Raw genomic sequence first — 57,671 nt, 5'->3', positions numbered from 1 at the left:
GACTCGGCGGTGAACTGGTGGCCGCGTGCGCCGACGCCGGCACCCACTACGTCGACCTGTGCGGTGAGGCCCCCTTCATCCGCCGGATGATCGACGAGCACCAGGACCGGGCCACCGAGACGGGTGCCCGGATCGTCCACTCCTGTGGCTTCGACTCCGTCCCCTCCGACATGGGGGCGTTCGCGCTCCTGGAGCACGCAGGTGAGCCGTTGACCAGGGACACCATGGTCGTCGAGGAGCTGCGTGGGGGTCTGTCCGGCGGCACCATCGACTCCATGCGGGAGGTCTCCGCCGCGGCCCGCCGGGACCGGTCGGTCGCCCGCAACCTGCACCACCCCTACTCCCTGTCCCCCACGCCGTCGGAGGAACCGCGGGTCGAGGGCCTGGAGAAGGACTTCCGCATCAGGCGCCTCGATGACGGCCGCTGGTCCGGCCCGTTTTTCATGTCGATGTTCAACACCCGCATCGTCCGCCGCTCCAGTTCACTTCGGGACGCGCGTTTCCTCTATCGGGAATGCTGGGCCACCGGCCGCGGGCCGGTCGGACGGGTGAAGGCCTACGCACTCGCCGGGATAACGGCGGCCCTGTTCGCCGTCGCCCAGAAACCCTTCTTCCAGCGGTTCATCCCCCAGCCCGGTGAGGGACCGTCCGAGAAGCAACGCGCGAAGGGCCACTTCCGGTTCACCCACCACGGGACCGGCGAATCAGGCCGGGAGTACTCGTGCACCGTCGCGGCCCAGGGCGATCCCGGTTACGACGTCACCGCCATGATGCTCAGCGAGGCCGCGGTGACCCTGCTTGAGAACACCGCCCTGCCCGACACCGCCGGCATCCTCACCCCCTCCACGGGCCTGGGTTCCGCCTACCTCGAGCGGCTCCGGGCCGGTGGGATGACCCTCGCCTGCGACTAACGCCTCGCCATGACCATCGTGCGCAGGGTGCTCCGGGCGACCAGCCTGCCCTCGTTGCGCATGAGCACCTCCCACAGCTGGGTGCGCCCGCCGAGCTGGATCGGGGTTGCCTTGGCCTCGATGACTCCGTCGCGGACGGCCTCGATGAAGTCGGTGTCATTGTTGACTCCGACGACCGGGGCGCCGGCGGCGGCCACCCCGGCGATGCTGCCGACGGATTCGGCCAGGGCGCAGAAGACGCCGCCGTTGACCAGGCCGACGGGCTGGAGCAGGTGTGCTGTCACCTCGATCCGGGCGCGCACCCGCCCGTCCGCGACCTGGAGGTAGTCGATGCCGAGGTGCCGGTCGAACCCGCCGTTCCGGCTGTTGAGGGCGTTGAGGGTGTCGGCGTCCAGGGCGGAACGGGTGCCGGCGAGGGCGAAGAGGTGGGCGAAGTCGAAGCCTTCTGAGGTGGTGCTCATGGATCCCGATGCTAGTCGTCGACCTCCGCGGCGCCTGCAACAAATGGAAAGATACTATCTTTATTGGGCGTCCGCTGTCGTGGGAGCGGTGTGCGTCGCTAAGCTTAGGCACCATGAGCACCCCTGAATCCGCACCGGAATCCTCGCCCAGATCGGCGTCGTTGGCCTCGCCGTCATGGGCTCCAACCTCGCCCGCAATTTCGCCCACAAGGGCCACACCGTGGCCGTGTTCAACCGCAGCCCCGAGAAGACCCGCGCGCTCATGACCGCGCACGGCGACGAGGGCACCTTCATCCCCTCCGAGACCATCGAGGACTTCGTCGCCTCCCTCGAACGCCCCCGCAAGGCGATCATCATGGTCCAGGCCGGCCCGGCCACTGACGCGGTGATCAACCAGCTCGCCGACGCCATGGAGGACGGTGACATCATCATCGACGGCGGCAACGCCCTCTACACCGACACTGTCCGCCGCGAGAAGGAGATGGCCGAGCGCAACCGCCACTTCGTGGGCGCCGGCATCTCCGGCGGCGAGGAGGGTGCTCTCAACGGCCCGTCCATCATGCCGGGCGGCCCGAAGGAGTCCTGGGAGACCCTCGGCCCGCTGTTGGAGTCCATCGCCGCCAACGTCGACGGCACCCCGTGCGTGACCCACATCGGCCCGGACGGTGCCGGCCACTTCGTCAAGATGGTCCACAACGGCATCGAGTACGCCGACATGCAGGTCATCGGTGAGGCCTACCAGCTGCTGCGCTACGGCGCCGGCATCGAGCCCGCCGAGCTCGTGGACGTGTTCACGACCTGGAACAAGGGCGACCTGGACTCCTACCTCATCGAGATCACCGCCGAGGTGCTCGCACAGGTCGACGCCGAGACCGGCAAGCCGCTGCTCGATGTCATCGTCGACGCCGCCGGCCAGAAGGGCACCGGCCGCTGGACCGTCAAGGCCGCCCTCGACCTGGGCATCCCGGTCACCGCCATCGGCGAGGCCGTCTTCGCCCGGGCCCTGTCCTCCTCCCTCGACCAGCGCGAGGCCGCCCAGGGTGTGCTCCCGGCCGGCGACCTGGCCACCTTCGAGTCCCTCGGCATCGACCGCGAGCAGTTCGTCGAGGACGTCCGTCGTGCGCTCTACGCCTCCAAGCTCGTGGCCTACGCCCAGGGCTTCGACGAGATCAAGGCCGGCTCCGACGAGAACAACTGGGACGTCGACCCCCGCGACCTGGCCACCATCTGGCGCGGCGGCTGCATCATTCGCGCGAAGTTCCTCAACCGCATCGTCGAGGCCTACGACAACGACCCGGCCTTGCCGTCGCTGCTGCTCGACCCGTACTTCAAGGGTGAGCTCGAGGGGCTGATCGACTCCTGGCGTCGGGTCATCATCGTGGCCACCCAGCTGGGTCTGCCGGTGCCGGTGTTCGCCTCCTCGCTGTCCTACTACGACAGCCTGCGCGCCGAGCGCCTGCCCGCCGCCCTCATCCAGGGCCAGCGCGACTTCTTCGGCGCCCACACCTACGGCCGCGTGGACAAGCCCGGCGGCATGTTCCACACCCTGTGGTCCGGTGACCGCACGGAGATCCCCTCCTAGCACCCGGACATCAGCACCGCCCCTCCCGCACCGTTTCCGGTGCGCGAGGGGCGGTGTGCGTTTCAGCCGTTACAGCAGCCGTCACACCAGGCCCAGCCACTGCCAGTAGGTGGCGGACAGCAGGAGGATGAGCAGGTAACCGACGATCGTCAGCGGGATGCCGGTCTTGATGAACTGCTTGGCACTGAAGGTGCCCGTGCCGTAGGCGAGCATGTTCTGCGGCGCGGAGACCGGGAGCAGGAAGCCGAAGCTGATGACGAACTGCTGGATGAGCACGAACCCGAGTCCGCCGTCCGGGTTGGGCAGCGAGAAGGCGAGCGCGATGTAGACGGGGATCAGGGCCGAGGCGAGCGCAGTGGCGGAGGCGAAGCCGAGGTGGATGACGATGGTGAACACGGAGACCAGGGCGATCGTCGCCACGAGGGGGAACTGGTCCAGGCCGAGGGAGCCGAAAATGCGGTTGGACAGCCACGCGGCGGCGCCGGTGTTGAGCAGCAGCGAACCCAGCGAGATGCCGATGGCGAAGACGATGAGGGTGCCCCAGTTGACCAGGGGTTCCAGCTTCTTCCAGCTGTAGACGCCCACCTTGGGAAGCAGCAGGAATCCGATGGCGATGATGGTGATGGTCGACGAGTCGATCGGGTGGAGCACACCCTCGGTCGCCCACATGAGCAGCAGCAGGATGGACACGGTGATCAGTCGCTTCTCCGGCCCGCTCATCGGTCCCAGGTCCGCCAGCTGCTTCTCGACGGTCGCCCGTCCCCCCTTGATGACGTCCACCTCCGGCGTGATGGCGGCCCGCATGACGAAGAACAGGGCGATCGACATGAGCACCGACCAGGGCGCGGCCCAGAGGAACCACTGGCCCCAGGAGACCGTCACGCCGAGGGACTCCTCGATGAAGCCGACGGCCACCATGTTCTGCGCGGCGGCGGTCTTGATGCCCACGTTCCAGATGGAGATGGACTGGGCGGCGGTGATGACCAGCAGGGCGGCGAGGTTGGAGCGCTTGGCCATGCCGAAGGCGGCGACCATACCCAGGAGGATGGGCACGACGGCGCCGGCGCGGGCGGTGGCGGAGGGGACGAAGAAGGCCAGCAGCGTGGAGATGACGATGGTGCCGATGAGCACGTTCGACGTCTTCTCGCCGGAGACCTTGAGCACGTGCAGGGCGATGCGCTTGTGCAGGCCGGTGGCCTGCATGGCCGCCGCGAGCATGAGGGCGGCGGCGACCAGGGCCACCGCGGACGTCGAGAAGCCGCCGAGGGCGGTGCCGAGCGCGCCCGAGGTGCCCATGATCTCCCCCGGCGCCTCCGGGTCAGGTGAGAGGCCGATGAGCAGGGCGACGAGCACGATGATGATCATGGCGCTGACGGGGTAGGACACCGCCTCGGTCACCCACATGATGACGGCGAAGGCGAGGATGCCGAGGGCGATCTGGCCGTGCCAGCTCAGGTCGTCGCCGAGCGGCAGGAAGAGCACGACGGCGAGGGCGACGAAGGAGAGGACGAACCAGAGGGGCTTGAGGGTTCGCGACTTTCCGGGTGGGGTGGCCGGGTCGGCGGGGGCGGTGATGGTGCTGGCGGCGGTGGTCACCGGGAACAACTCCGATCATGGATGGACAGAATGGTACTTTCATTCTATCGAGTGACTTGAACGTTCCAACGACCCGTCGGGCGAGGTTCGTCACACTCCCCGCGCCCACGGCTGATGCCGGTCAGCGGGCCGGCAGGGACTACAGTGAAGCCAATGACAACGTTCAAGGATCTCGGCCTTCCCCTGCCCATCGTGCGCGAACTTCAGCGACAGGGGATCACCGAGCCCTTCCCCATCCAGGCCGCCGCCATCCCGGACGCCCTGGCCGGCCGTGACGTCCTCGGCCGCGGCCCCACCGGCTCCGGCAAGACCTTCACCTTCGGCTTGCCCATGCTCACGCGCCTGGCCGAATCCGGCTCCTCCCGCCCCGGCCACCCGCGCGCCCTCGTGCTCACCCCAACCCGCGAGCTCGCCTCCCAGGTCCGGGAGCGTCTCGACGCCCCCGCCAACGCCCTCGGCCTGCGCCTGCTCGACGTCGTCGGCGGCGTCAACATCAACCGCCACATCCGTTCCCTGGCTGCCCCGGTCGACCTGCTCGTCGCCACCCCGGGCCGCGCCCAGGACCTCATCAACCAGGGCAAGCTCTTCTTCGACGACATCGACGTCGTCGCCCTCGACGAGGCCGACCAGATGGCCGACATGGGCTTCCTCCCCCAGGTGCGCAAGCTCATGGACCTGACCCCGCGCACCGGCCAGCGCCTGCTGTTCTCCGCCACGCTCGACGGTGACGTGCAGAAGCTCATCGACCGCTACCTCACCGACCCGGTCACCCACTCCACCGCCCCGGTGCAGGCCAGCGTGGACACCATGACCCACTACCGCCTCCTCGTCGGCGACCGCGACGAGCGCGCCGAGGTCATCCTGCGCATCGGCGCCCGCGAGGGCAAGACCATCATGTTCATGCGCACCAAGCACGGCGTGGACCGCCAGGTGAAGAAGCTGCGCCGCGTCGGCGTCAACGCCGCCGGCCTGCACGGTGACAAGGGCCAGTCCACCCGCACCAACGCGCTGGCCGGCTTCGCCGACGGCTCCGTCCCCGTCCTCGTGGCCACCGACATCGCCGCCCGCGGCATCGACATCAACGACGTCTCACTCGTCGTCCACGTCGACCCCCCGGCCGAGCACAAGGCCTACCTCCACCGCGCCGGTCGCACCGCCCGCGCCGGCACCTCCGGCACCGTGGTCACCCTCGTCATGGATGAACAACGCAAGGAGGTGGAGACCCTCATGCGCAAGGCCGGCGTCGACGCCAAGGAGGTCCGCGTCACCGCCGACTCGGACGCCCTGACCAAGATCACCGGCGCCCGGGTCCCCTCCGGCACCCCGCTGACCCCGCCCGGCCAGCAGCAGACCCGACGCACCTCCCCGGGACAGGGCCAGCGTCGCGGCGGTCCGCAGGGGCAACGCTCCCGCTCCGGGCGCGGGGGTCGCTCCGGTTCCGGCTCCGGCGGCTCCGGTGGTCGGCGCGGCGGCTCCTCCGGCGGGCGCCGACGCTCCTCCTAGCATCGATCTCATGGAACGCACATGGACATAGCAATCAGCATCATCTCCCTGATCGGATTCGTGGCACTGACCGCCTCGACCGGCCTGTTCGTGGCCATCGAGTTCGCCCTCACCGGTCTGGAGCGCTCGACCGTGGACAACCACGTCCGCGACAAAGGTGACCGCAGCGCGCACGCCGTGCAGCGCGACTACCAGAACCTCTCCTTTGTGCTCTCGGGTGCCCAGCTGGGCATCACCGTGACCACGCTGGCCACCGGTTTCCTCGCCGAACCGATCCTCGCCCGCTACTTCACTCCCCTGCTCGGGCTGTTCGGGCTCACGGAGTCGGCGTCCTCGGCGGTGGCGCTCGTGCTGGCGCTCATCGTGGCGACGTTCCTGTCGATGGTCTTCGGCGAGCTGGTGCCCAAGAACATCGCCATCACCACCCCGTTGCACACCGCGCGCGTCGTCGTCCACCCGGTCAACGTGTTCAACGTGGTGTTCAAGTGGTTCATCGTTCTGATGAACCGGTCGGCCAACTGGGTGGTCCGCAAGCTCGGTTTCGAACCGGCCGACGAGCTGGCCTCCGCCCGCTCCTCCCAGGAGCTGGGCACCCTGGTGCGCAACTCCGCCGAGCACGGTGGCCTGGACGCCAACACCGCCCGGGTGCTGGACCGGTCCCTGCAGTTCGGTGACGCCATCGCCACGGAGTTCATGACCCCGCGCTCCACGATCGACTCCCTCGGTGTCGACGACACCGTCGCCGACCTCATCGCCCTGGCCCTGGAGTCGGGCCACTCCCGCTTCCCCGTCGTCCGGGGCGACCTCGACGACACCGCCGGGGTGGTGCACATCAAGGACGCGTTCTCCGTGCCCCGTCACCTGCGGTCGACGACCACCCTCGGCTCGCTGGCCCGCCCCGTCCCGGTCGTGCCCGACACCCTCGACGGTGACGCCGTGCTCAACGCCGTACGCAACGCCGGTTCCCAGGTCGTGCTCGTCGCCGACGAGTACGGCGGCACCGCCGGACTGGTCACCATCGAGGACGTCGTGGAGGAGATCCTCGGCGAGGTCTACGACGAACACGACGACGCCGAGGCAGAACGTGACTTCCAGGCCTTCGGTTCCTCCTGGGAGGTCTCCGGCCTGGTACGCATCGACGAGCTGGCCCAGCGGGTCGGTTACTCCGCGCCCTCCGGCCCGTATGAGACCCTCGGCGGTCTGGTCATGGCCCAGCTGGGCCGGATCCCGCGCGTCGGTGACACCCTGGTCCTCCCCGAGGCCGACAACCCCGCCCGCGCGGAGTTCGCCTCCGGTGTCGACGCCCGCTGGGTCGCCCGGGTCACCGTGATGGAGGACCGTCGCGTGGACAAGGTCATCCTCACCCCCGTCAGCGACGAGGACGCGAAGAACCACGTGCCGGGGGTCGAGAAGTGAACATCGCCACCACCATCCTGCTCATCGCCGGGCTGCTGGCCGCCAACGCCTTCTTCGTCGCCTCCGAGTTCGCGCTGATCTCCTCCCGCCGTGACCGCATCGAGTCCCTCATCGCCCAGGGCCGCACCGCCGCCCGCAAGGTCCTCTACGCCACCGAGCACCTGTCGATCATGCTCGCCGGCGCCCAGTTCGGCATCACCATCTGCTCGCTCATCCTGGGCAAGGTCGCCGAGCCGGCGGTCGCCCACTTCATCGAGGGTCCCTTCCTCGCGCTCGGCATGCCCGAGAATCTGCTTCACCCGATCTCCTTCGTCATCGCCCTGGCGTTCATCACCTTCCTGCACATCCTCTTCGGTGAGATGGTGCCCAAGAACATCGCCATCGCCGGCCCGGAGACCCTGGCCATGTGGCTGACCCCGGCGATGATCTGGTGGGTGCGCATCACCCGGCCGCTCATCGAGTTCATGAACTGGATCGCCCGGATCACCCTCCGCGCGTTCGGCATCGAGCAGAAGGACGAGCTCGACAGCACCGTCGACGAGGCGCAGCTCGCGTTCATGATCCGCGAGTCCCGCGCCGAAGGCCTGCTCGACGCCGAGGAGACCCTGCGTCTGTCGAAGGCGCTGCGCTCGGAGAAGCGCAGCCTCAAGGAGGTGATGATCCCGCTCGACCGGGTCCGCTCCCTCACCCTCGGCCGCCGCGGAGTCCCCCTCGATGACCTGGAGAGGGCGGTGGTGGAGACCGGCTACTCCCGCTTCCCCGTGACCGGGCCGGAGGACGCGTTCCTCGGTTACATCCACGTCAAGGACGTCCTCGACATGCTCGCCGCCACCGCTGGTGACGAGTTCATCCCCCGTTCGGAGATCCGGCCGCTGACCATCGTCGACGGCTCCGGCACCATGGACGAGGCCCTGCGTAAGCTCCACCGCCGCTCCGCTCACATGGCCCAGGTCCGCGACCGGGGCGAACTCCTCGGTGTGATCACCCTCGAGGATCTCATCGAGGAGTACGTCGGCACCGTCAACGACTGGACCCACGAGGATGACTGAGCTGCTGGCACGTTCCGACTGGGAGCGGCGGATGACGGCGCATGAGGCCCGCGCCGATGAGCTGACCCGCGCCCACCTCGACCGTCGCCGACGCCACGAGAAGCACCCCGTCTACGACTTCCTCTTCGAGTACTACCCCATCCGCCCAGCGCACCTGCGGCGCTGGCACCCCGGAGTCGGCATCCGCCTCGAGGGCACCTCCCCGCACCTGCAGTGGCGTGACTACACGCTTGTCGACGCCACCCACACCACCGTCGATCTCCCCACACTGTGGGATCGGCGCGGCGACACCTTCCGCTACATCCGCCATCTGCTGGCCCGCACGAACACCAACCCGGCCCACTTCGACTGCTTCGGGCTTCACGAGTGGGCCATGGTCTACCGCACCGATGCGCCGCGCCACGATCTGCCCCTGCGGTTGGGGCGGGCGGGAAGCGACGCGGTCGTCGAGAAGCACCGCCTGCGGTGCACCCACATCGACGCCTACCGCTTCTTCACCGAACCCGCCCGCCCCCTCAACCTCACCGTCCTCGACCGGGCGGGCCAGCCCGACAGCGACCAGGCCGGCTGCGTCCACGCGACCATGGACTTATACAAGTGGGCCGGAAAACTCGGGCCGATCGTGCCGGGCGAGCTGTTCCTGGACACCTTCGAGCTCGCCGTCGACGCCCGTGTCCTCGACATGGAGGCCTCCCCGTACGACTGTCGTGCCTACGGTGTCGGGGTCGTGGCGATCGAGACGCCGGAGGGCAAGGCCGAGTACGTCTCCCGGCAACGGGACCTCGCCGAACGCGGAACCGTGCTGCGTGACCGGCTTGTCGCGCTCATCGACGTCGCCGAAGCCACTACACTGACGTCCTAACATCCGGCGTCAGGGAGGTTCACGCACGTGGGTCGTCATTCCAGTGGCAAGCAGAACTACTCAGTCTCCGGCGGTGTCATCCTCGCGACCGTCGCCGTCCTCGCCCTCATCGCCGTCCTCATCTGGTGGTTCGGCCTGCGCTCGGAGGCCGAACAGCAGGACGCCGACGCCGCCGGCGAGTGCATCCAGGGTGACCTGGCCCTCCCCGTCGCGGAGACCATCGACGGTGTGGCCGAGCCCATGATCGGTCAGTGGAATGAATCCGACCCCATCGTCCGTGACCACTGTGTCACCGCCGAGCTGGTGTCCTCCCCCGCCGAGGCCGCCGTGGTCATCGGACCTGACTCCCCCACCACCGACGACGCGCTCGGTGATCGCACCGTCTCCTCCTCCCCGGCTGTCGAGGTTCTCGAGGCGGGCCTGGTCAACGGCTCCGACGACACCGCGGCCGGAGACGTGACCTATCCCGTCGCTTCCGATCCCGATGTCGCCGTCGCCGTCGCCACGGCCCTCGCAGGTGATGCCGCTCCCGACCTCCTCTCCCGCGACCGTTCCCACTCTTTCGACCTCGACTCCGATTCACCGCAGGCTGCCCGCCAGGCACTCGCCGCCAGCAGTGATGACTTCACCCCGGTCGACAATGCCGAGGTGGTCCTCCACGCCCACATCCTCAATCCCGCCGGAGAGATCACCGAGGAACAGACCCGCGCGGCCGCCGAGTTCGCCGAGGCCTTCGACGCCACCGCGGAGATCCCGGACACTGTGCCCGAGCGAAGCGCCGCCTGGGCCGCCGTCGACGGGGACTCCGGGTCGGAGGACCCCGCCCCGCAGGGGTCGACGGAGCCCGTTGACACGCTGCTGCTTTTCGACACCTCCGACAACACCAACGCCGACTTCGGCGACGGCACGATCCACACCGTCGGCGCCGACGCCCTGGCTGCCCTGGCCACAGCCCTCGGGGACGAGGGACAGCAGGTGGCCCTGTGGAACTACTCCTCCCCGCTCAACCCGGGGGTGACCAACGGCTGGCGGCGCAACATCAGCTTCACCGACGCCGCCGAGTCCGCCGCCGCCGTCCAGCGCTTCGGCACCGGCGGAGTCCCGCAGTCCCGTTCCGCGCTCGTCGCCGCCACCGCGGCGGCCGCTGAGCAGGCCCGCGCCACCGGCGAACCGGCCCGGGTGCTGCTGCTGACCACCGGCACCGCCCAGGACATGGACGACGCCGCCTTCACCTCCGCCCTCGACCAGGCAGTCGGCGACGCCGAGGTGGAGATCTCCGTGGTCCACGTCGGTGACGGGCAGCCGGACTCCGTCCTGGCGGACCGCGCCGACGACTCCGAGACCGTCACCGACGCCGCGGATCTGGAATCCACGCTGCGTTCTGTTGCGGGCCTGGAGGACTGACCTACCTCGCTGCACGTCGTGCCCGCTGCCGGGGAGTCCAGTGACTTCCGTGAGCTGGCCGGCGGGAACGCGGCCGTTCCGTGCTGCATTCCCCGACACCGGCAGGCGGGCAGGAAAAAACCGCCTCCCCGTCTCCGGCCCGTGAGCTGGCCGGCGGAGGGAAGGCGGTGACGTGAAGGCCGTTTAAGAGGTTTTGCGGGTACGACGGGCCGCGAGTTCGTCCATGCCAATGACCTCGGCGCCGATCTCCTCGTCGATGCGCTCGGAGGGGAAGGAGGCGATGGTGCCGGTCAGTTCCTTCATGATGCCGGGCACGGCGATGCCGAACACGCCCTGGCCGCCGCCCAGGAGGTCGATGACCTCGTCGGCGGAACGGCACTCGTAGACGGTGGTGCCGTCGGAGACGAGGGTGATCTCAGCGATGTCATTGGCACCACGGTCGCGCAGCTTCTCCACCGCCAGGCGGATGTTCTGCAGGGAGATGCCGGTGTCGAGCAGACGCTTGACGATCTTCAGAACGAGGATGTCGCGGAACGAGTAGAGCCGCTGGGAGCCGGAGCCGCGGGCACCACGGATCGAGGGGACGACCAGCTTGGTGCGGGCCCAGTAGTCGAGCTGGCGGTAGGTGATGCCGGCCACCTGGCAGGCGATGGGCACACGGTAGCCCACCTCTTCGCCGGGACCGAGGTCGAAGAGGGATTCCTGGACGGGGTGGTCGGTGTTGCTCACGTAATTACTCCCATGGGGTTTGGACGAGCGCCCTATGCGTCATTTAATGCCAAGGTTAGAGCAACGTCAAGACACAACTCGGCAACACGCCGTAACTCTAAGCCTCAACTTGAAGCTTAGAGTTACTTTTCCCCATTGTCATCTTTAGTCACGCCGGTGTCATTGTCCCCACCAGTGTCAGGGCCGCCCGGGGAGTCCTCGTCAAAGAAGTCGGCCTCGGACATGCCGAGCGACCGCATCATCTCCTCGAAGTCGGCGTCCGCCTGGGCGTCACCCGACGCGGAGAGCTCCGCCTCCCCCGATTCCCGCGCGTCCGCCCCGAAACGCAGATCGAAGTACTCCTCGAGCACGTCATCGGAGACGAAGAAGGAGGCCTGCTGGAGCACGTCCTCCTCGACCTTGAGGTCGACCTCGAGTGCGCGGGCGAGCTTGATGGCGTCGGACGGGCGTGCGTCGACCTCCTCTCCGTCGTTGAACACGATGGAGGCGATAAACACACCCTCGAAGTGGCTGATGATGTTGACCCCTGAGACTCCGCTGGTCATGCGGGTGATCAGATCGCTCATGATGTCCTGCGACCCGGGGCGACGAGGCGTGTAGCCGCTGTCGCGGACGTCGATGTCGGCGGCCGAGATGGGCGACAGCCAGATCGGGAGGATGCGGTTCTGCTCGGCCCAGCGCAGGAGCACGCAGCTGAACTGTTCGGGGCCGACGGTGTGGACGCCGTGGTACTCGACGGGGATCAGGGTCATGAATCCAGCTCGTCGCGCAGGGCGTTCTTCACCAGGCTGGCGTGGAGGGAGACGACCAGCGCGGACATCTGCTGCCCCATCTCCTCGGCGCGTGCCTTGGCGCTGTCACCGCGGGAGCGGGCGACCGGGGTGACAGCCTGGCTGATCATGTCGGCCTGCCGACGGGCGGTGTTGCGCAGGGACTTGAGGTGGCGGGCGTCGAACCCGAAGCCCTTGAGCGCTTCTGCCGTGGTGGCGATGCGGACGTCGTCGGCGGTGAAGAAGCCGGCGTCGTCGGGGGTGATGAGTCCGGCGTCGAGAAGTTCGGCGACCAGTTCGAGGCCCACACCGGCCTGGGCGGCGACATCGGAGTCGGTGAGGCGGGTGGCCACCGGCGCCCGGAAGTTCTCCGGGGAGACGATCGGCTCAGCCTCACCCGCGGTGAGGATGGCGGCGACGGCGCCGGAGTCCATGGCGTCGAGCTGCTCGCGAATGACCTTCAGCGGCAGGTAGTTGTCGCGCTGCGTGACCAGGATGTACCGCAGTCGCTGCACATCGTCACCGGTGAAGCGCCGGTACCCCGATGCGGTGCGCTGCGGGGTGATCAGCCCCTCGGACTCGAGGAAGCGGATCTTGGAGACGGTGACGTCCGGGAATTCCGGGGTCAGCTGCTCCAGGACCTTGCCGATGGACAGGGTCCGGGCAGAGGTCCTCGGGGTACTGGTCGGGACGGACCGGACGGCCGCCGACTTACGGACTGCACTCACTGCGCTGTGTGTTTCCCTCTTGCTACGGGGTGAATAAGACGGATCAGTTCTTCGGGCCGGCGAGGAACACCAGACGGAACTTGCCGATCTGGATCTCATCCCCCGTGGTCAGGGTCTGGGAGTTGCGCGGCTCGCGGTTGACGTAGGTGCCGTTGAGGGATCCGACGTCGAAGACCTCGAACTCGCCGTCGTTGATGCGGAACTCCGCGTGACGGCGCGAGACGGTGACGTCGTCGAGGAAGATGTCCGACTCGGGGTGGCGTCCGGCGGTGGTGATCGCCTGGTCCAGCAGGAAGCGGGCGCCGGCGTTCGGGCCACGCTTGACCACGAGCAGACCTGCCCCTTCGGGCAGGTTGTCCGCCCCGGACGTGGCCGGGGCGGCGCCGGACTCCATTTCCTTCAGCAGATCGGCACGGAAGACCGACGTGGTCTCCACCTGTGCTTCAGGAGTACCGGTGTTCTCGCTCATTTCTCAACCTCCGATTGTCGTCAACGGTGACTGGTAGTAATCATAGCGGTTGCGCCCTCCCCGGGAGGGCGCGGGACGCGCGATGTGTCCCCGGCCGGGTCACGGGGCGGAATCTGATCAGCGGAAAAGGTTACCGATTCCGGACACGACGGAGTTGCCGCCACCGGCGAGCGGGTTGTCTGAGACCATGTAGGTCCACGTCGCGGACGGACGCGCGAGTCCCTCGTCCGCCAGGTGGGCCCCGTCGGCGTCGATGGTCACCGTCTCGAAGGTCGCCACCGCCTTGTCGACGGCGCGCTGGGCCAGCTCCTTGAACTCCCGCACCGCGATGCGGTGGTACTCGTCGATGGGTGTCTCGCGGGCGATGGCGCGCAGGTGGATCGACTCCCGGACGTCATCCATGACGGCGAGGTGGTCGGCCCACTCCTGGTCGAGGTGGAAGAGCATGATGTCGCGGGCGGCCTGTTCACGGACCGGGTGGTCGAGGTCGGCCAGCTCGGCGGCGCGTTCCGGTGACCGTCGGGACAGTTCCTCCCAGGCCTGGGCGGTGTCGAGGAGGCGGGCGCGGCGTTCGTCGATGATGATCCGCTGGTCGGCGAGCAGCTGGTTGTACTTCCACGTCTGGGAGTGGATTTCCAGCAGCTGGCCCTCGGTGACGCGCTGGCAGTGGCCGACGAAGTCCTGGATCCGCTTGGCGGTGATGAGGCCGGAGTCGTCGGGCTGGGCGCTGACGGATTCCCCCGATCCGCCGGAGGTGACCACGTCATCCTCGAGGGAGACGAAGAACAGGGACAGGCCCGGATCCCCCTGGCGTCCGGCACGTCCGCGGAGCTGGTTGTCCAGGCGGGCGGTGCGGTGCCGGGAGGTGCCGATGACGGCCAGGCCGCCGAGCTCGGCGACGTTGGCGTGCTCGGTTTCGTCGGCACCGCCGAGTTTGATGTCGGTGCCACGGCCGGCCATCTGGGTGGAGACGGTCACCCGGCCCAGGTCACCGGCTTCGGCGACGATCCGGGCTTCCTCGGCGTCATTCTTGGCGTTGAGGACGTTGGCGTCGATGCCGCGTTCGGCCAGTGCCTCGGCCAGGGCCTCGGACTCGGCGACGTCGTGGGTGCCCACGAGGACGGGCTGGCCGGTGGCGTGGAGGGCGACGATCTCCTCGACGATGGCGCGGTTCTTCTCGGCGGCGGTGGCGTAGATGCGGTCGGCCTCGTCGAAGCGCCGCAGTTCGCGGTGGCGGTCGATGACGGAGACGTGCAGATCGTAGAACTGGCGGAGCTGGTCGGTGGCCTCCACGGCGGTGCCGGTCATGCCGCACACCTTCGGGTAGCGGCGCATGAGGGCCTGGAGGGTGATGGTGTCGAGGATCTTCCCGCCCTCGGTGACGTCGAGGCCCTCCTTGGCCTCTACGGCTGCCTGGAGTCCGTCGGGCCAGCGCTGCAGGTCGGCGACCCGCCCGCGGGAGGCGTCGATGAGGGCGACCTTGCCGTCGGCCACCAGGTAGTGGATGTCCCGGATGAGCAGGGCCTTGGCGTGCAGGGCGAGATTGACCTTCACCAGGGTGGTGCCGATGTGCTCGTCGTCGTAGAGGGACCCGATGCCCAGGGCACCCTCGACGCGGGTGGCGCCGGCGTCGGTGAGGAAGACGTTCCGGCGGTCGTCGTCGATGGTGTAGTGCTCGCGTTCACGCAGGTGGCGGACCACGTCGGTGATCTGGCCGGTGGACTCGACACCCGGCTGGTTGCCGGCGAGCACCAGTGGGACGAGTGCCTCGTCGACGAGGACGGAGTCGGCCTCGTCGACGAGGGCGACGTCCGCCGGGGCCTGGACCGCGTCGGCGCGGCGGGTGATCTGCTGGTCCCGGAGAACGTCGAAGCCGATTTCATTCACCGGCCCGTAGACCACGTCGCTGGCGTAGGCCACCCGCCGCTGCTGAGCGTCGAGCTTCTCCGTGATCGCGGCGACGGTGAGACCGAAGAACTCCACGAGCGGGCGCATCCATTCGGCGTCGCGGGCTGCGAGGTAGTCGTTGACCGTGATCACGTGGACCCGTCTGCCCATGAGGCCGAACCCGGTGGCGGCCATCGCGCCGACCAGGGTCTTGCCCTCGCCGGTGGCCATCTGGATGACATCGCCCTCGAGCAGGCGCAACACCGCCTGGGACTGGACCGGGAAAGGCGTCAGCCCCAGCGAACGCTGCGAGGCGACGGCGAGCACGGCGAGGAACTCTGCGGGGTCGGCGAGCTCGCCGCCCGCGGTGAGGGTGCGGGCTCTGGCGGCCACGGCGGCGTCATCAAGCGAGGCGAGAGCATCGATCCGGGAAGTGGCGTCGTCGACTATGGCGACGCTGCGCTTCTGGTTGCGCGACTGCCGCGCGCCCATCGCCTTCCAGAACCAGTCGAATGCCACGGGGAACCTCCAGTACTACCGAGTGAATACGTCCCCTCCACAGTAGTTGAGCAGGCTCCACTATCCTGGACCCATGCATTCTGTGAGCGTGAAGCTTCCCTCCAGCACGGGAACGACAATGGCCGGCACGATTGACTTCCCGGATGCGGAACCGGTGGGGTTCGCGATCTTCGCGCACTGTTTCACCTGTTCCCGCTTCGCCCCCGCCGCCTCCCGCGTGTGCAAGACGCTCGCCGAACACGGCATCGCCGCCCTGCGATTCGATTTTCCCGGTCTCGGCCAGTCCGAGGGTGACTTCGCCGACACCTCCTTCACCCAGAACGTCGACGACATCGTCGCCGCCAGCGACTGGCTCACCGCCAACTACGAGGCGCCGCAGCTGCTCGTCGGCCACTCCCTCGGCGGCGCGGCCGCACTCCAGGCGGCGACCCGCCCGGAGATGAAGCACCTGGCCGCCGTGGCCACGATGGGTGCCCCCTTCGACCCCGCCCACTCGGTCCTGCACTTCGCCGACCGGGTCAAGGACGCCGACGAGGACGGCTCGGTCACCGTCGTCCTCGGTGGCCGCGACATCGTCATCTCCCGGGAGTTTCTCGAGGACCTCGCCGACACCAATCCGGAGGCCTACCTCCCCCGCCTGCGCAAGCCGCTGCTGCTCATCCACTCCCCCGTCGACCAGACCGTCGGCGTGGAGAACGCGCAGAACATCTTCCGCAAGACCCGCTACCCCAAGTCCCTGGTGAGCCTGGACAAGGCCGACCACCTGTTCACCCGCGGCACCTCCGCCCAACGCGCCGGGCACATCATCGCCGAATGGTCCCGCCCCTACCTGGTGCCCAACCAGCTGCCCGCCCAGGTCGACGCCGACCAGGTCATGGCCACCTCCGCCGCCGGCACGAAGTTCGGTTCCGTCGTCCGCACCGACGCGCACAAGGTCATCACGGACCGCGCCAAGGCCGACGGCGGCAAGGACGCCGGCATGACCGCCATCGACCTGCTCATGTCCGCGCTCGCCGCCGCCACCTCCGAGGCCGTCCGCGCCGCCGCGAAGGGCATGAAGCTCGACGACGTCCGCGTCACCGTCACCCACGCCTCCGCCTCCACCTTCCAGCGCCAGGTCCACCTCGACGGCACGCTGTCCGCGGCGGAGCGCCGCCTGCTTCTCGACGCCGCGAAATCCACTGACATCCAGGGCATGCTCTCCGGCGCCAACATCATGGACGTTCCCGCGTGAGCCTCGGTGGAGCAGTGTTCCCCGGCGACCGGCGCTGCCCCTGCGGCACCGGCCTGACCTACGCCGAGTGCTGCGGGAAGTACCACGAGGGCGCCGTCGCCCCGACCGCCGAGACGCTCATGCGTTCGCGTTTCACCGCCTTCGTGGTCCGCGACGCCGACTATCTGCTGGCCACCTGGGACCCGGACACCCGCCCCTCCGACCTGACCCTGGTGGACCTGCCGGTGCGTTTCTACCGCCTCGACATCATCGATGTCGTCGGCGGCGGACCGCTCGACACCACCGGCATGGTGGAGTTCGAGGCCTTCTACCGGGGCGAACCCTCCGGCTCGCAGCGGGAGCGCTCCACCTTCCGGCGCCTGGACGGCCGGTGGTTCTACTCCGCCGGCGACGTGGGCTGAACCTGCCCGAGGGTCTGTACACGGGCCCGATACCTGTCATACGATAGGCCCATGACAACGCCGCGCATCACCGTCCTCCAGCCCGACCCCGCCGCATCCCTGGACCAGTTCACCGACTGGCTCACCGAGGCCGGCGCCGCCGTCGACGTCGTCGACCTCACCGCCACCGACGTGCCGGAGACCGTCGGCGACGGCGTCATCGTCCTCGGCGGCATCAACGACGCCCGCTCCTACCCCTGGGTCGGTGATCTCCACGCTGCCCTCCGCGACTGGGTCTCCGCCGGCATCCCCGTCCTCGGCATCTGCCTCGGCGCCCAGCTGCTCGCCGACGCCCACGACGGCGACCTCGACTTCGGCCTCGAAGGCGAGGAAGGGGCCGTCGAGGTCGAACTCATGGAGGCCGCGGCCCCCGAGCCCGTCTTCGTCGGCCTCGAGTCCCCGCTGGTGGTCCCGGAACACCATCACGACGTCATCACCGAGCTCCCGCCCGGAGCGGAACTCCTGGCAGCCTCGAAACGCTACGAGGTCCAGGCCTTCCGCCTCGGCTCCGCCGTGGGCGTCCAGTTCCACCCCGAGGCCTCCCCCGAGACCATGGCCACCTGGACCACACAGTCCGGTGGCGACGGTGACGCCATGCTCGCCGAGATGCAGGACGTCGACGACCGGGTGTCAGAGACCGGCCGGCGGATCGCCCGCAACTTCGTCACCATCCTCATGGAGCGCCACTGACCAGGCGATTCGCCTTTGCGGATGACACTGTTGTAACCTGAAGCAGTTGCATTCCGATGCAGCGGCGGACTGTGGCGCAGTTTGGTAGCGCACTACACTGGGGGTGTAGGGGTCGCAGGTTCAAATCCTGTCAGTCCGACAAAGCACAGGCCAGAGTCTCCGGACTCTGGCCTGCTTTTTGGTTGTGCCGCCGCCGGGACGCCGACGCCCCGACACCGCAAGCGTGCCGGGGCGTCGATAAGCGGTGATCAGCCGAGGAAAGCCTTGTCGGAGAGCGTCGCTCCCTTGATGTTGGCGAACTCCTGGAGCAGGTCACGGACGCCGAGCTTGGCCTTGGTGGCGGCGTCGGCCTCGTAGACGATGCGGCCCTCGTGCATCATGATGAGCCGGTTGCCCAGGCGCAGGGCCTGTTCCATGTTGTGGGTGACCATGAGGGTGGTCAGTCCGCCCTCGGCGACGATGCGTTCGGTGAGACCGGTGACCAGTTCGGCCCGCTGAGGGTCGAGGGCTGCGGTGTGCTCGTCGAGCAGCATGATCCGGGGGTTGGTGAATCCGGCCATGAGCAGGGACAGCGCCTGGCGCTGCCCGCCGGAGAGCAGGCCAACTTTGGCGGTGAGTCGGTCCTCGAGGCCGAGTTCGAGGGACTGGAGCTTGTTCACGAACTGGTCGCGACGCGCCCGGGTCAGTCCCCTGCCCAGGCCCCGGCCCTTGCCGCGCAGCCACGCGAGGGAGAGGTTCTCCTCGATGGTCAGCGTCGGGGCGGTGCCGGCCAGGGGGTCCTGGAAGACGCGGCCGACGTAGCGGGCACGCTTGAACTCGGGGAGCTTGTTCACCCGCCTGCCGTCGATGATGACGTCGCCGGAATCGACGGCAAGGCGGCCGGCGACGGCGTTGAGGAGGGTGGACTTGCCGGCGCCGTTGGAACCGATGACGGTGACGAAGTCCCCCTCGGCGAGCTCGAGTGAGAGGTCGTTGAGGGCGATGCGCTCGTTGACGGTGCCGGGGAAGAACGTCTTGGTGACGTGGGAGACGGTGAGCATGTCAGGCCTCCTTCGCGGCGAGGGCCGGCTCGGGTGCAGGCTCGGAGGTCTTGGGCCTCACGGTGCGGCCGACCGCTCCCCTGACGCTCTTGAAACGCGGGAGGAGGAGAGCAACGATGACCAGCAGTGCGGTGATGAGCTTCATGTCGTTCGGGTCCAGCCCGACCTGGAGAGCGGCGAAGATGATGATCCGGTAGATCACCGCGCCGACGATGACGGCGAACACGGCGAGCCAGAGGTTGCGCTGTCCGAGGATCGCCTGACCCATGATCACCGATGCGAGGCCGACGAGGATGAGGCCGATGCCCATGGAGATGTCGGCGAAGCCCTGGTACTGGCCGACGAGGGCACCGCACATGCCGACGAAGCCGTTGGACAGTGCCAGGGTCAGCGTCTTGGTGTAGTCGGTGGACACCCCGAAGGAGGTGATCATCTGCCCGTTGTCACCGGTGGCGCGCAGGGACAGTCCCAGGTCGGTGGCGAGGAACCACACCACCAGGACGCCGAGGAGGGCGACGATGACGGCGAGGATGCCAGCACCGGCCCAGGAGCCGAGGAGCCCGGCGTCGCGAAGCGGGGTGAACAGTGTGTCCTGCCGCAGCAGGGGGATGTTCGCCCCGTCCATGATGCGCAGGTTGATCGACCACAGGGCGATCATGGTGAGAATGCCGGCCAGCAGACCGTCGATCCGCCCCTTGGTGTGGAGCAGACCGGTGATGCCGCCGGCGATGAAACCGGTGACGAATCCGGCGAGGGTGGCCAGCACCGGGTGCCAACCGTTGAGGATGCCGACGGCCGCGGTGGCGGCGCCGGTGGTGAAGCTGCCGTCGACGGTGAGATCCGGGAAGTTGAGCACACGGAACGTCAGGTAGACGCCGAGTGCCATCACCCCGTAGATCAGGCCGACCTCGACCGCGCCGATCATACGGTTTCGGCCTCGCTGAGGATGTTCTCGGGGATGGTGACACCCTGACGCTCGGCGGCGTCCTCGTTGATGACGTAGGTGAACTCGGTGGCGGTCTCGACCGGCATGGTGGCCGGGTCCTCGCCGTCACGCAGGATGCGCAGGGCCATCTCACCGGTCTGGCGACCCAGCTCGGTGTAGTCGATGCCCAGGGTGGCGATGGCGCCGCCCTCGACGGTGCCGGCCTCGGCGGCGATGACCGGGATCTGCTTCTGCTCGGCGACCTGGACCAGGGAGGCGATGCCGGACACGACCATGTTGTCGGTGGGCACGTAGATGGCGTCGACGTCGCCGAGTGCCTCGACTGCCTGCTGGATGTCGTTGGCGGTGGTCACGGTCTGAGTGACCACCTCGAGGTCACGCGGGCCCGCGGCCTCCTGCACAGCGTCGACCTGCACCTGGGAGTTGACCTCACCGGAGGCGTAGACGATGCCGATGGACTGCGCGTCCGGGACGATCTCCTTGAGCAGGTCGAGCTGGTCCTCGATGGGAGCGGCGTCGGAGGTGCCGGTGACGTTGCCGCCCGGGGCGTCGTTGGACTCCACGAGCTCGGCGGACTCGGCGTCGGTGACGGCGGTGAACACGACGGGAATGTCGGTGATGTTCTGGGCGGTGGCCTGCGCGGCCGGGGTCGCCACGGCGAGCACCATGTCCAGGTCGGCGCCGGCGAACTGCTGGGAGATGGTCAGCGCGGTGGCCTGCTCACCGTTGGCGTTCTGCTCGTCGAACTCGACGTCGACGCCGGCCTCCTCGAAGGCCGCCTTGAAGCCCTCGGCGGCGGCGTCGAGCGCCGGGTGCTGCACCAGCTGGTTGATGCCGATGCTGTAGGACTCACCGGAGTCACCGGCGGCGTCATTGTCGGTGCCCGAGCTGGTGTCGGAGCAGGCGGTCAGGGCCAGGGTGGCGACGGCGGCGATGCCGGCCAGGGTGCGGGCCCGGGAGGAGCGGGAGAACATGGTGGGACGTCCTTCACGGTATGTGATCTGATACGCATCTGAACTTACTGTGTCGGTATCTCACATGGGTAAAAAGACCCGCGCGGGTGTCCCCGGGCACCCGTCACGGGCCCGGCGGAGATCAGGCCGAGTCGCCGTGCTCCGCCACCTGACCGTCCTCGTCGAACTTCTTGGTGCCGGGGGCCGGCTCGCCGGGCTCGGTGACCGGCTCCGGGACGGGCTCGCGGACGACGAGCGACTCGGGGTCGATGGTGATGGTGAAGGCGGTGACCTCGCCGGCCTCGTCACCGTCGACCTCGAAGACCTCCGGATGCTTGAGGGTGACCTCGAGGCGGGTGCCGGTGACGTACTGCAGGGCCTTGATGTCGTCGTCGCCGCCGGTGATGCGTTCGTCCCGGCGCAGGACGCGGAGACGGAACTTCTCCCACATCTGGTGGCCGATCTTGCCGAAGACCTGCGCCCACCCGAACACACCCGTGGGCCGGATGGCCACGAGGTCGAAGATGCCGTCGTTGGCCTGGGCGTCGGGCAGCAGCGGCACACTGGCGACCAGATCGCCACAGTTGCCGATGATCAGCGAGTGGACGCGGGTGCGGTGCCGGGCGCCGCCGTCGAGCCGGTAGTCGACCCGGATGCGGTTGCCGCCGGCCAGGGACTTGGCGATGGCCACGCCATAGGCGAGGAAGCCGATCTTCTTCTTCAGGTCATCGTCGGTGTTGACGATCATCTGCGCGTCGATGCCGACACCGGCCATGACGACGAAGTCGAGGGATTCGGTGGACCCGTCGGGACGGGTCAGCTCCGCCGTGCAGGTGTCGATGCGGGTGTCCTGTCCGCCGAAGACGGTGTCGATCGCGTCCTCCATCTCCAGCGGCAGGGAGAGGTTGCGGGCCAGGAGGTTACCGGTGCCCTGCGGGATGATTCCCAGCGAGGCGCCGGTGTCACGCAGTCCGGCGGCCGCGGCGCGGACGGTGCCGTCACCGCCGCAGGCGACGACCATCTCCGCGCCCTCCTCGGCGGCCTGCTTCGCCTGCCCGAGCCCGGGGTCCTCGACGGTGGTCTCGAACCAGGCGACATCTCCCCAGCCGTGCTTCTCGGCGGCGGCGTGGACGAGCGACTTCAACTCGTCGACGTCGACCTTGACCGGGTTGTAGACGACAGCCGCCTGGCGGGATGTGGGGGTTGAATGCATACGTGACAGGTTACACGCCGAAAAACGCGCGGACCTCCGCCGTCGCCTCGTCCGGCCACACGTGCTCTCCCCCGCCGACCCGGACATGACTCAGGGGCATGTCACAACCCCGCCAGTGCTGCTCGATCACGGAGTTACTCCGCCGGTTGATGGAGGTTCCGTCGCAGCGATTCCGCTCCGCGACACCCTCGAGCACCACCGGCACCGACTCGTAGGGGGTGTCATGCCTGGTGCCGCCGTAGTAGTTGATGGTGCGGTCGTAGGTGCCGTGGATGTCCAGGCGGGCGACCGGCTCATCCGAACAGCCCTCATGGATCGCCCGGTAGTAGGCGGCGCCGACGGGGGCGACGGCGGCGAACGTGTCCGGGAGCTGACAGCCGAGGTAGGCGGCGAAACCACCGCCGTTGGAGAACCCGGTGGCGAAGATCCGGCCGCGGTCGACGCGGTACTCGTCCCGGAGCTCGGTCAGGATTGTCCGGACAAACGCGAGGTCCTCCTCCCCGGAGGTCGCCGCGTAGGGCGCGGGTGCCCAGGCGCGGTCCACGCCGTCGGCGTAGACGACGATCGCCCGCGCGGCCTCCAGTCCGGTGTTCCGTCGCATCACCTCGGCGGTCTCCCGCCAGCCGTGGAAGGCCAGGACGACGGGCCAGGTGCGGGTCTCGTCGTACCCTGCGGGCACCGCCCGCAGGTAGGTCCGCTCCCGGCCGTCAACCGTGGTGGTCACCTTCTCCAGGCTGGCGGCGGTGGTCTCCTGGGTGAGCGGTTGCACCGTCGACGACGTCCCGGACGCCGATTCTCCCGGGTCCTCGATCGTGCAGCCGACGAGCAGCAGCGCAGCTGCCGTCACGGTGAGCAGCCTTTTCATGCGCGCCCCCTCGACCAGGCGGACCACAGGTCGGTGTAGCGTCCGCCGGCGGCGACGAGTTCTGCATGGGTGCCCTGTTCAACGATGCGCCCCTGGTCCATGACGGCGACCCGGTCGGCGCGGGCCGCCTGGTCGAGGCGGTGGGCGATGACCAGGGCCGCCCGATTCCGGGTGACCTCCTCGGCGGCGATCTCGAGTTCACCGGCGCTGGCGGATCCGGCTTCGGCGGTGGCCTCGTCCATGACCACCACCTTCGGGTCGAGCAGGAGGATCCGGGCCAGGGCCAGCTGCTGGGCCTCGACGGGTTCGAGCTGGTGGCCGCGGGCACCGACCTCGGTGTCCAGGCCGTCAACGAGGTCATGAATCCAGTCGGCCCGGACGCGATCGAGCGCGGCGAGGAGTTCGTCGTCGGTGGCGTCCGGTTTCGCCAGGGTGAGGTCCTCGCGCAGGGTGCCGGAGAACACGTGGACGTCCTGGGAGATCATGGCCAGCCGGGCGACGCGCTCGGCATCGGACAGGGAGGACACGGGGACCCCGTCGACGAGGACGCTGCCCTCGTCCGGGATCCGCAGGCCGGCGAGCAGGGCGGCGACGGTGGTCTTGCCGGCCCCGGAGGCGCCGACGAGGGCGACGGTCTCGCCGGGCCGGATGTGCAGGTCGACGTCCCGGACGGCCCAGTCGTCGCCGTAGCTGAAGCTGATGTCGTCCATGTCCACCCGACCCTGCGCGGCCGGCGCCCCGGAGTCCGGGACCGGAGCGGGCGGATCGACGACGACACCGACGATGCGGGTCAGTGAGGCGTAGCCGGACTGGACGGTGTCGAGCACCCGCATGAACATCATCAGCGGCCCGCGCAGGCGGATGAGCATGAGCATGGCGGCGGTGACCTGACCGACGGTGAGCACGCCCTCCCGCACGGTGAGGTAGCCGACGAGGAGGCCGCCGGCGAGGATGAGGAACTCGCCGACCGACATCCACACCTGCAGCACGATCATGGTCATCCGGGCGGCGAACCCGTGGTCGACCACTGCCTGGGAGGTCACCCGGATGCGTTCGTGCATCTCGGCCTCCATCCGGTAGGCCCGGACGGTATGCCGGCCGTGGATGGCCTCGAGCAGTTTGCGGGCCCGGTCGGCCATCGACGACCTCTCGGCGGCGTAGCGCTGGGGCGCCTTGGCCAGGTAGGCGCGGGAGGCGAGGTAGTAGAGCGGGGCGACGACGACGAGGATGATGAGGAACTGCCAGTTGAGCGTCACCAGGGCCACGGCGGTGGCGAGGATGGTGAACAGGGAGCTCGACAGGATGGGCACGGTCTCGGTGACCGCGGAGGACAGCATGGCCACGTCGTCGGTGGAGCGGGAGACCAGGTCACCGGTGCCGGCATCCTCGACGCGGTGGACGGGCAGGCCGAGGGCGGTGCCCACCATCTCCTCACGCAGGTGGGCGATGACCCGTTCGCTGAGCCGGGAGACGAGGAAGAAGCCGGCGGCGCTGAGTACCGCCCCGGCGATCGCCGCGATGACCAGGACGACCACGGCGGAGACCAGGTCACGGCCACCGTCGATGACGATGTCCACGATCCTGCCCAGCTGCCAGGGCACCGCCACCGTCGCCCCCGCGCCGAGGCTGAGCAGCACGAGCGCGAGCAGGCCCTGGGCCCGCGCGCCGGGCACGCGGGCGATCTGGTGACCCACCTCTCGGCGGACCTGACCCAGATCAGCCAGGGGAAAGCGCAGGTCGTTGGCGGTCATGCCGTCACCTCCTCAGCGGTGGACAGCACCCGGTCGGCGACGGCCTTCCAGGCGGGAGCATCGGTGTAGACGATGGTGGTGCGCGGGCCCCGTTGCTCGGCGACCCGTGTCGCGATGGCCGTCTCCGTGACCGAGTCGACGGCCGTGGTGGGGTCCTGGAGGACCAGCACCTCGGCGTCCGCGGCGATCGCCCGGGCCAGGGCGACGCGTTGGCGTTGTCCGCCGGAGAGGTTGCGACCGTTCTCCCCCACCTCGCGCTCGGGTCCACCGGGGATGTCCTCGGCGGAGGCGCAGTGCAGGGCCGCGCGGGCACGGGCGGGGTCGGGGTGGATGTTGTCCAGCACGGAGCCGTCGAAGAGGTCGGCGGAGTGCGGGGCGACGATGACCCGGTCGCGTGGGGCGAGGACGATGTCGTCCGGGGCGTGGTCGGTGACCACGGTCAGGCCGGTGGGGAGCTCGGGCGGGGACGCGCGTTCGTCGTCAAGCGCGAAGGGGGCGGTGAGCACCTCCCGGATGCGGCGTCCCGAGGCCTGTGCCGCCGCCCAGCGGGAGGCGATGTTCTTGCCCAGCATGGTCATCGGCATGATGACGAACTGGGTCAGGCCGATGACGGTGATCAGTTCACCGATGGACATCTTCCCGTTGACCGCCATCCACGCGGCGACGACCGCGACGGCGATGACGTAGAGCGCGCCGGAGGTCTCGGTGACGGCGTTGAGGCGGGCCTGCGCGGCGTTGGCGTCAACGGTGCGGTGGTACGCCTCGTCGGAGACGGCGGTGTAGCGGCCGCGGACGGTGTCCACCGCGCCGAGACCCTTGAGGATGCGCAGCCCCTGGACCACGTCGGTCGCCGTCGCCGCCGCCCGGGCGAGCGACGCCTGGCGCACACCGGAGCGACGGCGCAGCGGTCCGGCCGCCACCAGCGCGATCCACACGAGCACCGGGCCGCCGATGAGCACGGCGATGCCGAGCGGCACGGAGATGGTGAGCATCATGACGCCCACGTAGAGCACGGAGGCGACCTCGGCGACGGGGAACACCGCCATGAACACCGCGTCCGCCACCCGCTGGGTGTCCGAGGAGGCGATGGACAGCAGCTCACCGGCGGTGCGTCGCCGGCCGCCGACCCCCCGGGGATCCTGGATCCGGTCGGTGACCTCCATGCGCAGATCATGCCCGATGACCAGGATGGACCGGTTGAGCAGCCGCCGGCCGAACCAGGACGCCACCATGCCCACGAGGAACACGCCTGCGAGGACGCCGATCCACTGCAGCAGGCGGGTGAGGTCGACCTCGGCGATCGCCCCGTCGATGGCCCGGCCGATGATCACCGGCGACAGGCCGTTGGACAGGAAGCTGACCGCCATGAACAGCCCGGCGGGAACGGTCCACCGCCAGCGGGACAACACCGTCTTCGGGAGCCAACGCGGGTCATCGGCCGGCGGGAGTCGTCTGATCATGATGGGTTATCTTACTTGGGATGGATCTGTCCCCCGTCTTCCGCAGGGCGTCCGCGAAGGACGCCCCGGAATTCGCCGACGCCGCCCACCGCTACCGCTCGGCGTCCGCCTTCCGCACCGGCGCCGACGTCTACGATGCCGTGCGCCCCGGCTACCCGCCCGAGGTGGTCTCCCTCGTCGACGGCTTCGACCGTGTCCTCGACATCGGCGCCGGCACCGGCAAACTCACCACCCTGCTTCTCGACGCCGCGCATGACGTCCTCGCCGCCGACCCCAGCCCCGACATGGTCCGCATCCTCAGCTCCCGCGGCATCCCCGCGTGGCGCGCCACCGCCGAAGCGACCTCGCTTGTCGACGCCGCCGTGGACGCCGTCACCTGCGCCCAGACGTGGCACTGGGTCGACGCCGCAGCCGCCTGCACCGAACTCGACCGCGTCGTCCGCCCCGGTGGCCGGGTGGTGCTCGTGTGGAACAACCTCGACGTCTCCCACCCGTGGATCCTCCGCCTGGCCCGCATCATGCACTCCGGCGACATCCACCGCCCCGGCTTCGTGCCGGCAGTCCACGCCCCGTGGACCATCACCTCCGAGCTACGCACCGGCTGGACCCAGCACCTGCGTGTCGAGCAGCTCCACGACCTCATGGCCTCCCGCTCCTACTGGCTGCGTTCCGACGACACGATACGCGCCCGCATGACCGAGAACCTCCGTTGGTACCTCTTCGACCGCCTCGAGCATCAGCCCGGCCAACTGCTGCCCATCCCCTACCGGACCGACGCGTTCGTGCTCGAGCGGACCTAGTCTGTCCCGAACCCGTCCACCCCCACCCAGAAGCTGTCCCCGTCGGCCGTGGTGAAGGTCGCCCGCTCCCCGTCATGGACGAGGGTGAGATCGCGGAAGCGGTAACGCCCCTGCTCAATCGGGACCGGCTCCACCCGGCCCATGTTGGAGGAGTTGTATCCGGTGATCACGGGCGCACCACCACTGAAGTCGACGAACACGGCATTGGACTGGATGGTACTTCCCTCCATGTCCGGGAAGTTCAGCTCGGGAGAGGCGTCACCACACGTCAACATGGTGACGGGCCCAGGCTGATACGAGGCGTGGCAGTTGACCACTCCCCCGTTGGTGAACGTCATCCTCACCACGCTGTTGCCCACATCCGGGAGCGACTCGCTGACCGCCGGTGATTCGGCGTCACCTTCAGACTCAGGTTCCTGCTGGGAGGAAGGCTCCTCCCGCGTCGGAGCTGCGGCGGTGGAGGTGACCACCTCCGTCACCACGACCGGCTCCTCTGTCGAGCCACCGCACGACGTCAGTACAACCGACATGAGTGGCACCAGAACGACAGCTCCCCAGGACACAGGCTTCATGGTTCAGACATTAGGTCATCCGGCATTCCAGCGTGCGAGATACCGGGACAGCTTCTCCGGGTCCCGTGGAATCCCGTATCCGGTGAGAAAATGCTCCTCACAGCCTGCCATGCCGTTCCACGCCAGCGACTGGAGGGCCGGGGCGATGTCGGCCCACCGGTCATCGAGTCCCACCCCGCCGAGATCCACCGTGCCGACGAACTCCCGTGCCGGGCTGAGCAACCAGTTCGGGGTGCAGGCATCTCCGTGGCACACAACGAGGTCCTCCTCACCCGTCAGCGGTCCCCAGGTGAAAGGGCAATCCGCAACGGGCACGTGATCGTGGAAGGTACGCAGCGCCTCCCCCAGCGCCCGAGCGGTGGCGAACGGGTCGGTGAGGAACTGCGGGTAAACGGCGGAGGGCGCGTCAATGCTCTCGGTGAGGAGAAATCCCCGGCCTACGCCGAGGACCCGCGGAATCTGGAAGGGCAGCTCGGGTGTCCGCAGCCAGGCGATGCGCCTGGCCTCCTCCGAAGGCTGGAACTCCGGATGTGGTGGACCGACCTTGATGTAGGAACCGCCGATGTCCCAGGTGATCCCGCCGATCCCGTTTCGCCAGACCGGGACCGGGTCGACGTCACCGGCCAGTTCGCGGACAAACGCCGGTGGTTGCAGGCCATCGGAGGCAGACGGGACGGTCACTCAGTTCACCCCGGGCCCGGTCGGCCCGACGTGGAAACTCGATCCGTCGGGGCGGTGGAAGGTGACCTTCTCACCGTCATTGACGGCCAAGAGGTCACCGTGGAGGACCTCGCCGACGCCGACGGACTGGGTGGTGTCCACGATGTAGCCGAACTCCGCGACCCTGGTGTCGGAGGCGACGGGAGTATCACCACGGAGATCGAAGGAGACGGCGTTGTCCCCGCCCCAGTCGAAGCCGGTGGTGTTTCCGCAGGCCATCGTCCCCGGCCCCATCTGGTCGGTGCAGGTGATGTGCCCGGCGTCGAGGTCGTACTGCACGTAGGGTGCGACGGTCTGGGTGACGCCGTCGCCGGCGTCGAAGATCTCCGGCCAGTCGCGCTGCCCGAAGGTGGTCACCTCCGTGCCGATGAGCTGGAACCCTTGACCGGTGCGCAGGTCGACGCAGCCGAGGCCGTCGGAGTCGGGGCTGACACAGGTCAGGGACCCCAGGTGGATCATCGTCCCGGGTTCGAGGACGGGGCCGGGCCGCGGAAATGCCCGGGGTAGCCTCCCTCGCGCTCTGCGGCGAACTCTCCGCTGCCTTCACGGGCGTCCCACTGGGAGATCATCACCATCGGGCCTTCCTCGCCGGTCGGCGGACCGGTGAAGCAGCCACCGGCGATGTCCTCGGTGAACCCACCCGTGGACTGGTCCAAAAGTTGGCAGTGGACAGTGCCGGACGCAGACGTGAACAGGTGTACACCGTCCCCGGTGTAGGTGTCCGATTCGACCGTCCGGAATCGGGGCTCGGGAATCGTGGACTGGGGCCCAGACTGAGCCGGCTCAGTCGTCCCGGTGGCGTCGGCCGGAGCGCCGGCAGTGGAGGTCACGACCTCGGTGATCACCACCTGCCCGGCATCATCGTCGGAGCAGGCGACAAGGCCCGTCGCCCCCACCAGGGAGACGAGGGCGGCAGCGGTGCGCGGTACAGAGTTCCGGGTCATAACCTGGACATTAACTGCCGGTGTCCTGCGCGTCCCGCAAACCGGAGACCACTCCCCGGGGCGGGGGTGGATCTACTTGCGCTGGCGACGCTCCCGCACACGGACCGCGATGCGGACCGGCGTGCCGTGGAAGCCGAAGCACTCGCGGAACTTGCGTTCCAGGTAGCGACGGTAACCGGCGTCGAGGAAGCCGGTGGTGAACAGCACGATCACTGGCGGGCGCGTCGATGCCTGGGTGGCGAAGAGCACGCGCGGCAGGCGGCCGTTCTTCATCGGCGGTGGGTTGGCGGCGATGGCCTCCCGCAGCCAGGTGTTGAGCTGGCCGGTGGAGATGCGCTTGTCCCAGCTCTCCAGTGCCTCGATCATGGCGGGTTCGAGACGCTGCAGGGCACGGCCGGTCTTGGCGGAGATGTTGATGCGGGTGACCCACGGTAGGTGGGCCAGCTGCTGGTCAAGTTCGCGGTCGAGCTCCCAGCGGCGGTCCTCGTCCATGAGGTCCCACTTGTTGAAGGCGATGACCAGGGCCTTGCCGGACTCCAGGACCATGGTGAGGACGCGCTGGTCCTGCTCGGAGACGGGTTCGGAGGCGTCGATGAGCATGATGCACACCTCGGCCGCGTCGATGGCAGCGCGGGTTCGCAGCGAGGCGTAGAACTCGTGGCCCTGGGCGGTCTTGACCTTCTTACGCAGACCGGCGGTGTCGACGAACTTCCACAGTTTCTGATCCAGCTGGACCAGGGAATCCACCGGGTCGACGGTGGTGCCGGGGACATTGTCGACGACCGAGCGCTCCTCGTGCGAGATCTTGTTCAGCAGCGAGGACTTACCCACGTTGGGCTTGCCGACGAGAGCCACGCGACGCGGACCCTCCACGATCGACTTCTTGCGGGGCTCGTCCGGGAACTTCGCCAGTACTTCGTCGAGCACGTCAGCGCCGCCCCGGCCGTGCAGCGCGGAGACGGGCCAGGGGTCGCCGAGCCCCAGAGCGTAGAACTCGGCCATGTCGGCGTACTGGGTGTCCGAGTCGAACTTGTTGGCCACGAGGATCACGGGGACCTCGGCCTTCTGCAGGTTGCGTGCCATGACGGCGTCGGTCTCGGTGATGCCGACCTTGGTGTCCACCACCATGACGATGACGTCAGCGGTCTCCATGGCGATCTCCGCCTGGCGGGCGATGGATCCGTGGATGCCCTTGGAGTTGGGGTCCCAGCCGCCGGTGTCCTGGACCCAGTAGCGGCGGCCATTCCAGTCGGCGAGGTAGGAGATGCGGTCGCGGGTGACGCCCGGGAAATCCTCGACGACGGCCTCGCGGCGGCCGAGGAAACGGTTGACCAGTGTCGACTTCCCCACGTTGGGGCGGCCGACGATGGCGACGGTGCACAGCTCCTCTTCGAGGTGCTCGCGGTTCTCCACACCGACGGCGCGTTCGAGGGCCTCCCACTGCTCCTCGGTCATTTCGTCGAAGTCGAAGTCCTCGGCGTCGAAGTCCTCGGTGGCCCAGCCGTCGCCGGGGGCGAGGATCTCCTCGTCGACGAAGACGCCCTCGGCGTCCATCTCGCCGCCACCGGGGGTGTGGTAGACGAACTCGGTCTCGTTGTCGGAGGAGTCGTGGTCAGGGGTGGTGTTGTCGGTGCTCATCGGGCGCTGTCCTCCAGGAGGTTCATGAGGGTGTCCAGCACCTGCTCGAGCGTGAGCTCGGAGGTGTCGACGATGACGGCGTCCTCGGCGGGACGCAGTGGTGAGGTGGTGCGGGACGAGTCGAGGTCGTCCCGGCGGATGACGTCCGCGAGGACGGTGTCGAAGTCGACGTCCCGGCCGGCGGCGGTGTCCTGGTCGAAGCGACGTCGGGCACGCACCTCGGCGGAGGCGGTGAGGAAGACCTTGACGGGGGCGTCGACAAGCACGACGGTGCCGATGTCGCGGCCCTCGACGATGGCGCGGTGCGCCTCGGCGGCCAGGCGGCGCTGCAGGGCGACGAGGTTGGCGCGGACCTCAGGCACCGCGGAGACGGCGGAGACGTTGCGGGTGACCTCCAGGCCCGCGGATCTCGCGTGAGACGTCCTCACCGTCGAGCAGCACCTCGGTGGAATCCGGGTCGTCGTTGACCGCGAGCGGCAGGTCGGTGGTGACCTCGATGACGCGGGCGGTGTCGGCCGGGTCGACGCCGGCGCGGAGGACGGCGAGGGTGGCCACGCGGTACATGGCACCGGTGTCGACATACTTGGCGTCCAGACGCTTCGCGAGCGCGCGGCAGGTCGTGGACTTACCGGTGCCGGAGGGACCGTCGACGGCGAGGATGAGGCCGCCGTCGGGCATGTTGGTGATGGTCACAGCTGCACCGCCTTGTACAGGGAGGTCAGCTCGGAGTTGTTCAGGGCACGCATGGTGCCGGGCTTCTGCTCGCCGAGCTGGACGGTGTGGATCTTGGTGCGCACGAGACGCTGGACCGGGAAGCCGGCCTCCTTGAGCATGCGGCGCACGATGTGCTTGCGGCCCTCGTGCAGTTCGATGCGGATGAGGGACTGGCCGTTGTGGGAGTCGACGATCTGGACGTAGTCGGCCTTCGCGGGGCCGTCGTCCAGCTCGATGCCGTTACGCAGCGTGTGAACGAGACGCTTGTCGGCCTCGCCGAGAACGGTGGCCAGGTAGGTCTTGGCCACCTCGTACTTCGGGTGGGTCAGGCGGTTGGCCAGCTCCCCGTCGTTGGTGAGGATGAGCAGACCCTCGGTGTCGGCGTCCAGACGACCGACGTGGAAGAGCCGCTGCCCGGACATGGTCTTCTCGGCGACGATGTCACCGACGCACGGGCGACCCATGTCGTCCGACATCGTCGACTGCATGCCGCGCGGCTTGTTGAGCAGGAAGTACTCATGCTCCTCGTTGACGTTGACGCGCACTCCGTCGACGCGGATGACGTCGGTGTTCGGGTTGACGCGGGTGCCCTGGGTCTTGACCACCTTGCCGTTGACCTCGACGCGACCCTTGTCGATGAGGACCTCGGCGTGGCGGCGGGAGGCGACACCGGCCTGGGCGAGCACCTTCTGCAGGCGGACACCCTCGGTGGGTTTGTCGTCGACGAGCCAGTCCGCGCCCAGGCTCTGGGCGACGGAGTCGGCGGTGGCGGCCTTCCTTCGCCGCTGGTCGGGGTCGACGTTCTGGCGGCGGGCGGGGCGGGCGTTGGACAGCTGGATCTCGGAAGCCCTCAGCCTGGTGGGCTGCTGGTCCTTGTCCGGTGTGCCGTCTCGGCGAGCGGGGGGAGTCACGTAGATCGTGTCCTGTCTGTAGTTATGTGGTGCAAATCCTGGCCCACACTACCGGACACCGCCCCGATTGACCGCATTCCCGCTGGACGGCCGGGCGGCTGGGGCTGTCCCCCGCCCCGCCGGGGTCAGAACTCCTCGTCGATCGAATCCAGGTCCGGCAGCAGCGGGGCCAGGTCGGGCAGGCGGTCGAGCGATTCGATCCCCAGCAACTCCAGGAACAGCCCCGTCGTGGCGTAGCGGTGGGCGCCGGTGGCCGGTTCGATGTCGACCTCCTTGATCAGCCCACGCAGCTGCAGGGTGCGCATGACGCCGTCGACGTTGACGCCACGCACCCCGGAGATCTGCGAACGGGTGGCCGGCTGCCGGTACGCGATGACTGCCAGGGTCTCCAGGGCGGCACGCGACAGCTTCGTCTGCGAACCGTCGAGAAGGAACTGCTCCACCACCGGCGCGTTCTCGGTCCGGGTGTACAGGCGCCAACCCTCATCGGTCTCCCGGAGGTCAAAGCCGGAACCACGCTCGTCGAACTCCTTCGCCATGGCGGCGAGCAGGGAGGCAATGGTGGCCTCGTCCGTCTCGAGGACCCGGGACAGGGTGGCCACGGTGGCATGTGCGTCAATGACCAGGAGGATCGACTCGAGGCGGGACCGCAGCTGACTGATCATGGGCAGACTCATCCCTGCACCACCGCCCGGCCGCTGTCCGGGCGGCCCCCACTCGGACCAGGACCCCTCGTAGACGGCGAGATCGTCGTATCCGGCGACGGTCGCCGCGAGCGCGTCGACGCAGGCCGTGACCCCGGAACCGCAGCTGAATACCAGGTCCCGGCGGTCGCCGACCACCTCCCGGAACAGCTCCTGCAGCTCCGCAGAGGACTTCATCCGGCCGTCCGCGCGGTAGACGTCGGTGTAGGGCAGGTTCACCGACCCCGGGGCACACCCGGAGCGCAGGCCCGGGCGGGGCTCGGATTCGGTGCCGGCGAAACGTCCCGCCGAGCGGGCGTCCACCAGGAGGCGGGGGCCGGCGGCGACGGTGGCGGCGTCGACAAGCAGACCGGGGCGGGGTGCGGCGGTGATGGTGCCGTGGCGCGTGGGCCGGGACAGTGGTGCCCGCTCCCCGCCCACGGGCCGTCGAGGACCCGGACGTCCGTCAGGCCGGCGACCAACGCGAGCCACCACACGCGCGGCGCGGTGGCCCCCTGCTGGTCGTCGTAGACCACCACCGCCGTGTCGTCGGAGATGCCGTAGGACTCGAAGACCCGGGCCGGATCAGCGGGCACCGTGTGCGGCAGCGGATGGCCCGGCTCCGAGAAGTCCGCCTCCAGGTCCGCGAGGAACGCCCCGGGGATGCCGTCGGTCGGCGGATTCGGGCCCATCGACGCGCTGAGGATGACCGGGGCGTCCAGCCGGGTGAGCTCATCAACCGAGATCAGGGGTGTCATGGGCACCAATCCTAGGCAACTTCAGGGCATGTTTAACTTTTGCGAAGATTTTTCGGCAAATCACTTCCCGCGCGAATCGTGATGTGGGTAACATCTTTCCATGGCTACCATTACCCGAACCGACCGCCTCATCCTCATGCCGCTCAACGAGAAGCACGACGAAGAGGCCTACAAGGTCTACAGCGACAAGCGGATCTGGACCCACCGCCCCCACGCGCGCCACGAAGACGTCCGCGAGACCCACCAGCTCATCGGCCGCACCCAGGCATCCTGGGCCGCCAAGGACCTCGGCCCGTGGGGTGTGTACCTTCGCGACCAGCCCTCCGACTTCATCGGCGTCGGCGGCCTCGAGCTTGTCGACGGTCGCGTGTGGGACCTCAAGTACCGCTTCCGCCCCGACAAGTGGGGCAACGGCTACGCCACCGAAGTCTCCGAGGCGGCCCTCAAGCTGGCCAAGCGCCTCGACCCGGACACCCCGGTCACCGCCCGGATCACCACCAACCACCCCTCCTCCGCCCGGGTACTGGAGAAACTGGGCCTCAAGCCCGTGTGGGAGGGTCGCCGCGTGGGCACCGAGGACAACCCCGACGAACCCGACGTGCGGATCTACTCCGACCGGGAACTCCCGGTGGAGATCCTCGAGTTCCTCAAGGCGCGCCCGTAGGAAACAGCTGGTTCTTCATACCCGTTGGCTGCCCCCGGACCGCGTGAGCGAACGCCGTCCGGGGGCAGTGGTGTCGGTGGATCGCCCCCGGGGTTGGTCTGGGTTGGTCAGGGTGGGGATGGTCTGGTTTGGGCTGGTCTGCAACAGATGACACCTCCTGACGGTTCGACCTGCAACACCCCAGCTCCAGATTTCAGCCCTGTCAACGGTTGCAGGTGGCCTCGCCGCAGATGGCCCGCTCAGTCCCAGTTGCTGGCCGCCACGACGGCCGGGTCGACGTCGAGGCCGGTCCAGGCGACAGTCAACTCCCCCAGCGGTTCGGGCTGTTCGGTCTCCACGGCCCGGGCCTTGTACAGCTCCAGCAGGGCGAGGAATCGGCCGACGATCTCCATGGACAGCGTGCAGTCGCGGGTCAGGGCGCCGAAGCTGAGCCAGTGGTCGGGCCCCATGAGGCGGAGGGTGTCCAGGATCCGGCCGGCCTGTTCAGGAACGGAGACGGCGACCTGGTGGATGTGGCCGATGCCGACCTCCTCCGGTGGTCGGGGCCGGAATACCCCGGCGGCCAGCTCGGCGAACTCGGCGGGGGTCTTGCCGATGGTCACCGGCGGGAGCAGCGAGGCGAACTGCTCCTCCAGCCCGACGGCCCGGGGGTATCGGCGCTGCGCCTCCGTCTGCCACCGCGAGAAGAGATCGGCGACCTGTTTGTAGGCCTGGTACTGCATGAGTCGGGCGAAGAGCAGGTCGCGGGTTTCCAGGAGTTCGAGGTCGGCGAGATCGTCGACGTCGCCGCGGGGCAGCAGACGGGCCGCCTTGAGGTCGAGGAGTGTCGCGGCGACGACGAGGAATTCGGTCGTCTCGTCGAGGTCCGCGGTCTCCCCCAGCGCCCGGGTGTAGCTGATGAACTCGTCGGTGACTTCGGAGAGGGCGACGTCAGTGACGTCGAGCTTCTTGGCGGTGATCAGCTGCAGGAGCAGGTCGAAGGGCCCCTCGAAGTTCTTCAGGGCGACCTGGAAGCCGGGGATCTCGGGCTGGCTGCCGCCGCCGGGCAGATCGGTGGACTGCCGCGCCGGGATCTCGATGGTGGTGGTCACGGCGTCAGCTGGTCCGTTCGAGGACCTCGAGTGCCAGGTTGCGGTACTGCTGGGCGCCCTGGGAGTTCGGTGCCCAGGAGATGATGGGTTCGCCGGCGACGGAGGTCTCCGGGAAGCGGACGGTGCGGGTGATCACCGAGTCGAAGACCCGGTCGCCGAACACCTCGACCACCCGGGACATGACCTCCCGGGCGTGAGAGGTGCGCCGGTCGAACATGGTGACCAGGATGCCGAGGATCTCCAGGTCGAAGTTGAGGCGGTCGCTGACCTTCTCCACGGTGTCGGTGAGCAACGCCAGGCCACGCAGGGAGAAGTACTCGCACTCCATGGGGATGATGACACCATGGGAGCAGGCGAGCGCGTTGACGGTGAGCAGGCCGAGGGAGGGCTGGCAGTCGAGGATGATGAAGTCATACTCCTTCATCACCGGGCGCAGGGCCCGCGCCAGTGTCTGCTCTCGTCCGACCTCGTTGACCAGCTGGATTTCGGCGGCGGAGAGGTCGATGTTGGCGGGGACGACGTCCATGTCCGGAACACCGGTGTGGTGGATGGCGGAGTGGATGGAGGTGCGGTTGTCGATGAGCAGGTCGTAGACCGTGATGTCGAGTTCGTCGTGCCGGATCCCCAGTCCGGCGGACAGTGCACCCTGGGGGTCGAGGTCGACGAGGAGAACCTTGCGGCCGGCCTCGGCCAGGCAGGCACCCAGGTTGATGGTGGACGTGGTCTTACCCACGCCGCCCTTCTGGTTGCACATGGAGATGATCTTCGCGGGCCCGTGCTTGTCCAGCGGTTCGGCCGCCGGGAACTCCCGGACAGGCCGGCCGGTCAGGCCGAGCTCGGGGCCCGGGTTCTCAAAGAGTCCGTCTCCCGCCACAGTCATACCCTCTTCCTTGACCTACAGCGACTTACAACGTTGTCATTCACAGCGTACCCTGACCCGGCCCGCCGTCGTTCAGCCACGGCGAGCCGTCGCCAGGTCAAGCCCCAGGGCTTGAACAGAGCCGCTTATCGACGTCGCTTCCGCATCAGCACCGCAACCACCGCCACGACGGCGACGAGCACCAGCACACCGAGCACGAGCGCCCCGGCCATGACGATGTCTGGCTGATCCTGGTTTTCCTCGGCCGCCGCACGGTCGGCATCCGCAGCAGCCTGCGCCTCCGGGGAGGCCGGCCTGGCCACGGTGAAGTTCGGGTCGGTGAGGGTCACCACGGCCACCGCAGTCGTGTCGTCGCGGACGACCTCCATGATGAAGGGATTGTCCGGGGTCTGCCCCTCCGGATAGGTCAGCGTCAGCTTCCGGGCCACCTCGTCGATGTCGCGCTGGACACCCTCGATGATCTGACCGTTGACGTCGAGGTACCTGAGCTTGAGGCCCTCCTGATCGATGTTGCGGAACTGGTTGAACAACGACATCGCCTCGCGCAGACCCAGCGTGGCCACGATCTGGTTACCGGTGATCTCCGATTCGAGGTGGATGCTCTCGGCGGTCGCGCGGTCCGCCGGTGCGGCGGCCTTGCGCTCCGGGGTCGGTGCCGCGGCTCCCCCGGCCGGACCGGCACCCTCGCCACCACCACCGGTACCGGGTGCACCGGAATCGGTCCCCTCGTTGCCCTCCCCGGGGGCTTCCGGTCCCGCGCCGTCACCGGAATGGCCAGCGCCCGGTGCCCCCGGAGTTCCCGGGGCGGGCGCTGCGGCCCCCTCGGCGACAAGCGTCAGCGTGGCGCTCTGCCCCGCCGCCGACACCGGAACCGAGGCCGTGGAACCTCCCTCGGCCGGAGCGGTCACGGAGACGGAGGTGCCGGAGGAGACCACGGTCCACCCGCCGCTGACGTAGTTGACCGAGACCGGGACGCCGAAATCAACCGTGGTCGTCTGACCCGCGGGGACAGAAATCGGGGCGCCGACGATGTCGGCGGCGGTCACTCCCGGCGGAAGCTGGGGCAGCTGGGCCATCGCCACCGGAGCGACGGTCGCTGAGCCGAGCCCCACGGTCAGCGCCACGGCGGCTAGCGAGGTGAGTATCCCGACTCGAGGCGTTGCTCCCACGGGGGTCCTTTCGGTTGAACTGATGGTCCGCTACAGACTAGTGCCTGTCTGAGACGAACCTGAACTTACGCCCGCCGATCACGCCCGCGGGTGAGCCTCCCGCCACACTTGGCGGAGGTTCTCGGCGGTGACGTGGGTGTAGATCTGGGTGGTGGTCACCGAGGAGTGGCCGAGGAGTTCCTGGACCACGCGGACGTCGGCGCCGCCCTCGAGAAGGTGGGTGGCGTAGGAGTGGCGCAGCGTGTGAGGTGAGATGTCCTTGTCCAGGCCGGCGCGGGCGGCGGCGTTCTTGAGCACCGCCCAGGCGGACTGGCGGGACAGCGGCCCACCGCGGGTGTTGAGCAGCAGGGCGTGGGTCTTGCCGCGGGCGAAGACGGGGCGGGCGCGGACGAGGTAGTCCTCGGTGGCGGTGATGGCCTTGGAGCCGACGGGGACGAGGCGTTGTTTGTCGCCTTTTCCGGTGATGCGGAGGATGCCGTCGTTGTCGGCCATGTCGTCGACGGTGAGCGAGGTGATCTCGGAGATGCGGGCGCCGGTGCCGTAGAGCAGTTCGAGGAGGGCGCGGTCGCGCAGGTCGACGGGGGTGGCGTGCTCGCCGGTGGGGACGGCGTCGAGAAGCTGGGTGACGTCGTCGATGCTGAGGGTGTCCGGGAGGTGGCGGCCGGTGGCCGGTGGGGAGACGTCGGCGGCGACGTCGGTGGCGATCTCGCCTTCCGCCACGGCGAATTTGTGCAGGCCGCGGGCGACGACGAGGGCGCGGGCGGCGGAGCTGGCGGCGAGGCCGTCGCGGCGCAGGTCGGCGACGTAGGCCTCGACGTCGGTGGCGGCGACGGCGCCGAGGTCGCCGAGGCCGGCGTTGTCGAGCCAGTCGAGATAGCGGCGCAAATCGCGACGGTAGTTGCTCAGGGTGTTGTCGGACAGACCGCGTTCGACGGCGAGGTGGTTGAGCCAGGTAGCAGCGACGTCGGGCGGGTTGCTCACTGGTGGATCTTCTTCATGTCGGGGACCACGCCGGCGCTGACACGCCGGGCGGGCAGCGCCGCGGGCCGGACGGAGAACGGGGCGTCGACGGTGCGGGGTTCGGCACGACCGGCCGCGACCTCGTTGGCGGTCATGATGCCCGCGATGGCGATGGAGTTGACGATCTCCCCGCGGAAGACCATGGACACCGCCTCCCCGAGGTCGACCCAGTCGAGGGTGAGGTCCGCCTCCTCGTGTTCGGCGTCGGGGCGGTCCACCTCGGTGAGGTCGCGGGCGAGGAAGACGCGGACGGCCTCGTCGCAGAAGCCGGGCGAGGTGACCAGGTCGGCGAGGACGCCCCAGGATCCGGCGACCAGGCCGGCCTCCTCCTTCAATTCCCGGGCGGCGCAGGTGACCTCATCCTCGTCGGCGATGTCGAGCAGCCCGGCGGGCAGTTCCCACAGCCGCTGCCCCACCGAATGGCGGTACTGGCGGACCAGCGGGATCCGGCCGTCCTCGTCGAGGGCGACAATGGCGACGGCACCGAAGTGTTCGACGATCTCGCGGGCCGCGTCGGTGTCACCGGGCATGGCAACTCGGTCGCGGCGGACGGCGAGGATCGGCGACTCCAGGAGGAGTTCTGTGTCGCGGACGGTGAAGGCGTGCTGGCCGGGAGTCATGCCCATCAATCTAGCAATGCGGCGCCGATCAGCCCGACGAACAGGGGGTTCGGCCGCGTGGGCCGGGAGGTGTACTCCGGATGCGCCTGGGTGGCCACGAGGTAGGGGTGGATCTCGCGCGGGTACTCGACGTACTCGACCAGCGTCCCGTCGGGTGAGGTACCGGAGAACACGAGGTCGGAGCCCTCGGTGATGCGGTCGCGGTATGCGTTGTTGACCTCGAAGCGGTGACGGTGCCGTTCGGAAACCTCCGTCGCGCCGTACTGTTCGGCGACGACGGAGCCCTCGGTGAGCACCGCCGGGTAGGAGCCCAGGCGCATGGTGCCGCCGAGGTCGGCCTCGCCGGCGACCGCGGCTTCCTGTTCCGCCATGGTGGAGATGACCGGCTCGGCGGCGGTGGAATCGAACTCGGTGGAGGTGGCACCGGTGATGCCGGCCTGTCGGGCGGCCTCGATGACGATGCACTGCAGGCCGAGGCAGATGCCCAGCAGGGGGACGCGGTTTTCCCGGCAGTGGCGGATGGCGGCGAGTTTGCCGTCGATTCCGCGGCTACCGAAGCCGCCGGGGACCACGTGAATATTCGCTTCACTGGGGTCCACCGGTCGCGTGTCCGGGGGCCGGCAGGCTGAGGACGGGTTCGTAGGCCTCGGGGCCACTCGTGGTGCGCTCGGGGGCCACCACGCTTACGCTCCTCCCGCCGTGTGTATAGGGCACACGGCGGAAGGAGCAAGCCAATGGTACGAAAGATCAGAGCGAAGCTGATACTCCAGCTACGCTCCGAGGGCCTGTCAGGACGCACGATCGCCGCGTCACAGGGTATGTCCCGAAAAAGCATCACCGCTGTGCTGGAAGCAGCCGACACCGCGGGTGTGAGCTGGGATGATGTCGCCGAGCGTCCCGAGGACGAGGTCTATGACCTGCTGTTCCCGGGCCGGGGACAGCACCACAGCATCTTCGCCCAGCCGGACTGGGAGAACGTCCACCGGGAACTCGCCCGGGTCGGCGTGACCCTGAAGCTGCTGCACGGCGAGTACACCGATGAATGCGTCGCCACCGGAGCCCCGGCGATGGGCTACGACCGGTTCTGCCGGACCTACCAGCGCCACGTCCTGGTCACGGGAGCAGCGTCGCGGGTGGGACACAAGGCCGCCCAGAGCGTCGAAGTCGACTGGTCCGGGCCGACGATGACACTTCTCGACCCTGTCAGCGGCGCCCCGAGGCCGGTGTACCTGTTCGTCGGGTGCCTGCCCTTCAGCCGCTACTCGTTCGTCTACCCCAGCCTGGACATGACGCAGGAGTCCTGGCTGCGGGCCCATGTCGCAATGTTCACCGCCTTCGGCGGATCGGTACCGCGGATCGTGCCCGACAACCTCAAAACCGGAGTGATCACACATCCCCGCGACGGTGAGATCGTCCTCAACGACGCCTACCGTGAGATGGCCGCACACTACTCGGCCGCCGTACTACCGGGCAGGGTGCGCAAAGCGAAGGACAAACCGAGCGTGGAAAATACTGTCTGGCATGTCGCGATGCGGGTCATCGCGCAGCTACGTGACCAGCAGTTCACGTCGCTTCCGGAGCTGACGGCCGCGGTCACCGACCAGGTCGCGGCCTACAACGCCGAGCCTTTCCAGAAGCGGGACGGCTCCCGGGCCAGTGTCTTCACCACCGAGGAACACCCCCTGCTGACCGGGCTTCCGCAGGTCGCCTATGAGATCAGCCGGTGGGTCTACGGCCGGAGGGTCGGGCGCAACGGGCACGTGGTGTGGGAGAAGAATTTCTACTCGGTGCCAGTCACCCATATCGGTACGGGTGTGGATCTGCGGATCACCGACCGGGTGCTGCAGGTCTACTCCGGCCAGCAAAGGGTGAGCAGCCATGTGCTGCTTCCCGAGGGATCAGCCAATCAGTACCGCACCAACGACGCTGATCTACCCGCCGGGGAGCGCTACCAGCCGTGGGACGCCCCGCGCGTGCGGGAGTGGGCAGGCCGGGTGGGTCCGTCCGCGACGGTGGTGGTCAACCGGATCTTCGAATCGGTGGCCGTCGACGAGCAGGGCCTGAATGCCGCCCTGGCGGTGTTGCGGTTGACGCGGCGGTATTCCGCCGAGCGGGTCGAGGACGCCTGCAGGCTGGCGCTGGCCGGGCATGTCCGGTCCCCGCGGTACGTGCACCTGCACCCGATCCTGGCCACCGGACAGGATCAGGCCGCCCGGCAGCGTCCACCCCGGGAGGAACCGGTGGAGGAAGGCGGATTTGTCCGCGGCACCGACTACTACGCAGGAGACGTGAAATGAGCGGCATCGACATGGAAACCAAACGCAAACTCCGCGACATGGGCGCGACCGCCCTGCTGGAGGCCATCGACGCCGAAGACGAGAACCTCGTCCTGGGGATGGGATTCGAGGAGCGGCTGCGACTGATCGTCGATGAGGCGTATGCCACCTTCACCCACGGCAAGGTCGACGGGCTGATCCGCCGGGCCGGCCTGCGCTATCCGGCTGCTGATCTGCGTCGGATCGACCTGGTCGAGCAACGAGGACTGAATCGCAACCTGCTGGCTACCTTGGCGACCTGCGGGTTCATCGAACGCCACCAGAATGTCGTGTTCCAGGGCTTCACCGGGTCGGGGAAGTCCTACCTGGGGTGCGCGCTGGCGAAGCAGGCCTGCCAGCACCGGTATCGGGCGCACTACATCCGGATGCCGGATCTGGAGGAAGCCTGGGCCACCGCACGCGACAAACCCCAGGGAGCGACGAAGTTCCTTAAGAAGTACGCCGCGTTCACTGTCCTCGTGATCGACGAGTGGCTGCTGGATCATCCGGATGAGGCCATACGCAGCATGCTGCTGGAACTGCTCGAGCGTCGCTACGACTCCGCATCGACGGTGTTCTGCACCCAATACGCCAAGAAGGACTGGCATCAAAGGCTCGGATCCGGGGTGCACGCCGATGCGATCATGGACCGGATCGTGCACAACACCATCTGGGTCGACACCGGCACCCACAACATGCGGGAGCACGTCACGATGAACCAGTAGGAAACACCCAGCGTCGGCCGGTGGCCCCCATCCCTACGGTCACCGGCCCCCGCAGGCAATACCGCTGGCCCCCAACCGCATGATCGGGTGGCCTTCGCAACTGCGAATACTCACACGACGGCGTCGACACCCTCGAGTGCTGCGGCGGGGTCGTCAGCACAGGAGTCGGAGCTGATCCAGGTGATCTCGGCGCGGACGTGGTGGTGGAAACCGGCGGCGCGGACCGCCTCGACGACGGAGAGGTAGGCGTCCGGCAGGTCGATGTACTTGCCGACGATCCCGACGGTCACCGTCCGGTGCGGATTGTTCACCCGGTCCAGCAGGTCGCGCCAGGTGGTCCAGTCGACGTCACGGAACGGCAGGTTGAGGCGGCGGATGAGGAAGGTGTCCAGCTGCTCGCGGTAGAGCACCTCGGGGATGTTGTAGATCGACGGCGAATCGGCACACGAGATGACTCCCTCGGTGTCGACGTCGCACATGAGCGCGATCTTCTCCTTGAGTCCGGCGGGGACCTCGCGGTCGGCACGCAGCACGATGGCGTCGGGATGGATGCCGATGGAGCGCAGCTCCGCCACCGAGTGCTGGGTGGGCTTGGTCTTCAGCTCACCGGAGGGAGCGAGGTAGGTCACGAGGGAGACGTGGATGAAGAAGATGTTCTCACGGCCGACGGCGTGGCGGACCTGGCGGGCGGCCTCGAGGAAGGGCAGGGACTCGATGTCGCCGACGGTGCCGCCGACCTCGCAGATGACCACGTCGGGCCGGTTGCCGTCGGCGTCGGGCTCGCCCATCGCCAGGATCCGGGATTTGATCTCGTCGGTGATGTGCGGGATGACCTGGACGGTCTTGCCCAGGTAGCCGCCGCGGCGTTCGCGGGCGATGACCGACGAGTACACCTTGCCGGTGGTGACGTTGGCGTTCTGGGTGAGGTTGCGGTCGAGGAAGCGCTCATAGTGGCCGAGGTCAAGGTCGGTCTCCGCGCCGTCCTCGGTGACGAAGACCTCGCCGTGCTCGAAGGGGTTCATCGTGCCGGGGTCGACGTTGAGGTAGGGGTCGAGCTTCTGCATGGTCACGCTCAGGCCCCGGGCGATGAGCAGCTGGCCGAGGCTGGCGGCGGTCAGCCCCTTGCCCAGTGAGGAGACGACGCCTCCGGTGACGAAAATGTACTTGGTCGGCTGTGCGGGCATGCGGGCCTCCTGGATGGAAAACGAAAAATCCGCAGGTGCATCGGGATGATGACCTACGGACCTTCAGCATAGCACCACTACCTACCGGTCGATAGATATGTGCGGCAGAAAACTACGGGGCGGGTGTCGCCGCCTCCGCGGACTCGGCGGAACCGTACGCGCCGACCTCGTCGGCGAGCTGTTCGCGCACCGCCAGAACGGTGGCCATCCGGCCCCACGAACGGTCCACGGAATCGACGGTGGAGACACCGTTGCCGTCGGCCTCCCGCAGCACACCGACCGCGCCGGTGTCGGCCGCCGTGCGGATCCGACCGGCCAGCACCGCGCCGTTGCCGCGGGAGTCCAGGGCGCCGGCGAAGTCGGCGAGGTTGCGGGCCACGGAACCGGCCTCCCCGGAGCCGTCGGAGTCCCCGGTGACGATGACGATGACCTGCGCCGGACGGATCGTCCCCGCCTCGTAGTCGAGGTAGTCCGCGTCCCGCAGAGCCGTGAGCAGCAGGCCCCGCTCCTCAGTGGTCGCCTGCTCCTCGCCGTTGTCGGTGTTGAGCATGAGCGCCGAGCCCAGTGCCTCCCCGGCGTGCAGCCCCGGGTCGAGACGGTCGGTGGACAACTGCGCCCCGGCCGGCAGGGTGTTGGCCACGATGGACTTGAGCTGGTCGGCCCCCTCCCGGGAGAAGAAGGACTCCCCCAGCGCGATGGTCCCGGCGTCGACGGCGCCGGCGGACTCTAGCAGCGACGCGACCCCGGCGACGTCCTCACCGTTGGCGTCGGCGGTGTGCATGAGCAGCACCGGGCGGTCAGTGAGGGTGTCCGCGACAGCACCGGTGACCAGTTCGCTGATGACGCTGTCGGCGGAGGCGGCCTGCGCCTCGGCGATGTCGGCCCGCTGGGACTCCGACTCGACGTCCCCGGCGCTCACCTGCGAACCGCCGGAACCCTCCGGCATGTTGGGGGCGAGCACCAGGGCGCCGAGGGCGACACCCGCCGCCACACCGAGGCCTGCGCCGGCGACGAGGTAGCCGCCTCGTCCAGATCGTCGTGCCATGTTCTCGCGCCTCCTACTGGAACCAACCCTGGACGGCCAACGCGATGCTGTTCCAGGTGTCGATGAGGTTGTCGGTGAAGGAACCCGGGCCGGACAGTCCGACGACGAGGATGATCGCCGCGACCGCGACGAGCAGTCCGAGGATGGCCCACAGCCACGCCAGGCCCCGGCCGGAGCCGACGTTGTAGAGGTCGGAGATGGCGGTGGCGTCGACAAGCTTGGGACCCACCTTGGTCCGGGTGAGCAACGCGGAAGGCGTCGCTCCCTCGGCGTCGGCGAACACGCCGTTGAGGTCGAAGCGCGATCCGGCGTTCACGATGAGCTGGGCACCGTGGTAGTCGGCGAGCAGCAGCGCGAGGTCGGTGGCGGAGTCCGCGGCCGTGGGGAAGGTCATGGCACCGATGCCCAGGTCCTGGATGCGCTCGAGGCCGACGGCGTGTCCGTCCGGGTCGGCGGGCAGGACCACGCGGGCGCCACTGCGCAGGGTGTCAGCGCCGATGCCGGCGGGGTTACCCACGATGAGGTCCGGCTGGTAGCCCAGTTCGACGAGGGTGTCGGCGGCACTGTCGACACCGATGATCACGGGCGAGTACTCCCGGATGAAGTTGCGCAGCAGCTTGACCTGGTTGCGGTGGCCCTCGCCGGGGCTGACCACGAGGACCTTGCGGCCCTCGATGGTCGCGCCGGTGTCGGGGATGCCCAGCCCGTCGAGCAGGAGAGGTGCCTCGGAGTGGATGAACTGGATGGTGTTGCCGAAGAAGTACTCCATGTGGTCGACCAGGGAGCGCTGGGCCTCGGTGAAGGACGCCTCGGCGGAGGCGGCGGTGACCACGGTGCCGGCGCCGATGGCGCGGTCACCGAGGTGGATGCGGCCGTCGTCGGTCACCCGTGCCTTCTTGCCGTCCTTGAGTCCCTGTCGCAGTTCCTCGCCGGCCCCCTCGATGAGGAGGGTGCCCGACTCGAGGAGCATGTGGGGACCGAAGTTGGGGACCGCTCCCGTGCTGAACTGGGCGAGGTTGACCACGGCGGCGGGCTGGGCGTCGATGAGCCGCTGGGCCTCCTGGCGGGAGATGTCCGGGGCGTCGACGACGGCGATGTCGCCGGCGCGCAGGCGCTTGTATCCGCGCCCGGTGGCGGTGCAGTCGCGCAGGGTGCCCTGCAGGCCAGACAGGTCGGCGGTGCGGGAGAACAGACTCATGTGGCCATTGTGACGGCCTGACCCTTCCCGGTGGTGAAGGCGCGCGGGTCAGGCGCGCCGAAACTCCGCGCGGTCGGCCCGTGCGCGGTCGAGCAGTTCGGCGGCGTGGGCCCGGCCGGTGTCGGTGTCGTCGAGCCCGGCGAGCATGCGGGCGAGTTCCTCGACGCGCTGGTCGTCGCTGAGGGTGAGCACCCCGGAGGTGACGGCCTCGTCGCCGACGTTCTTGGCCACGTGCAGGTGGGTGTCCGCGTAGGCGGCGACCTGGGGCAGGTGGGTGACCACGATGACCTGGTTGCGGGTGGCCAGGCGGGCCAGGCGGCGGCCGATCTCCACGGCGGCGCGGCCGCCGACGCCGGCGTCGACCTCGTCGAAGACCAGGGTGGCGCCTTCCGTGCCGGCCGAGAGGATGACCTCGAGGGCGAGCATGACGCGGGAGAGCTCACCGCCGGAGGCGGAGGACGCCAGCGGCCGGGGTTCGGCGGAGGCGTTGGGCGCGAGGGTCAGTTCGACCTCGTCGGCACCGTCGCGCCCCGGGTCGACCGGCCGCACGTCGACGACGAGACGTGCCTTGGCCATCGCCAGGCCCTGGAGTTCGGCGGTGACGGACTCCCCCAGTGCCGCCGCGGCGGCGGTCCGGGCCTTCGACAGCTTCTTCGCGGCCGCCCTCATCGTCTTCTCGGCGGCGGCGACCTGCTTCTTCAGCTCGTCGAGTGCCTCGGAGGAGATGTCGATCTTCGCCAGCCGCGCCCGCGCCTTGTCACGCCAGGCCAGCACGCCGTCGGCGTCGGGGGCGTACTTGCGGGTCAGCAGTTTGAGCTGCTGCTGGCGCTGGAGCAGTTCCTCGAGCTGGCCCGGGTCGGCGGGCAGGTCGGCGAGGTAGCTGCCCAGTTCCACGGCAATCTCACTGAGCTGGGTGGTGATCTCGGTCAGCCGCTCCCCCAGACCCCGCAGTGCCTCGTCCTCGGAGGACACCAGGGCGGACTCGGCCCGGCCGAGGAGGGTCGAGGCGGGTTCATCCTCGGAGTAACCACCGAAGGACTCCGGCCCGTCGATTGCGCCGAGGGCGGTGACGGCCTCCTCGCGGAGGGTGTCCACGTCCTGCAGGCGCCGGATCCGGGTGAGCAGGTCGGCGTCCTCACCGGGTTCGGGCTCCACGGCGTCGATCTCGTCGAGGGCGAACTGGAGCCGGTCGATCTCCTGGGCCAGTTCGCGGCGGGACTCGGTGCGCTGCCGCAGGTCCCGGGCCAACGAGCGCCAGGTGGACCAGGCCTCCCGGTAGGTGGCCAGGAGCGGGGCGATCGCCGGGTCGAACCGGTCGAGGGCGGCCAGCTGCTGGTCGGGGGCGAGGAGGCGGAGCTGGTCGTTCTGGCCGTGGATGGTCAGCAGCGGGGCGGTGAATTCGGCCAGGGTGGCGGCGGGGACGGATCGCCCGCCGAGGTGGGCGCGGGAACGCCCCGAGGCGTTGACGGTGCGGGAGGCGATGAACTCGCCGTTCTCGTCGGCGGTGCCCCCGGCGGCGTCGACAAGCTCGGCGGTGGCTCGGGCGATGTCGGCGGGCAGCGCGGCGGTGAGGAAACGTCCCTCGACGACGGCCTGCGGTGCACCGGTGCGGACCCGGGAGGCGTCGGCGCGGCCACCGGCCAACAGGCGCAGGCCGGTGACCACCATGGTCTTGCCGGCACCGGTCTCGCCGGTGAGCACCGTCAGGCCGTCCGCCAGTTCCGCCGAGGCGGACGGGATGACGCCGAGATTCTCGATGGCGATGTCTGCGAGCATGCGCGCCAGCCTACCCGAACACCCGTGCTACCTGGGAGACGGGGTGCGCGGCCCGCGCCATCCCGCCACCGGCAGGCGCAGCTTGGTCACCAGTCGGTCGGTGAACGTCGAGTCGTCCAGCCGCACCCACCGGACTGGGCGGGCACCGCGGACGACCTCGACCCGGGAGCCGGGCGGCATGGGGATGGGGCGGAAACCGTCCATGACGGCCATCGCGGGCGATGCGTCCGGGTTGGATTCGACCGCGACCGTCGAATGCGGGGACACGACCAGGGGCTTGGTGAACAGCGCGTGGGCGTTGTTGGGCACGACGAGGATGGCGTCGAGCTCGGGCCACAGGACCGGGCCGCCGGCGGAGAAGGCGTAGGCGGTGGACCCCGTCGGGGTGGAGATGAGTACGCCGTCGCAGCCGAAGGAGGAGACCGGGCGGCCGTCGACCTCGAGGATGGCGTCGAGGACGCCCCGGCGGTTGAGGTTCTCCACGCTCACCTCGTTGAGCGCCCAGCCCCGGCCGATGACCTCCAGGTCGTTGTCCAGGACGGTGACGTCGATGGTCATCCGGTCCTCGACCCGGTAGTCCCGGTCGATGACCCGGTGGATCGCCTCGTCGAGGGACTCGGCCTCCCATTCGGCGAGGAATCCGACGTGGCCGAGGTTGATGCCCAGGACCGGGAGGTTGACCGAGTGCGCCAGGTCCGCGGCGCGGAGGAAGGTGCCGTCACCACCGAGGACGAGTACGAGCTCGCACCCCTCCGCCGCGTCGGCGGTGTGGGTGACCCGGTCGAGCCGCGACAGCACCGGACTGCCCTCCAGGGGGCGGCCGTCCTGGTGGACGAGGACGCGGACGGTGATCCCGGCGGCGTCGAGAAGCTCGGCGGTGCGTTCCGCGGCCTCGACGTTGGAGCTGCGGCCGGTGTGCGGGACCAGCAGAACCTGCCGTCCGGTGGTGTGTCCCGGGGTCTCAGGGTTGCTCACCTTACGGGCCCTCCTGTACGGCCGTCTCGATCATCGCGGTCAGCTGGTCGGTCGTCGGGGCGGTGGCGCCACCGTCCTTGACCAGCCACAGAAAGTATTCTACGTTCCCGCTCGGCCCGGGCAGCGGGGAGGCCACCGCACCGCGGCAGCTCAGGCCCAGGGTGCGGGCGAACTCGGCGACCTCGTAGGTCACCTCGGCACGCAGCTGCGGGCTGCGGACCACCCCACCGTTGCCCAGGCGCTCCTTGCCCACCTCGAACTGGGGCTTGACCATGGGCAGCAGATCCGCGCCGTCGACGAGGCTGTCGGCGATGGCGGGCAGGGTCAGGCGCAGGGAGATGAAGGACAGATCACCCACCATCATGTCGCACGGTCCGCCGCACATCTCGGGCGTGAGGTTCCGGATGTTCGTCCGGTCGAGCACGTGCACCCGGGGATCATTCTGCAGCCGCCAGATCAGCTGCCCGTACCCGACATCGACGGCGACGACCTCGGCAGCGTCCCGACGCAGCAGCACATCCGTGAACCCACCGGTGGACGCGCCGGCGTCGAGCACCTTCCTGCCCTGCACCGTCAGGCCTCGGGGTTCGAAGGCCTCGAGCGCACCGAGCAGCTTGTGGGCGCCGCGGGAGGCCCAGTCATCGTCCGGGGCCTCATCCACCCGGATGGACACCTCCGGCTCCACGACCGTCGCCGGCTTGCCCGCCTTGAATCCCCCGACGTGGACGCGCCCGTCCCGGATCATCTCGACGGCGTGCTCCCGCGAGCGCGCGATCTTGCGCCGCACCAGTTCCGCGTCGAGCCGTCGACGTGCCACTGCCATGTGCCTGCTCCTACCCGTTGTCCTGCAGCGCCCGATGGAGCACCGCATGCGCCCGCTCCAGCTGGGCTGCTTCCTCCGCCAGGGTCCCGGCGGGTTCGCCGAGGATCTCCGCCACCTGCTTGTCGACGTCCGCGGGACTCACCGCAGGCGCCCTCCCCTCGGCCGCACGCTGCGCGAGGTCCGCCGGATTCACCACCAGCCCGACACCGCCCGCTCCGCGTGCTCCGACATCGGCCGGATGAGGTTGGGCTCCTTCGACTGGGCCCACGCGACCTGCAGCACGGTCCGCAGCGCCTGGATCGACGTCGACTCGGCGGTGCCCCGTTCGAGGAGGATGTCATCGCCGTCAATCCGGGCGGTGAACCCGCCCTGCGCCCCGGGCCTGAGCTCATCCCGGCTCTTCGTCAGGTCGGTGAGGGACTCCGCGATGTAGGTGGGCCGCTGCTCCTTGCGCGCCTCGAGCAGGGCCAGCTGCCCGGAGACCCCCGTGAGCACCTGGAAGGTGTCCATGCCGGCGGCGTTGCCGCCCTCGATGTCGGTGTCCAGCCGGTCCCCCACCGCCAGCGGGGTGCTGGCATTGATTCTCGTGGCCGCCGAATGGAACATCGCCGGCCCGGGCTTACCGGCCGAGTATGGACGCGCTCCCGTCGCCGAAATGACCGCAGCGACCATGGACCCGTTACCCACCATGAGGCCACGCTCGGTCGGGAGGGTGGTGTCCAGGTTCGACACGAAATACCGGGCACCCGCCCGGATGGCCAACGCCGCCTCCGACAGTTCCCGCCACCCGGCGTTCGGGTTCATCCCGTGGAGCACTGCCTTCGGCTCATCGTCCGCCGAATCCACCACGGTATACCCGGCCCGGGACGCGAGCTCCTTGAAGGAGTCCGTGCCCACGACGTAGACCCGGTCGCCCGGCTCCAACATCTCGGCGGCCATGTCGATCGCCGCCTGCGCCGAGGTGACCACGTCATCCTCCGTCGCCGTCAGACCGATGCCACGGAGCTTCTCCGCGACGACCTCCGGGCCACGCATCGCATTGTTGGTGACGTAGATCCCGCGGATCCCCGCGTCGGTGGCCGAGTTGATCGCCTCCACGGCGCCGTCGATGGCGCGGCCTCCCTCCCAGACCGTTCCATCGAGGTCGAGCAACAGGGCATCATAGGTGGAGAGCAGACTCATGGAACCGACTCTACTGGTTAGCCCAGCTCGCCGAGACGATCAGCGGCGTCAAGCTGCTCGTCCTCATCGATCGCGTCAGCGTGGGCGAACCACTCCTTCGCCTCGTCCTTCCGGCCGGCGGCGGCGAGCGCGTCGCCGTAGGCGTAGGACAGCCGCGCCTGCGCCTGACCCGTCGACGTCAGGCTCGGGTTCATTCGTTGGAGGGTGACCACGGCACTCTCGGCCTGGTCCATGTCCAGGCGGGCCCCGGCGACGACAATGGCCAGCTCGATCCGGCCCTCCTCGTCCAGTTCCCGGGCCTCCTCGGAACGGCCGAGCTCAATTGCCTTCTGCGGACGACCCAGACCCCGCTCACAGTCAGCCATGACCGCCATGAGGCCCGGGCCACCGGACATCCGGCGGGCCGCCCGCAGCTCAGCAAGTGCCTCCTTCCACTCCCCGGCGTGGTAGGCGGCGATGCCGTTGGTCTCGCGCGCGACCGCCACCCGACCGGCACGGTCCTTCGCCGCACGGGCATGGCGCAGGGCAAGCTGCGGATCATCGGCCATGAGGGTCGCGGCCATGATCATGTGCTTGGCCACGGCCTCCGCATTGTCCTTCGACAGCACCTTGAGATCCTGACGGACCATCGGGTCAAGATCCTCGACGTCGATATCGCCGGGCAGGTCCGGTTCGGACAGTCTCTTGTTCAGTCGTTCCTCACGGAAACCGGAGCGCTGCGGCGCGGAGCGACGCTGGCCGTCCCGCTCAGCACCCGCACGTTGCGAGTGACGGCGATCATCATAGCGGCCGCCCTCGCGGCGGTCGCCGCGGCGGTCACTGCGTTCGGGTCGGCGGCCACCCTCGCCACGGCGGGCGCCCTCGGCACGGGGGCCACCGTCACGACGGTCATCGCGGGAGTACCGGTCACGTTCCCCACGAGCTCCCTGATCATCGCGCCGGCCCTGACCGCGCCGATCATCCCGGCCGCCGCGTTCACCGCGTTCACGGTGGGGTCGGCCACTGTCGGAGTTACGGTTGCGATCTCGTGAGAAACGTTCAGACATGGAGTTCATTCTTCCCGAAAACAGGTACCCCGGGAATATCCGGGGGTACAAACGACGAAAGGCGCGACCTGACGAGGAGAAGACTCACTCGACAGGCCGCGCCTTTCATTCCTCTTTTAAGTTTTTGGTCGGCGGCAACTTACTCTCCCACACCCTCCCAGGTGCAGTACCATCAGCGCGAACAGGCTTAGCTTCCGGGTTCGGAAAGGGACCGGGCGTTTCCCTGCCGCTATCAACCACCGACACACATGCGGGAACAGTACCGTTCCGGTGCGTGTGTCGTGTCAGACACTGCATAGTGGACGCGATCCACACCATCACTGGTGCGATCAAATAATTTGTTTTGTTACAAACGCAAGCAACACATCACCAACCCAACAGGGTGTGCGTGTTACGTCGATAAATTAGTACCGGTCACCTCCACACATTACTGTGCGTCCAGATCCGGCCTATCAACCCCGTCATCTCCAGGGAACCTCAAAAGAAACCTCATCTCGAAACAGGCTTCCCGCTTAGATGCTTTCAGCGGTTATCCCTTCCGTACGTAGCCAACCAGCCCTGCCCCTGGCGGAACAACTGGCACACTAGAGGTACGTCCGTCCCGGTCCTCTCGTACTAGGGACAGCCTTTCACAAGTTTCTACGCGCGCGGCGGATAGAGACCGAACTGTCTCACGACGTTCTAAACCCAGCTCGCGTGCCGCTTTAATGGGCGAACAGCCCAACCCTTGGGACCTACTCCAGCCCCAGGATGCGACGAGCCGACATCGAGGTGCCAAACCATCCCGTCGATATGGACTCTTGGGGAAGATCAGCCTGTTATCCCCGGGGTACCTTTTATCCGTTGAGCGACACCACTTCCACAAGTAGGTGCCGGATCACTAGTCCCGACTTTCGTCCCTGCTCGAGCTGTCACTCTCACAGTCAAGCTCCCTTGTGCACTTACACTCACCACCTGATTGCCAACCAGGCTGAGGGAACCTTTGGGCGCCTCCGTTACTCTTTAGGAGGCAACCGCCCCAGTTAAACTACCCACCAGGCACTGTCCCCGACCCAGATCATGGGCCAAGGTTAAGGTATCCAATCCGATCAGAGTGGTATTTCAACAACGACTCCCACACAACTAGCGTCATGTGATCACAGTCTCCCACCTATCCTACACAAACCGAACCGAACACCAATACCAAGCTATAGTGAAGGTCCCGGGGTCTTTTCGTCCTGCCGCGCGTAACGAGCATCTTTACTCGTACTGCAATTTCACCGGGCCTGTGGTTGAGACAGCAGGGAAGTCGTTACGCCATTCGTGCAGGTCGGAACTTACCCGACAAGGAATTTCGCTACCTTAGGATGGTTATAGTTACCACCGCCGTTTACTGGGGCTTAAATTCTCCGCTTCGACCACCGAAATGATCTAACAGGTCCTCTTAACCTTCCAGCACCGGGCAGGCGTCAGTCCGTATACATCGACTTAAGCGTCTTCGCACGGACCTGTGTTTTTAATAAACAGTCGCTTCCCTCTATTCTCTGCGACCACCACCAGCTCACCATGCAAGATGGGTCACCGACAGTGGCCCCCCTTCTCCCGAAGTTACGGGGGCATTTTGCCGAGTTCCTTAACCACAGTTCACCCGAACGCCTTAGTATTCTCTACCTGACTACCTGTGTCGGTTTAGGGTACGGGCCATATATGTACATCGCTAGAGGCTTTTCTCGACAGCACGGGATCACCGACATCACCCCAAAGGGCTACGCATCACGTCTCACACATCCAAGGGGCGGATTTACCTCTCCCCTCGTGCTACACGCTTACACCACAATCCAATAAATGGCTCGGCTACCCCACTGCGTCACCCCATCACTTGGCTACTACCAGTTCAGGCCCCACGCACGCACACAACACGACAAGCAAAGCTTCCCGTGATCGTGATTGTGGGTGGTTAGTATCACTGATTCACACATGGGCGCACATACACGGGTACGGGAATATCAACCCGTTGTCCATCGACTACGCCTGTCGGCCTCGCCTTAGGTCCCGACTCACCCTGGGAAGACGAACTTGACCCAGGAACCCTTAGTCATCCGGCGGACAAGATTCTCACTTGTCTATTCGTTACTCATGCCTGCATTCTCACTCGCACACACTCCACCGCCCCTCACGGTACGGCTTCACAGCAGTGCACGACGCTCCCCTACCCAACATCCCGCAAACGGGATTGTTGCCGCGGCTTCGGCGGTGTACTTGAGCCCCACTACATTGTCGGCGCAGAACCACTCGACCAGTGAGCTATTACGCACTCTTTCAAGGATGGCTGCTTCTAAGCCAACCTCCTGGCTGTCTTCGCGATCCCACATCCTTTTCCACTTAGTACACGCTTAGGGGCCTTAGCCGGCGATCTGGGCTGTTTCCCTCTCGACTATGAAGCTTATCCCCCACAGTCTCACTGCTGCGCTAACTTAAACCGGCATTCGGAGTTTGGCTGACATTGCTAAGATTGTAGTCCCGCTCAACCAACCAGTAGCTCTACCTCCGGCAAGCACCACACAACGCTGCACCTAAATGCATTTCGGGGAGAACCAGCTATCACGGAGTTTGATTGGCCTTTCACCCCTACCCACAACTCATCCCCTCAGTTTTCAACCTAAGTGGGTTCGCGCCTCCACAGAGTCTTACCTCTGCTTCACACTGGCCATGGGTAGATCACTCCGCTTCGGGTCCAGGACATGCCACTAACAACACCCTCGTTAGGATTCGCTTTCGCTACGACTACCCCACACGGGTTAACCTCGCGACATGCCGCTGACTCGCAGGCTCATTCTTCAAAAGGCACGCCATCACACACAAGAGGTGCTCTGACGGATTGTAAGCACATGGTTTCAGGTACTATTTCACTCCCCTCCCGGGGTACTTTTCACCATTCCCTCACGGTACTATCCGCTATCGGTCACACTGAGTATTTAGGCTTACCGGGTGGTCCCGGCAGATTCACAGCAGATTTCACGAGCCCGCTGCTACTCGGGAAAAACAACAACAACCAGCAAGCGCCCTACACGTACAGGACTCTCACCTACTCCGGCAGGCCATCCCAGACCACTTCCGCTAAACACTCAACTGGTCGCCCCAGGCTGACAGACCCAGGCCGTTGCATCCCACAACACCGCATGCGCAACCCCTGTCAGGTATCACACACACACGGTTTAGCCTCATCCACGTTCGCTCGCCACTACTAGCGGAATCATTGTTATTTTCTTCTCCTACGGGTACTGAGATGTTTCACTTCCCCGCGTCAACCCCCACAACAGCTATGAATTCACTGAAGGGTGACCACCCATAACGATGGCCGGGTTTCCCCATTCGGACATCCTCGGATCAACGCTCAGTTGACAGCTCCCCGAGGCATAACGCAGTCTCTCACGTCCTTCATCGGCTCAGTATGCCAAGGCATCCACCATGTGCCCTTACACAAACACACAACAACCACACCACCAGACCCCACAAAAAGGGAACCCGACGATGCGACTGGTGAACATGACTTACTCACAAAACAAAAAATAAAGATGCTCGCGTCCACTATACAGTTCTCACACAACACACCACCCCACCCACACCACACACAACCGCGTGTGACCTGGTTCAGGGGTGATCACCGGGAACAATGTTGCCCCAGACACCCAACAGCATGCCAACGCACCCCACACCACCCACACAGTGGGCAGCCGGTAAAGTTTTCTGACTGACGATCGCACTTCATTTGTGGTCATCCACACGGTACGCGTCCACCCGATTACATTGATGCCGGCGGGTCAACACTCGCGACCACCAACCAGCGAAATGCCCGGACACCGCTACTGCGGTACGGGACTTTTTTAATGCTCCTTAGAAAGGAGGTGATCCAGCCGCACCTTCCGGTACGGCTACCTTGTTACGACTTCGTCCCAATCGCCGATCCCACCTTCGACAGCTCCCCCACAAAAGTGTTGGGCCACTGGCTTCGGGTGTTACCAACTTTCATGACGTGACGGGCGGTGTGTACAAGGCCCGGGAACGTATTCACCGCAGCGTTGCTGATCTGCGATTACTAGCGACTCCGACTTCATGGGGTCGAGTTGCAGACCCCAATCCGAACTGAGGCCGGCTTTCAGCGATTAGCTCCACCTTACGATGTCGCGACGCGTTGTACCGACCATTGTAGCATGTGTGAAGCCCTGGACATAAGGGGCATGATGATTTGACGTCATCCCCACCTTCCTCCGAGTTGACCCCGGCAGTCTCTCATGAGTCCCCACCTCTACGTGCTGGCAACATAAGACAAGGGTTGCGCTCGTTGCGGGACTTAACCCAACATCTCACGACACGAGCTGACGACAACCATGCACCACCTGTACACCAGCCACAAGGGAAAGACCATCTCTGGCCCGGTCCGGTGTATGTCAAGCCCAGGTAAGGTTCTTCGCGTTGCATCGAATTAATCCACATGCTCCGCCGCTTGTGCGGGCCCCCGTCAATTCCTTTGAGTTTTAGCCTTGCGGCCGTACTCCCCAGGCGGGGCGCTTAATGCGTTAGCTACGGCACAGAAGTCGTGGAAGACCCCTACACCTAGCGCCCACCGTTTACGGCATGGACTACCAGGGTATCTAATCCTGTTCGCTACCCATGCTTTCGCTCCTCAGCGTCAGTTACTGCCCAGAGACCTGCCTTCGCCATTGGTGTTCCTCCTGATATCTGCGCATTTCACCGCTACACCAGGAATTCCAGTCTCCCCTACAGCACTCAAGTATTGCCCGTATCGCCTGCACGCCCGGAGTTAAGCCCCGGAATTTCACAGACGACGCGACAAACCACCTACGAGCTCTTTACGCCCAGTAATTCCGGACAACGCTCGCACCCTACGTATTACCGCGGCTGCTGGCACGTAGTTAGCCGGTGCTTCTTATACAGGTACCGTCACAAAAAGCTTCGTCCCTGTCGAAAGAGGTTTACAACCCGAAGGCCGTCATCCCCCACGCGGCGTCGCTGCATCAGGCTTGCGCCCATTGTGCAATATTCCCCACTGCTGCCTCCCGTAGGAGTCTGGGCCGTATCTCAGTCCCAATGTGGCCGTCCACCCTCTCAGGCCGGCTACCCGTCGACGCCTTGGTAGGCCATTACCCCACCAACAAGCTGATAGGCCGCGGGCTCATCCTGCACCGAAAAAACTTTCCACCCCCCACACTAAAGGAGGGTCCTATCCGGTATTAGACCCAGTTTCCCAGGCTTATCCCGAAGTGCAGGGCAGATCACCCACGTGTTACTCACCCGTTCGCCACTCGAGTACCCCCAGCAAGCTGAAGGCCTTTCCGTTCGACTTGCATGTGTTAAGCACGCCGCCAGCGTTCGTCCTGAGCCAGGATCAAACTCTCCACAAAAAACTTCTGATAGAAGAAAAAGGCTGTGAAAAGCCCAAACCCAACCAAAAACAAACAACCGACGATTCAAAAATGATTCATCAATTGTCCGAAAAATCACGAACCACCACACCACCCACACCACAAACAGCAGTATGAGCGGATCAGCTGGTGATCCGGCCACCGGTGCCTGTCCCGACGGGGATTAGCAGACACCTGAGGTGACAAAAAACAGATGAGACCAATGCTGCATCCGCACCCGAAACACTCACCACAGACAAAGCCTGCAGCGCGTTGTTTACAGTGGCACCCATTCCAAGTGAACATCAGGTACCACCCGGCACGCACCACCCACAACC

At 67.5% G+C, this 57,671-nt stretch carries 48 protein-coding genes, 1 tRNA gene, 3 rRNA genes and 5 pseudogenes (1 of these 57 cut by a window edge); 15 read left to right on the top strand and 42 right to left on the bottom strand.

Annotated features, from left to right (window positions below; translation table 11 throughout):
- A protein-coding gene (locus QP029_RS10810; protein ID WP_284874301.1) for a saccharopine dehydrogenase family protein crosses the window boundary here: on the top strand, positions 1-911 show its 3' portion. 253 nt of this gene lie to the left of the window's left edge; only the last 911 of its 1,164 coding nucleotides appear in the window; its start codon lies off the left edge, out of view; it ends in the stop codon at positions 909-911.
- On the opposite strand, the gene QP029_RS10805 is transcribed toward QP029_RS10810, so the two are convergent.
- Positions 908-1,372 (bottom strand): PaaI family thioesterase, encoded by a 465-nt coding sequence (locus QP029_RS10805; protein ID WP_284874300.1) that lies wholly within the window; start codon positions 1,370-1,372, stop codon positions 908-910. The genes QP029_RS10810 and QP029_RS10805 overlap by 4 nt on opposite strands.
- A 175-nt stretch (positions 1,373-1,547) precedes the next feature.
- On the opposite strand from QP029_RS10805, the gene gndA reads away from it, so the two are divergent.
- Positions 1,548-2,954 carry an NADP-dependent phosphogluconate dehydrogenase gene (gene gndA, locus QP029_RS10800; RefSeq protein ID WP_284874299.1) on the top strand — a complete coding sequence of 469 codons (1,407 nt, stop codon included), beginning with the start codon at positions 1,548-1,550 and terminating at the stop codon, positions 2,952-2,954.
- Positions 2,955-3,035: 81 nt separating this feature from the next.
- Here the strand turns inward: gndA and QP029_RS10795 are convergent, their stop codons facing one another.
- Positions 3,036-4,550: a DASS family sodium-coupled anion symporter gene (locus tag QP029_RS10795; RefSeq protein WP_284874298.1), complete on the bottom strand. Its 1,515-nt coding sequence runs from the start codon at positions 4,548-4,550 to the stop codon at positions 3,036-3,038.
- A 153-nt stretch (positions 4,551-4,703) separates the two neighbouring features.
- Here QP029_RS10795 and QP029_RS10790 point away from each other — a divergent pair, with 153 nt between their 5' ends.
- Genes QP029_RS10790 through QP029_RS10770 form a run of 5 tightly spaced genes read left to right on the top strand, consistent with a single transcriptional unit; the run spans position 4,704 to position 10,784 of the window.
- On the top strand, positions 4,704-6,053 hold the full coding sequence (locus QP029_RS10790) for a DEAD/DEAH box helicase (RefSeq protein ID WP_284874297.1): 1,350 nt from the start codon (positions 4,704-4,706) through the stop codon (positions 6,051-6,053).
- Positions 6,054-6,074: 21 nt separating this feature from the next.
- A complete protein-coding gene (locus QP029_RS10785) occupies positions 6,075-7,469 on the top strand; it encodes a hemolysin family protein (protein ID WP_284874296.1) in 1,395 nt (464 codons plus the stop codon).
- Positions 7,466-8,518, top strand: a complete 1,053-nt coding sequence (locus tag QP029_RS10780) for a hemolysin family protein (protein ID WP_284874295.1) — start codon at positions 7,466-7,468, stop codon at positions 8,516-8,518. The genes QP029_RS10785 and QP029_RS10780 overlap by 4 nt, the downstream gene beginning before the upstream one ends.
- The gene (locus QP029_RS10775; RefSeq protein ID WP_284874294.1) at positions 8,511-9,380 is read left to right on the top strand and encodes a 3-methyladenine DNA glycosylase; all 870 of its coding nucleotides are present in this window, start codon (positions 8,511-8,513) and stop codon (positions 9,378-9,380) included. Before QP029_RS10780 ends, QP029_RS10775 begins: the two co-directional genes overlap by 8 nt.
- Before the next feature lie 27 nt (positions 9,381-9,407).
- Positions 9,408-10,784, top strand: coding sequence for a hypothetical protein (locus QP029_RS10770; protein ID WP_284874293.1), 1,377 nt, complete (start codon positions 9,408-9,410; stop codon positions 10,782-10,784).
- Positions 10,785-10,967: 183 nt separating this feature from the next.
- Here QP029_RS10770 and QP029_RS10765 read toward each other — a convergent pair whose 3' ends face one another.
- The 5 genes from QP029_RS10765 to secA2 form a co-directional block, all read right to left on the bottom strand.
- Positions 10,968-11,513, bottom strand: a complete 546-nt coding sequence (locus QP029_RS10765) for a MerR family transcriptional regulator (protein WP_284874292.1) — start codon at positions 11,511-11,513, stop codon at positions 10,968-10,970.
- Between the two features lie 122 nt (positions 11,514-11,635).
- On the bottom strand, positions 11,636-12,265 hold the full coding sequence (locus QP029_RS10760) for a bifunctional nuclease family protein (RefSeq protein WP_284874291.1): 630 nt from the start codon (positions 12,263-12,265) through the stop codon (positions 11,636-11,638).
- Entirely contained in the window at positions 12,262-13,011 is a 750-nt protein-coding gene (gene ftsR / locus QP029_RS10755) for a transcriptional regulator FtsR (RefSeq protein WP_284874290.1), read from the bottom strand. The genes QP029_RS10760 and ftsR overlap by 4 nt, the downstream gene beginning before the upstream one ends.
- Positions 13,012-13,054: 43 nt before the next feature.
- Positions 13,055-13,480 carry an oxoglutarate dehydrogenase inhibitor Odhl gene (gene odhI, locus QP029_RS10750; RefSeq protein WP_284874289.1) on the bottom strand — a complete coding sequence of 142 codons (426 nt, stop codon included), beginning with the start codon at positions 13,478-13,480 and terminating at the stop codon, positions 13,055-13,057.
- A 117-nt stretch (positions 13,481-13,597) separates the two neighbouring features.
- Entirely contained in the window at positions 13,598-15,859 is a 2,262-nt protein-coding gene (gene secA2 / locus QP029_RS10745) for an accessory Sec system translocase SecA2 (RefSeq protein WP_284876232.1), read from the bottom strand.
- A gap of 100 nt (positions 15,860-15,959) precedes the next feature.
- Here secA2 and QP029_RS10740 point away from each other — a divergent pair, with 100 nt between their 5' ends.
- The 4 genes from QP029_RS10740 (at position 15,960) to QP029_RS10725 (ending at position 18,389) form a co-directional block, all read left to right on the top strand.
- Entirely contained in the window at positions 15,960-17,120 is a 1,161-nt protein-coding gene (locus tag QP029_RS10740; protein WP_284874288.1) for a bifunctional alpha/beta hydrolase/OsmC family protein, read from the top strand.
- A 14-nt stretch (positions 17,121-17,134) separates the two neighbouring features.
- On the top strand, positions 17,135-17,521 hold the full coding sequence (locus tag QP029_RS10735; protein ID WP_284876231.1) for a YchJ family protein: 387 nt from the start codon (positions 17,135-17,137) through the stop codon (positions 17,519-17,521).
- Between the two features lie 51 nt (positions 17,522-17,572).
- Positions 17,573-18,250 carry a type 1 glutamine amidotransferase gene (locus QP029_RS10730; RefSeq protein ID WP_284874287.1) on the top strand — a complete coding sequence of 226 codons (678 nt, stop codon included), beginning with the start codon at positions 17,573-17,575 and terminating at the stop codon, positions 18,248-18,250.
- A gap of 65 nt (positions 18,251-18,315) precedes the next feature.
- Positions 18,316-18,389: transfer RNA gene (locus QP029_RS10725), tRNA-Pro, on the top strand.
- A 109-nt stretch (positions 18,390-18,498) separates the two neighbouring features.
- Here the strand turns inward: QP029_RS10725 and QP029_RS10720 are convergent.
- The 7 genes from QP029_RS10720 to QP029_RS10690 form a co-directional block, all read right to left on the bottom strand.
- On the bottom strand, positions 18,499-19,290 hold the full coding sequence (locus QP029_RS10720) for an ABC transporter ATP-binding protein (protein ID WP_284874286.1): 792 nt from the start codon (positions 19,288-19,290) through the stop codon (positions 18,499-18,501).
- A 1-nt stretch (position 19,291) separates the two neighbouring features.
- Complete coding sequence (locus QP029_RS10715) at positions 19,292-20,215, bottom strand: ABC transporter permease (protein WP_284874285.1); 924 nt, start codon at positions 20,213-20,215, stop codon at positions 19,292-19,294.
- The gene (locus QP029_RS10710; protein WP_284874284.1) at positions 20,212-21,210 is read right to left on the bottom strand and encodes an ABC transporter substrate-binding protein; all 999 of its coding nucleotides are present in this window, start codon (positions 21,208-21,210) and stop codon (positions 20,212-20,214) included. The genes QP029_RS10715 and QP029_RS10710 overlap by 4 nt, the downstream gene beginning before the upstream one ends.
- 121 nt (positions 21,211-21,331) lie before the next feature.
- Positions 21,332-22,402, bottom strand: a complete 1,071-nt coding sequence (locus tag QP029_RS10705) for a diacylglycerol/lipid kinase family protein (RefSeq protein WP_284874283.1) — start codon at positions 22,400-22,402, stop codon at positions 21,332-21,334.
- Between the two features lie 10 nt (positions 22,403-22,412).
- Positions 22,413-23,267, bottom strand: coding sequence for a CE1 family esterase (locus QP029_RS10700; protein WP_284874282.1), 855 nt, complete (start codon positions 23,265-23,267; stop codon positions 22,413-22,415).
- A complete protein-coding gene (locus QP029_RS10695; protein ID WP_284874281.1) occupies positions 23,264-25,018 on the bottom strand; it encodes an ABC transporter ATP-binding protein in 1,755 nt (584 codons plus the stop codon). Before QP029_RS10695 ends, QP029_RS10700 begins: the two co-directional genes overlap by 4 nt.
- The gene (locus tag QP029_RS10690; RefSeq protein ID WP_284874280.1) at positions 25,015-26,478 is read right to left on the bottom strand and encodes an ABC transporter transmembrane domain-containing protein; all 1,464 of its coding nucleotides are present in this window, start codon (positions 26,476-26,478) and stop codon (positions 25,015-25,017) included. The genes QP029_RS10695 and QP029_RS10690 overlap by 4 nt, the downstream gene beginning before the upstream one ends.
- Positions 26,479-26,498: 20 nt before the next feature.
- Between QP029_RS10690 and QP029_RS10685 the strand changes: the two genes are divergently transcribed.
- A complete protein-coding gene (locus QP029_RS10685) occupies positions 26,499-27,278 on the top strand; it encodes a class I SAM-dependent methyltransferase (protein ID WP_284874279.1) in 780 nt (259 codons plus the stop codon).
- Here QP029_RS10685 and QP029_RS10680 read toward each other — a convergent pair.
- The 10 genes and pseudogenes from QP029_RS10680 to QP029_RS10635 form a co-directional block, all read right to left on the bottom strand.
- Positions 27,275-27,808 carry a hypothetical protein gene (locus QP029_RS10680; protein WP_284874278.1) on the bottom strand — a complete coding sequence of 178 codons (534 nt, stop codon included), beginning with the start codon at positions 27,806-27,808 and terminating at the stop codon, positions 27,275-27,277. The genes QP029_RS10685 and QP029_RS10680 overlap by 4 nt on opposite strands.
- 57 nt (positions 27,809-27,865) lie before the next feature.
- Positions 27,866-28,531: a phosphotransferase gene (locus QP029_RS10675; protein ID WP_284874277.1), complete on the bottom strand. Its 666-nt coding sequence runs from the start codon at positions 28,529-28,531 to the stop codon at positions 27,866-27,868.
- Positions 28,532-29,029, bottom strand: a complete 498-nt coding sequence (locus QP029_RS10670; RefSeq protein ID WP_284874276.1) for a hypothetical protein — start codon at positions 29,027-29,029, stop codon at positions 28,532-28,534.
- A complete protein-coding gene (locus QP029_RS10665) occupies positions 29,026-29,514 on the bottom strand; it encodes a hypothetical protein (RefSeq protein ID WP_284874275.1) in 489 nt (162 codons plus the stop codon). Before QP029_RS10665 ends, QP029_RS10670 begins: the two co-directional genes overlap by 4 nt.
- Before the next feature lie 72 nt (positions 29,515-29,586).
- Positions 29,587-31,152 (bottom strand): ribosome biogenesis GTPase Der, encoded by a 1,566-nt coding sequence (gene der / locus QP029_RS10660; protein WP_284874274.1) that lies wholly within the window; start codon positions 31,150-31,152, stop codon positions 29,587-29,589.
- Positions 31,149-31,830, bottom strand: a pseudogene (gene cmk / locus QP029_RS10655) ((d)CMP kinase). Before cmk ends, der begins: the two are co-directional and overlap by 4 nt.
- Before the next feature lie 11 nt (positions 31,831-31,841).
- The gene (locus tag QP029_RS10650; protein ID WP_284874273.1) at positions 31,842-32,777 is read right to left on the bottom strand and encodes a pseudouridine synthase; all 936 of its coding nucleotides are present in this window, start codon (positions 32,775-32,777) and stop codon (positions 31,842-31,844) included.
- Positions 32,778-32,902: 125 nt separating this feature from the next.
- A complete protein-coding gene (scpB, locus tag QP029_RS10645) occupies positions 32,903-33,454 on the bottom strand; it encodes an SMC-Scp complex subunit ScpB (protein ID WP_284876230.1) in 552 nt (183 codons plus the stop codon).
- A gap of 96 nt (positions 33,455-33,550) precedes the next feature.
- Positions 33,551-33,784: pseudogene (locus QP029_RS10640) on the bottom strand (rhodanese-like domain-containing protein); the annotation flags it as partial.
- Positions 33,697-34,218 carry a rhodanese-like domain-containing protein gene (locus QP029_RS10635; protein WP_284874272.1) on the bottom strand — a complete coding sequence of 174 codons (522 nt, stop codon included), beginning with the start codon at positions 34,216-34,218 and terminating at the stop codon, positions 33,697-33,699. The pseudogene QP029_RS10640 and the gene QP029_RS10635, both read right to left, overlap by 88 nt.
- A 100-nt stretch (positions 34,219-34,318) precedes the next feature.
- Here QP029_RS10635 and QP029_RS10630 point away from each other — a divergent pair, with 100 nt between their 5' ends.
- Positions 34,319-34,882, top strand: coding sequence for a GNAT family N-acetyltransferase (locus QP029_RS10630; protein WP_284874271.1), 564 nt, complete (start codon positions 34,319-34,321; stop codon positions 34,880-34,882).
- A gap of 239 nt (positions 34,883-35,121) precedes the next feature.
- On the opposite strand, the gene QP029_RS10625 is transcribed toward QP029_RS10630, so the two are convergent.
- From QP029_RS10625 to QP029_RS10600, 6 genes and pseudogenes are all read right to left on the bottom strand, one after another.
- A complete protein-coding gene (locus QP029_RS10625) occupies positions 35,122-35,955 on the bottom strand; it encodes a segregation and condensation protein A (RefSeq protein WP_284876229.1) in 834 nt (277 codons plus the stop codon).
- A gap of 22 nt (positions 35,956-35,977) precedes the next feature.
- The gene (locus QP029_RS10620) at positions 35,978-36,847 is read right to left on the bottom strand and encodes a ParA family protein (RefSeq protein WP_284876228.1); all 870 of its coding nucleotides are present in this window, start codon (positions 36,845-36,847) and stop codon (positions 35,978-35,980) included.
- A 131-nt stretch (positions 36,848-36,978) separates the two neighbouring features.
- Positions 36,979-37,977: a hypothetical protein gene (locus QP029_RS10615; protein WP_284874270.1), complete on the bottom strand. Its 999-nt coding sequence runs from the start codon at positions 37,975-37,977 to the stop codon at positions 36,979-36,981.
- A gap of 123 nt (positions 37,978-38,100) precedes the next feature.
- Positions 38,101-39,003, bottom strand: a complete 903-nt coding sequence (xerD, locus tag QP029_RS10610; RefSeq protein ID WP_284874269.1) for a site-specific tyrosine recombinase XerD — start codon at positions 39,001-39,003, stop codon at positions 38,101-38,103.
- Positions 39,000-39,662 carry an NUDIX domain-containing protein gene (locus tag QP029_RS10605; RefSeq protein WP_432418678.1) on the bottom strand — a complete coding sequence of 221 codons (663 nt, stop codon included), beginning with the start codon at positions 39,660-39,662 and terminating at the stop codon, positions 39,000-39,002. The genes xerD and QP029_RS10605 overlap by 4 nt, the downstream gene beginning before the upstream one ends.
- 5 nt (positions 39,663-39,667) lie before the next feature.
- Positions 39,668-40,237, bottom strand: a pseudogene (locus tag QP029_RS10600) (glutamine amidotransferase-related protein); the annotation flags it as partial.
- A gap of 159 nt (positions 40,238-40,396) precedes the next feature.
- On the opposite strand from QP029_RS10600, the gene istA reads away from it, so the two are divergent.
- Both istA and QP029_RS10590 read left to right on the top strand, forming a co-directional pair.
- Entirely contained in the window at positions 40,397-41,959 is a 1,563-nt protein-coding gene (gene istA, locus QP029_RS10595; protein WP_284874267.1) for an IS21 family transposase, read from the top strand.
- The gene (locus tag QP029_RS10590; protein ID WP_284874266.1) at positions 41,956-42,702 is read left to right on the top strand and encodes an ATP-binding protein; all 747 of its coding nucleotides are present in this window, start codon (positions 41,956-41,958) and stop codon (positions 42,700-42,702) included. Before istA ends, QP029_RS10590 begins: the two co-directional genes overlap by 4 nt.
- A gap of 113 nt (positions 42,703-42,815) precedes the next feature.
- Here the strand turns inward: QP029_RS10590 and pyrG are convergent.
- The 12 genes and pseudogenes from pyrG to QP029_RS10530 all read right to left on the bottom strand — a co-directional run.
- Positions 42,816-43,886 (bottom strand): annotated as a pseudogene (gene pyrG / locus QP029_RS10585) (CTP synthase); the annotation flags it as partial.
- A 112-nt stretch (positions 43,887-43,998) separates the two neighbouring features.
- A complete protein-coding gene (locus QP029_RS10580; protein WP_284874265.1) occupies positions 43,999-44,931 on the bottom strand; it encodes a copper transporter in 933 nt (310 codons plus the stop codon).
- Between the two features lie 13 nt (positions 44,932-44,944).
- Positions 44,945-46,129, bottom strand: a complete 1,185-nt coding sequence (steA, locus tag QP029_RS10575; protein WP_284874264.1) for a putative cytokinetic ring protein SteA — start codon at positions 46,127-46,129, stop codon at positions 44,945-44,947.
- A gap of 48 nt (positions 46,130-46,177) precedes the next feature.
- Positions 46,178-47,905 carry a DNA repair protein RecN gene (gene recN / locus QP029_RS10570; protein ID WP_284874263.1) on the bottom strand — a complete coding sequence of 576 codons (1,728 nt, stop codon included), beginning with the start codon at positions 47,903-47,905 and terminating at the stop codon, positions 46,178-46,180.
- 27 nt (positions 47,906-47,932) lie between these two features.
- The gene (locus QP029_RS10565; protein WP_284874262.1) at positions 47,933-48,880 is read right to left on the bottom strand and encodes an NAD kinase; all 948 of its coding nucleotides are present in this window, start codon (positions 48,878-48,880) and stop codon (positions 47,933-47,935) included.
- A gap of 1 nt (position 48,881) precedes the next feature.
- On the bottom strand, positions 48,882-49,703 hold the full coding sequence (locus QP029_RS10560; protein ID WP_284874261.1) for a TlyA family RNA methyltransferase: 822 nt from the start codon (positions 49,701-49,703) through the stop codon (positions 48,882-48,884).
- Between the two features lie 10 nt (positions 49,704-49,713).
- Positions 49,714-49,845, bottom strand: a complete 132-nt coding sequence (locus tag QP029_RS10555) for a hypothetical protein (RefSeq protein ID WP_284874260.1) — start codon at positions 49,843-49,845, stop codon at positions 49,714-49,716.
- Positions 49,846-49,892: 47 nt separating this feature from the next.
- Complete coding sequence (locus QP029_RS10550; protein ID WP_284874259.1) at positions 49,893-50,885, bottom strand: HAD-IIA family hydrolase; 993 nt, start codon at positions 50,883-50,885, stop codon at positions 49,893-49,895.
- 17 nt (positions 50,886-50,902) lie between these two features.
- A pseudogene (locus QP029_RS10545) lies at positions 50,903-52,009 on the bottom strand (hypothetical protein); the annotation flags it as partial.
- A 48-nt stretch (positions 52,010-52,057) separates the two neighbouring features.
- Positions 52,058-52,175 (bottom strand): 5S ribosomal RNA (rrf, locus tag QP029_RS10540).
- A 139-nt stretch (positions 52,176-52,314) separates the two neighbouring features.
- A 23S ribosomal RNA gene (locus tag QP029_RS10535) occupies positions 52,315-55,401 on the bottom strand.
- A 407-nt stretch (positions 55,402-55,808) separates the two neighbouring features.
- Positions 55,809-57,333: ribosomal RNA gene (locus tag QP029_RS10530) — 16S ribosomal RNA — on the bottom strand.
- The 16S, 23S and 5S rRNA genes sit together here, the layout of an rRNA operon.
- Positions 57,334-57,671 lie beyond the last annotated feature (338 nt).

The sequence above is a fragment of the Corynebacterium suedekumii genome (assembly GCF_030252185.1).
In the GTDB taxonomy this organism is placed as follows: Bacteria; Actinomycetota; Actinomycetes; order Mycobacteriales; family Mycobacteriaceae; genus Corynebacterium; species Corynebacterium suedekumii.
Note: the sequence above shows the minus strand (reverse complement) of the source record. Positions and strands in the feature narration are given on the sequence as shown.

Coding starts and splice junctions, on each gene's coding strand:
- QP029_RS10805 (WP_284874300.1), bottom strand. CDS start 1,372: ATGAGCACCACCTCAGAAGGCTTCGACTTCGCCCACCTCTTCGCCCTC.
- gndA (WP_284874299.1), top strand. CDS start 1,548: ATGGGCTCCAACCTCGCCCGCAATTTCGCCCACAAGGGCCACACCGTG.
- QP029_RS10790 (WP_284874297.1), top strand. CDS start 4,704: ATGACAACGTTCAAGGATCTCGGCCTTCCCCTGCCCATCGTGCGCGAA.
- QP029_RS10785 (WP_284874296.1), top strand. CDS start 6,075: ATGGACATAGCAATCAGCATCATCTCCCTGATCGGATTCGTGGCACTG.
- QP029_RS10775 (WP_284874294.1), top strand. CDS start 8,511: ATGACTGAGCTGCTGGCACGTTCCGACTGGGAGCGGCGGATGACGGCG.
- QP029_RS10760 (WP_284874291.1), bottom strand. CDS start 12,265: ATGACCCTGATCCCCGTCGAGTACCACGGCGTCCACACCGTCGGCCCC.
- odhI (WP_284874289.1), bottom strand. CDS start 13,480: ATGAGCGAGAACACCGGTACTCCTGAAGCACAGGTGGAGACCACGTCG.
- secA2 (WP_284876232.1), bottom strand. CDS start 15,859: ATGGGCGCGCGGCAGTCGCGCAACCAGAAGCGCAGCGTCGCCATAGTC.
- QP029_RS10740 (WP_284874288.1), top strand. CDS start 15,960: ATGCATTCTGTGAGCGTGAAGCTTCCCTCCAGCACGGGAACGACAATG.
- QP029_RS10730 (WP_284874287.1), top strand. CDS start 17,573: ATGACAACGCCGCGCATCACCGTCCTCCAGCCCGACCCCGCCGCATCC.
- QP029_RS10720 (WP_284874286.1), bottom strand. CDS start 19,290: ATGCTCACCGTCTCCCACGTCACCAAGACGTTCTTCCCCGGCACCGTC.
- QP029_RS10715 (WP_284874285.1), bottom strand. CDS start 20,215: ATGATCGGCGCGGTCGAGGTCGGCCTGATCTACGGGGTGATGGCACTC.
- QP029_RS10710 (WP_284874284.1), bottom strand. CDS start 21,210: ATGTTCTCCCGCTCCTCCCGGGCCCGCACCCTGGCCGGCATCGCCGCC.
- QP029_RS10705 (WP_284874283.1), bottom strand. CDS start 22,402: ATGCATTCAACCCCCACATCCCGCCAGGCGGCTGTCGTCTACAACCCG.
- QP029_RS10700 (WP_284874282.1), bottom strand. CDS start 23,267: ATGAAAAGGCTGCTCACCGTGACGGCAGCTGCGCTGCTGCTCGTCGGC.
- QP029_RS10695 (WP_284874281.1), bottom strand. CDS start 25,018: ATGACCGCCAACGACCTGCGCTTTCCCCTGGCTGATCTGGGTCAGGTC.
- QP029_RS10690 (WP_284874280.1), bottom strand. CDS start 26,478: ATGATCAGACGACTCCCGCCGGCCGATGACCCGCGTTGGCTCCCGAAG.
- QP029_RS10685 (WP_284874279.1), top strand. CDS start 26,499: ATGGATCTGTCCCCCGTCTTCCGCAGGGCGTCCGCGAAGGACGCCCCG.
- QP029_RS10680 (WP_284874278.1), bottom strand. CDS start 27,808: ATGTCGGTTGTACTGACGTCGTGCGGTGGCTCGACAGAGGAGCCGGTC.
- QP029_RS10670 (WP_284874276.1), bottom strand. CDS start 29,029: ATGATCCACCTGGGGTCCCTGACCTGTGTCAGCCCCGACTCCGACGGC.
- QP029_RS10665 (WP_284874275.1), bottom strand. CDS start 29,514: ATGACCCGGAACTCTGTACCGCGCACCGCTGCCGCCCTCGTCTCCCTG.
- der (WP_284874274.1), bottom strand. CDS start 31,152: ATGAGCACCGACAACACCACCCCTGACCACGACTCCTCCGACAACGAG.
- scpB (WP_284876230.1), bottom strand. CDS start 33,454: ATGAGTCTGCCCATGATCAGTCAGCTGCGGTCCCGCCTCGAGTCGATC.
- QP029_RS10635 (WP_284874272.1), bottom strand. CDS start 34,218: ATGACACCCCTGATCTCGGTTGATGAGCTCACCCGGCTGGACGCCCCG.
- QP029_RS10630 (WP_284874271.1), top strand. CDS start 34,319: ATGGCTACCATTACCCGAACCGACCGCCTCATCCTCATGCCGCTCAAC.
- QP029_RS10605 (WP_432418678.1), bottom strand. CDS start 39,662: ATGACTCCCGGCCAGCACGCCTTCACCGTCCGCGACACAGAACTCCTC.
- istA (WP_284874267.1), top strand. CDS start 40,397: ATGGTACGAAAGATCAGAGCGAAGCTGATACTCCAGCTACGCTCCGAG.
- QP029_RS10590 (WP_284874266.1), top strand. CDS start 41,956: ATGAGCGGCATCGACATGGAAACCAAACGCAAACTCCGCGACATGGGC.
- QP029_RS10580 (WP_284874265.1), bottom strand. CDS start 44,931: ATGGCACGACGATCTGGACGAGGCGGCTACCTCGTCGCCGGCGCAGGC.
- steA (WP_284874264.1), bottom strand. CDS start 46,129: ATGAGTCTGTTCTCCCGCACCGCCGACCTGTCTGGCCTGCAGGGCACC.
- recN (WP_284874263.1), bottom strand. CDS start 47,905: ATGCTCGCAGACATCGCCATCGAGAATCTCGGCGTCATCCCGTCCGCC.
- QP029_RS10560 (WP_284874261.1), bottom strand. CDS start 49,703: ATGGCAGTGGCACGTCGACGGCTCGACGCGGAACTGGTGCGGCGCAAG.
- QP029_RS10550 (WP_284874259.1), bottom strand. CDS start 50,885: ATGAGTCTGCTCTCCACCTATGATGCCCTGTTGCTCGACCTCGATGGA.